Source organism: Streptomyces vulcanius, from assembly GCF_042653945.1.
Classification (GTDB): domain Bacteria; phylum Actinomycetota; class Actinomycetes; order Streptomycetales; family Streptomycetaceae; genus Streptomyces; species Streptomyces mangrovi.
The window spans coordinates 1-57671 of record NZ_JBHSFK010000025.1 but is presented as its reverse complement, the minus strand read 5'-3'; the positions used below and the strand labels follow the sequence as shown (position 1 = coordinate 57671).

General features: G+C 71.0%; 47 protein-coding genes and 2 pseudogenes. 31 read left to right on the top strand and 18 right to left on the bottom strand.

Annotation, left to right across the window (positions count from 1 at the left end):
* Positions 1-347: 347 nt before the first annotated feature.
* The 9 genes from ACFPIH_RS32860 to pssA all read left to right on the top strand — a co-directional run bounded on the left by ACFPIH_RS32860 (position 348) and on the right by pssA (position 11268).
* On the top strand, positions 348-2162 hold the full coding sequence (locus tag ACFPIH_RS32860; protein ID WP_381180841.1) for a 3-hydroxyacyl-CoA dehydrogenase family protein: 1815 nt from the start codon (positions 348-350) through the stop codon (positions 2160-2162).
* 118 nt (positions 2163-2280) lie between these two features.
* Entirely contained in the window at positions 2281-3114 is an 834-nt protein-coding gene (locus tag ACFPIH_RS32855; RefSeq protein ID WP_381180931.1) for a TetR family transcriptional regulator, read from the top strand.
* A 409-nt stretch (positions 3115-3523) separates the two neighbouring features.
* Positions 3524-4861 (top strand): crotonyl-CoA carboxylase/reductase, encoded by a 1338-nt coding sequence (ccrA, locus tag ACFPIH_RS32850; protein ID WP_381180933.1) that lies wholly within the window; start codon positions 3524-3526, stop codon positions 4859-4861.
* A gap of 9 nt (positions 4862-4870) precedes the next feature.
* Entirely contained in the window at positions 4871-6910 is a 2040-nt protein-coding gene (locus tag ACFPIH_RS32845) for a protein meaA (protein WP_381180843.1), read from the top strand.
* Positions 6907-7878 (top strand): HpcH/HpaI aldolase/citrate lyase family protein, encoded by a 972-nt coding sequence (locus ACFPIH_RS32840; protein WP_381180845.1) that lies wholly within the window; start codon positions 6907-6909, stop codon positions 7876-7878. Before ACFPIH_RS32845 ends, ACFPIH_RS32840 begins: the two co-directional genes overlap by 4 nt.
* A 5-nt stretch (positions 7879-7883) precedes the next feature.
* The gene (locus tag ACFPIH_RS32835) at positions 7884-8390 is read left to right on the top strand and encodes a MaoC family dehydratase (RefSeq protein ID WP_381180847.1); all 507 of its coding nucleotides are present in this window, start codon (positions 7884-7886) and stop codon (positions 8388-8390) included.
* A gap of 3 nt (positions 8391-8393) precedes the next feature.
* Entirely contained in the window at positions 8394-9599 is a 1206-nt protein-coding gene (locus ACFPIH_RS32830) for an acyl-CoA dehydrogenase family protein (protein WP_381180849.1), read from the top strand.
* Between the two features lie 171 nt (positions 9600-9770).
* Positions 9771-10427, top strand: a complete 657-nt coding sequence (locus ACFPIH_RS32825; RefSeq protein WP_381180851.1) for a phosphatidylserine decarboxylase — start codon at positions 9771-9773, stop codon at positions 10425-10427.
* Positions 10428-10449: 22 nt separating this feature from the next.
* A complete protein-coding gene (pssA, locus tag ACFPIH_RS32820) occupies positions 10450-11268 on the top strand; it encodes a CDP-diacylglycerol--serine O-phosphatidyltransferase (protein WP_381180934.1) in 819 nt (272 codons plus the stop codon).
* A gap of 178 nt (positions 11269-11446) precedes the next feature.
* Here the strand turns inward: pssA and ACFPIH_RS32815 are convergent, their stop codons facing one another.
* Positions 11447-12565, bottom strand: coding sequence for a glycerate kinase (locus tag ACFPIH_RS32815; protein ID WP_381180936.1), 1119 nt, complete (start codon positions 12563-12565; stop codon positions 11447-11449).
* Positions 12566-12789: 224 nt separating this feature from the next.
* On the opposite strand from ACFPIH_RS32815, the gene ACFPIH_RS32810 reads away from it, so the two are divergent.
* The 6 genes from ACFPIH_RS32810 to ACFPIH_RS32785 all read left to right on the top strand — a co-directional run bounded on the left by ACFPIH_RS32810 (position 12790) and on the right by ACFPIH_RS32785 (position 17701).
* Positions 12790-13929: an ADP-ribosylglycohydrolase family protein gene (locus tag ACFPIH_RS32810; protein WP_381180853.1), complete on the top strand. Its 1140-nt coding sequence runs from the start codon at positions 12790-12792 to the stop codon at positions 13927-13929.
* A gap of 49 nt (positions 13930-13978) precedes the next feature.
* The gene (locus tag ACFPIH_RS32805) at positions 13979-14479 is read left to right on the top strand and encodes an NUDIX domain-containing protein (RefSeq protein ID WP_381180855.1); all 501 of its coding nucleotides are present in this window, start codon (positions 13979-13981) and stop codon (positions 14477-14479) included.
* 443 nt (positions 14480-14922) lie between these two features.
* Positions 14923-15345: a hypothetical protein gene (locus ACFPIH_RS32800; protein WP_381180857.1), complete on the top strand. Its 423-nt coding sequence runs from the start codon at positions 14923-14925 to the stop codon at positions 15343-15345.
* Positions 15342-16730 carry a hypothetical protein gene (locus tag ACFPIH_RS32795; protein ID WP_381180859.1) on the top strand — a complete coding sequence of 463 codons (1389 nt, stop codon included), beginning with the start codon at positions 15342-15344 and terminating at the stop codon, positions 16728-16730. The genes ACFPIH_RS32800 and ACFPIH_RS32795 overlap by 4 nt, the downstream gene beginning before the upstream one ends.
* A complete protein-coding gene (locus tag ACFPIH_RS32790) occupies positions 16730-17041 on the top strand; it encodes a hypothetical protein (protein WP_381180861.1) in 312 nt (103 codons plus the stop codon). The genes ACFPIH_RS32795 and ACFPIH_RS32790 overlap by 1 nt, the downstream gene beginning before the upstream one ends.
* A gap of 33 nt (positions 17042-17074) precedes the next feature.
* The gene (locus ACFPIH_RS32785; RefSeq protein WP_381180863.1) at positions 17075-17701 is read left to right on the top strand and encodes a Sir2 family NAD-dependent protein deacetylase; all 627 of its coding nucleotides are present in this window, start codon (positions 17075-17077) and stop codon (positions 17699-17701) included.
* 230 nt (positions 17702-17931) lie between these two features.
* Here ACFPIH_RS32785 and ACFPIH_RS32780 read toward each other — a convergent pair whose 3' ends face one another.
* The 7 genes from ACFPIH_RS32780 to ACFPIH_RS32750 form a co-directional block, all read right to left on the bottom strand.
* Positions 17932-18426 carry a methylated-DNA--[protein]-cysteine S-methyltransferase gene (locus tag ACFPIH_RS32780; RefSeq protein WP_381180865.1) on the bottom strand — a complete coding sequence of 165 codons (495 nt, stop codon included), beginning with the start codon at positions 18424-18426 and terminating at the stop codon, positions 17932-17934.
* Between the two features lie 19 nt (positions 18427-18445).
* Positions 18446-19927, bottom strand: coding sequence for an AlkA N-terminal domain-containing protein (locus ACFPIH_RS32775; protein ID WP_381180867.1), 1482 nt, complete (start codon positions 19925-19927; stop codon positions 18446-18448).
* A 49-nt stretch (positions 19928-19976) separates the two neighbouring features.
* Positions 19977-20468 (bottom strand): DUF7144 family membrane protein, encoded by a 492-nt coding sequence (locus tag ACFPIH_RS32770; RefSeq protein ID WP_381180869.1) that lies wholly within the window; start codon positions 20466-20468, stop codon positions 19977-19979.
* Entirely contained in the window at positions 20465-21775 is a 1311-nt protein-coding gene (locus ACFPIH_RS32765) for a hypothetical protein (RefSeq protein ID WP_381180871.1), read from the bottom strand. The genes ACFPIH_RS32770 and ACFPIH_RS32765 overlap by 4 nt, the downstream gene beginning before the upstream one ends.
* A gap of 124 nt (positions 21776-21899) precedes the next feature.
* Positions 21900-23312 carry a dihydrolipoyl dehydrogenase gene (gene lpdA, locus ACFPIH_RS32760; RefSeq protein ID WP_381180872.1) on the bottom strand — a complete coding sequence of 471 codons (1413 nt, stop codon included), beginning with the start codon at positions 23310-23312 and terminating at the stop codon, positions 21900-21902.
* A gap of 70 nt (positions 23313-23382) precedes the next feature.
* Positions 23383-27261 (bottom strand): glycoside hydrolase family 2 TIM barrel-domain containing protein, encoded by a 3879-nt coding sequence (locus tag ACFPIH_RS32755; RefSeq protein WP_381180874.1) that lies wholly within the window; start codon positions 27259-27261, stop codon positions 23383-23385.
* A gap of 116 nt (positions 27262-27377) precedes the next feature.
* Positions 27378-31430, bottom strand: coding sequence for a molybdopterin-dependent oxidoreductase (locus tag ACFPIH_RS32750; RefSeq protein ID WP_381180938.1), 4053 nt, complete (start codon positions 31428-31430; stop codon positions 27378-27380).
* Positions 31431-31814: 384 nt separating this feature from the next.
* Here ACFPIH_RS32750 and ACFPIH_RS32745 point away from each other — a divergent pair, with 384 nt between their 5' ends.
* The 11 genes from ACFPIH_RS32745 to ACFPIH_RS32695 all read left to right on the top strand — a co-directional run bounded on the left by ACFPIH_RS32745 (position 31815) and on the right by ACFPIH_RS32695 (position 42347).
* Positions 31815-33659, top strand: coding sequence for a M1 family aminopeptidase (locus ACFPIH_RS32745; RefSeq protein ID WP_381180876.1), 1845 nt, complete (start codon positions 31815-31817; stop codon positions 33657-33659).
* A 182-nt stretch (positions 33660-33841) separates the two neighbouring features.
* Positions 33842-35494 carry an FAD-dependent oxidoreductase gene (locus tag ACFPIH_RS32740; protein ID WP_381180878.1) on the top strand — a complete coding sequence of 551 codons (1653 nt, stop codon included), beginning with the start codon at positions 33842-33844 and terminating at the stop codon, positions 35492-35494.
* A 126-nt stretch (positions 35495-35620) separates the two neighbouring features.
* Positions 35621-36193, top strand: coding sequence for a hypothetical protein (locus ACFPIH_RS32735; protein WP_381180880.1), 573 nt, complete (start codon positions 35621-35623; stop codon positions 36191-36193).
* Between the two features lie 100 nt (positions 36194-36293).
* A complete protein-coding gene (locus ACFPIH_RS32730) occupies positions 36294-37031 on the top strand; it encodes a class F sortase (protein ID WP_417801379.1) in 738 nt (245 codons plus the stop codon).
* Positions 37032-37144: 113 nt separating this feature from the next.
* Complete coding sequence (locus tag ACFPIH_RS32725) at positions 37145-38242, top strand: SchA/CurD-like domain-containing protein (protein WP_381180882.1); 1098 nt, start codon at positions 37145-37147, stop codon at positions 38240-38242.
* 92 nt (positions 38243-38334) lie between these two features.
* Positions 38335-38712, top strand: coding sequence for a cupin domain-containing protein (locus ACFPIH_RS32720; RefSeq protein WP_381180942.1), 378 nt, complete (start codon positions 38335-38337; stop codon positions 38710-38712).
* Positions 38709-39977 carry a beta-ketoacyl-[acyl-carrier-protein] synthase family protein gene (locus ACFPIH_RS32715; protein WP_381180884.1) on the top strand — a complete coding sequence of 423 codons (1269 nt, stop codon included), beginning with the start codon at positions 38709-38711 and terminating at the stop codon, positions 39975-39977. Before ACFPIH_RS32720 ends, ACFPIH_RS32715 begins: the two co-directional genes overlap by 4 nt.
* Complete coding sequence (locus ACFPIH_RS32710; RefSeq protein ID WP_381180886.1) at positions 39974-41224, top strand: beta-ketoacyl synthase N-terminal-like domain-containing protein; 1251 nt, start codon at positions 39974-39976, stop codon at positions 41222-41224. Before ACFPIH_RS32715 ends, ACFPIH_RS32710 begins: the two co-directional genes overlap by 4 nt.
* Positions 41225-41256: 32 nt before the next feature.
* On the top strand, positions 41257-41514 hold the full coding sequence (locus ACFPIH_RS32705) for an acyl carrier protein (protein WP_381180887.1): 258 nt from the start codon (positions 41257-41259) through the stop codon (positions 41512-41514).
* Positions 41515-41518: 4 nt separating this feature from the next.
* Positions 41519-41998, top strand: a complete 480-nt coding sequence (locus tag ACFPIH_RS32700; RefSeq protein ID WP_381180889.1) for an SRPBCC family protein — start codon at positions 41519-41521, stop codon at positions 41996-41998.
* A 19-nt stretch (positions 41999-42017) separates the two neighbouring features.
* A complete protein-coding gene (locus ACFPIH_RS32695) occupies positions 42018-42347 on the top strand; it encodes a TcmI family type II polyketide cyclase (protein WP_381180891.1) in 330 nt (109 codons plus the stop codon).
* A gap of 69 nt (positions 42348-42416) precedes the next feature.
* On the opposite strand, the gene ACFPIH_RS32690 is transcribed toward ACFPIH_RS32695, so the two are convergent.
* From ACFPIH_RS32690 to ACFPIH_RS32665, 6 genes are all read right to left on the bottom strand, one after another.
* Entirely contained in the window at positions 42417-43445 is a 1029-nt protein-coding gene (locus ACFPIH_RS32690) for a methyltransferase (protein WP_381180893.1), read from the bottom strand.
* A 40-nt stretch (positions 43446-43485) separates the two neighbouring features.
* A complete protein-coding gene (locus ACFPIH_RS32685; RefSeq protein ID WP_381180894.1) occupies positions 43486-44553 on the bottom strand; it encodes a right-handed parallel beta-helix repeat-containing protein in 1068 nt (355 codons plus the stop codon).
* 67 nt (positions 44554-44620) lie between these two features.
* Positions 44621-46255: a hypothetical protein gene (locus tag ACFPIH_RS32680; RefSeq protein WP_381180896.1), complete on the bottom strand. Its 1635-nt coding sequence runs from the start codon at positions 46253-46255 to the stop codon at positions 44621-44623.
* On the bottom strand, positions 46252-48081 hold the full coding sequence (locus ACFPIH_RS32675; protein WP_381180898.1) for a flavin-containing monooxygenase: 1830 nt from the start codon (positions 48079-48081) through the stop codon (positions 46252-46254). The genes ACFPIH_RS32680 and ACFPIH_RS32675 overlap by 4 nt, the downstream gene beginning before the upstream one ends.
* A gap of 204 nt (positions 48082-48285) precedes the next feature.
* Complete coding sequence (locus ACFPIH_RS32670) at positions 48286-48990, bottom strand: response regulator transcription factor (protein ID WP_381180900.1); 705 nt, start codon at positions 48988-48990, stop codon at positions 48286-48288.
* Between the two features lie 64 nt (positions 48991-49054).
* A complete protein-coding gene (locus tag ACFPIH_RS32665) occupies positions 49055-50203 on the bottom strand; it encodes an FHA domain-containing protein (protein ID WP_381180902.1) in 1149 nt (382 codons plus the stop codon).
* A 266-nt stretch (positions 50204-50469) separates the two neighbouring features.
* Here ACFPIH_RS32665 and ACFPIH_RS32660 point away from each other — a divergent pair, with 266 nt between their 5' ends.
* Entirely contained in the window at positions 50470-52317 is a 1848-nt protein-coding gene (locus ACFPIH_RS32660) for a serine/threonine-protein kinase (RefSeq protein ID WP_381180944.1), read from the top strand.
* Here ACFPIH_RS32660 and ACFPIH_RS32655 read toward each other — a convergent pair.
* From ACFPIH_RS32655 to ACFPIH_RS32645, 3 genes and pseudogenes are all read right to left on the bottom strand, one after another.
* On the bottom strand, positions 52281-53018 hold the full coding sequence (locus tag ACFPIH_RS32655) for a DinB family protein (protein ID WP_381180904.1): 738 nt from the start codon (positions 53016-53018) through the stop codon (positions 52281-52283). The genes ACFPIH_RS32660 and ACFPIH_RS32655 overlap by 37 nt on opposite strands.
* Before the next feature lie 98 nt (positions 53019-53116).
* Positions 53117-53315 (bottom strand): annotated as a pseudogene (locus ACFPIH_RS32650) (macro domain-containing protein); the annotation flags it as partial.
* Positions 53316-53552: 237 nt separating this feature from the next.
* Positions 53553-54116, bottom strand: coding sequence for a TetR/AcrR family transcriptional regulator (locus ACFPIH_RS32645; RefSeq protein WP_381180906.1), 564 nt, complete (start codon positions 54114-54116; stop codon positions 53553-53555).
* A 152-nt stretch (positions 54117-54268) separates the two neighbouring features.
* On the opposite strand from ACFPIH_RS32645, the gene ACFPIH_RS32640 reads away from it, so the two are divergent.
* The 4 genes and pseudogenes from ACFPIH_RS32640 to ACFPIH_RS32625 all read left to right on the top strand — a co-directional run.
* Positions 54269-54928 carry an SDR family NAD(P)-dependent oxidoreductase gene (locus ACFPIH_RS32640; protein ID WP_381180908.1) on the top strand — a complete coding sequence of 220 codons (660 nt, stop codon included), beginning with the start codon at positions 54269-54271 and terminating at the stop codon, positions 54926-54928.
* A gap of 295 nt (positions 54929-55223) precedes the next feature.
* Positions 55224-55658 (top strand): NADPH-dependent F420 reductase, encoded by a 435-nt coding sequence (locus ACFPIH_RS32635; RefSeq protein WP_381180910.1) that lies wholly within the window; start codon positions 55224-55226, stop codon positions 55656-55658.
* Between the two features lie 57 nt (positions 55659-55715).
* On the top strand, positions 55716-55964 hold the full coding sequence (locus tag ACFPIH_RS32630) for a hypothetical protein (protein ID WP_381180911.1): 249 nt from the start codon (positions 55716-55718) through the stop codon (positions 55962-55964).
* A 60-nt stretch (positions 55965-56024) separates the two neighbouring features.
* Positions 56025-56232 (top strand): annotated as a pseudogene (locus ACFPIH_RS32625) (winged helix-turn-helix transcriptional regulator); the annotation flags it as partial.
* A 126-nt stretch (positions 56233-56358) separates the two neighbouring features.
* Here ACFPIH_RS32625 and ACFPIH_RS32620 read toward each other — a convergent pair.
* Positions 56359-57324, bottom strand: coding sequence for an alpha/beta hydrolase (locus ACFPIH_RS32620; RefSeq protein ID WP_381180913.1), 966 nt, complete (start codon positions 57322-57324; stop codon positions 56359-56361).
* Positions 57325-57671: the final 347 nt, after the last annotated feature.

Sequence of the window (57671 nt, the reverse complement as noted above, 5' to 3'; positions counted from 1 at the left end):
AGCGAGCTACATCACAGCCGCCGAGGACTGGCGCGCTCGTTACCCGCCGGTTAAGCTCATTCGAGCGAGTCACCCACTCGCTTCACCTCCTCGTGGCGGCCTGGTGACGCAGTCGCCGCGAGAGCAGTCGGTACGACCCGGCCACGGGACAGGGCCGGGCGGATCCCTTGTCGGTCCACGGGGCGTGTGCGCGCCCACGACGACCGGCACCGGGCGTGTGCGCTCGCAGCCCGGCATCACCCGCACTCCTTCTCCGCACCCGGTGCGCCCGGACCCCGGCCTCGCAGAGGCTTCTCCGGCACACCCGGGGGCGTTCCCAGTCGTCACCACATTCCTGGAGTCCCGCGATGGTCTCTCCCCTGTCCCACCCTTCCGACATCCCGCCGTGCCCGCTGCTGACGATCGCCGTCGTCGGCCTCGGCACCATGGGCACCGGCATCACCGAGGTCCTGGCCAGGGCCGGCCGTCAGGTGATCGGCATCGACATCAGCGAGGCCCAGACCGCGCGGTCCCTCGCCGCGCTGGAGGCCTCCACCGCCCGTGCCGTGGAACGCGGCCGGCTCACCGAGCAGCAGCGCGCGGACGTCGTGGCCCGCGTCCGCACCTCCACCGACCTGGGCGCGGCGGCCGACGCCGACCTGGTGATCGAGGTGGCGCCGGAGTCGTACGAGATCAAGCGGCAGATCTTCCGCGAGCTGGACGGGATCGTGCGCCCCGGGACCATCCTCGCGACCGGCACCAACGCCCTGTCCGTCACCCGGCTCGCCGCCGACTCCGCCCGCCCCGAGCGGGTCCTGGGCCTGCACTTCTTCAACCCGGCGCCCGCGATGAAGCTGGTCGAGGTGGTGTCCTCGGTGCTGACCGCGCCCGTCGCCGTCAGCGCCGTCACCAACCTCGCCCTGGACCTCGGCAAGGAGCCGGTCGCGGTCGGCGACCGCCCCGGATTCGTCGCGGACGGACTGCTGTTCGGCTACCTCAACCAGGCCGCCGCGATGTACGAGGCGCGCTACGCCTCCCGTGAGGACATCGACGCGGCGATGCGGCTGGGCTGCGGGCTGCCGATGGGCCCGCTCGCGCTGCTCGACCTGATCGGCGTCGACACGGCGCGTACGGTCCTGGAGGCCATGTACGCCGAGTCCCACGACCGGCTGCACGCGCCCGCCCCGATCCTCAGGCAGCTCAGCGAGGCGGGCCTGACCGGCCGCAAGTCGGGCCGCGGCTTCTACACCTACGAGGCGCCGGACAGCCCGACGGTCGTCCCCGACCAGCTGACGCCCGTCACCGGCACACAGGCGACCGCGGGCCGTACGGTGCGGAGTGTCGGCGTCGCCGGCTCCGGGACCATGGCGTCCGGCATCACCGAGGTCTTCGCCAAGGCGGGCTACGACGTCGTCCTGGCCGCCCGCAGCGAGGAGAAGGCCCGGTCGGCCAAGGCCCGGGTCGGCAAGTCCCTGGCCCGCTCGGTCGACAAGGGCCGGCTGACCGCCGAGGCCGCCGCGCAGACCCTGGAGCGGATCACCCCCGCCGGGTCCTACGACGCCTTCGCCGACGTCGACCTGGCCGTCGAGGCGGTCGCCGAGGACCTGGAGGTCAAGCGGCAGCTGTTCGCGACGCTGGACAAGGTCTGCAAGCCGGGCGCCGTCCTCGCCACCACCACCTCCTCGCTGCCGGTCATCGCCTGCGCCCGCGCCACCTCGCGCCCGCAGGACGTGATCGGGATGCACTTCTTCAACCCGGCGCCGGCCATGAAGCTGGTCGAGATCGTCCGTACGGTGTTGACGGCGGAGGACGTCCACTCGACAGTTCACGAGGTGTGCGGACGGATCAGGAAGCACGCCGTCGACTGCGGAGACCGTGCGGGCTTCATCGTGAACGCGCTGCTGTTCCCCTACCTCAACAACGCGATCAAGATGGTCCAGGAGCACTACGCCTCCCTCGACGACATCGACGCCGCGATGAAGCTGGGCGGCGGCTACCCGATGGGCCCCTTCGAGCTCCTCGACGTCGTCGGGCTGGATGTCTCCCTCGCCATCGAGAAGGTGCTGCACCGGGAGTTCCGCGACCCGGGACTCGCCCCGGCCCCGCTCCTGGAGCACCTGGTGGCCGCGGGCTGCCTCGGCCGCAAGACCGGCCGGGGTTTCCGCGAACATGCCCGCCGCTGACGGCGTCGGCGACCGGTTCACCGGCGGCCGGGACTGGGGCGGACTCCTGGACCCGGCCGGGGCGCTCCCGCCCGCCCCGGGCGGGGGAAAGCCCGGACCTGCGCAACGTGCTGCGCACATGCAGTACGTTCAGGTCATGTCCCAGCCCGCCAGGTCCTCACGTACCCCAGCCACTTCCGACGCCCCGGAGAGCGCCGCGGGCAGCCGCGCGGCGGCACAGCGCCTCAAGATGCGCCGTGAACTGGCGGCGGCGGCCATGGAGCTGTTCTCGACCAAGGGGTACGAGGCGACCACCGTCGACGAGATCGCGGCCGCGGCGGGGGTCGCCCGGCGCACCTTCTTCCGTCACTTCCGCTCCAAGGAAGAGGCGATCTTCCCCGACCACGACGACACCCTGATCCGCGCCGAGGCGGTGCTCAACGCGGCACCCGCGCACGAGCATCCGCTCGACACCGTGTGCCGCGGCATCAAGGAAGTCATGAAGATGTACGCGGCCCAGCCGGAGATCTCGGTGGCCCGCTACCAGCTGACCCGCGAGGTGCCCACCCTGCGGGAGGCGGAGATCGCGTCGGTGGCCCGCTACGAGCGCCTGTTCACCCGCTATCTCCTGGGCCATTTCGACGAGCACGCGCACGACGACGACGCCAACGACGACCCGCTGCTCGCCGAGGTCGCCGCCTCCGCCGTGGTCACCGCCCACAACCACGTGCTGCGGCGCTGGCTGCGGGCCGGCGGCCAGGGCGATGTGGAGGCCCAGCTCGACCACGCCTTCGCGATCGTCCGCAGGACGTTCGGGACGGGCATCGGCGCCGGGCGCGCCGGTGCGCCCGCGTCGCCCCAGGTGCCGGCGACGGTCTCCGCCCAGGGCGAGGTCCTGGTGACGGTCGCCCGCACCGACGCCCCGCTCGACGAGGTCATGCGGACCATCGAGCAGGCACTCAAGGAGCGCTGAGGCCTCCACCGCACCCCTCCGCACCACGCCGACGGCCACCCCACCGGGTGGCCGTTTTGGCATGTCAGAGCACCTTTTGGCGTGGATTTCGGAGCGCGTTCGATCGATCATCGCTCATTTGTTACGTAAAGATTTCATTTGAGGCGAAGTTCTGGCACTCAGTGCCTTGCGAGGTGACACGCGGTGTCATACGTTGAAGGTGTCCGGGCGGCCGGCGTGCAGAGACCCTTCGTACGCCGGCTGTCCCCGCAAGCCAATGGCCTGCGCGCCCGGACGCCTGCGTCACAGGCAACCTCCCGCGCCACAAAGCGCTGCCGAACAGCACCCACCGCCGAACCGACGGCGCCTTCTCAGAGACCCTCAGCGCCCCTCCCTCAGGGCGCTCTTCGCCGGAGGCAACACCGTGACCATGAAGGACATCCTCGAAGCGATCCAGTCACCGGACTCGACACCGGCCGACTTCGCCGCCCTGCAGCTCCCCGAGTCGTACCGCGCGATCACCGTGCACAAGGACGAGACGGAGATGTTCGCGGACCTCGAGACCCGCGACAAGGACCCCCGCAAGTCGCTCCACCTCGACGAGGTGGCCCTGCCCGAGCTCGGCCCGGGCGAGGCCCTGGTGGCCGTCATGGCCTCCTCGGTCAACTACAACTCCGTGTGGACCTCGATCTTCGAGCCGCTCTCGACGTTCGGCTTCCTGGAGCGTTACGGGCGGCTGAGCGAGCTGACGAAGCGGCACGACCTGCCGTACCACGTCATCGGTTCCGACCTGGCGGGCGTGGTGCTGCGCGCCGGCCCGGGCGTGAACGCCTGGAAGCCGGGCGACGAGGTCGTCGCGCACTGCCTGAGCGTGGAGCTGGAGTCCTCCGACGGCCACAACGACACGATGCTCGACCCGGAGCAGCGGATCTGGGGCTTCGAGACGAACTTCGGCGGCCTCGCGGAGATCGCGCTGGTGAAGTCCAACCAGCTGATGCCCAAGCCGGGCCATCTGTCCTGGGAGGAGGCCGCCGCGCCGGGCCTGGTGAACTCCACCGCCTACCGACAGCTGGTCTCCCGCAACGGCGCCGGCATGAAGCAGGGCGACAACGTGCTGATCTGGGGCGCGAGCGGCGGACTCGGTTCGTACGCCACGCAGTTCGCGCTCGCCGGCGGCGCCACCCCGATCTGTGTCGTCTCCAGCCCGCAGAAGGCGGAGATCTGCCGGAGGATGGGCGCGGAGGCGATCATCGACCGCAACGCCGAGGACTACCGGTTCTGGAAGGACGAACACCACCAGGACCCGCGGGAGTGGAAGCGGTTCGGCAAGCGCATCCGCGAACTGACCGGCGGCGAAGACGTCGACATCGTCTTCGAACACCCGGGACGGGAGACCTTCGGCGCCAGCGTCTACGTCACCCGCAAGGGCGGCACGATCGTCACCTGCGCGTCGACGTCCGGCTACAACCACGAGTACGACAACCGCTACCTGTGGATGTCCCTCAAGCGCATCATCGGCTCCCACTTCGCCAACTACCGCGAGGCCTGGGAGGCCAACCGCCTCGTGGCCAAGGGAAAGATCCACCCCACGCTGTCGAAGGTGTACGGCCTGGAGGAGACCGGTCAGGCCGCCTACGACGTGCACCGCAACCTCCACCAGGGCAAGGTCGGCGTCCTGTGCCTGGCCCCGGAGGACGGCCTCGGCGTCCGTGACGAGGAGATGCGCGCCACGCACATCGACGCCATCAACCGCTTCCGCGACATCTGAGAGGCGTCCATGAGTGAGCGTCAGAAGGACCGGCCGTGGCTCATGCGGACCTACGCCGGTCACTCCACGGCCGAGGCGTCCAACGAGCTGTACCGGCGCAACCTCGCCAAGGGCCAGACGGGTCTGTCGGTCGCCTTCGACCTGCCGACCCAGACCGGATACGACTCCGACCACGTCCTCGCCCGCGGCGAGGTCGGCCGGGTCGGCGTGCCGGTGGCCCATCTCGGTGACATGCGCAGGCTGTTCCAGGACATACCGCTGGAGCAGATGAACACCTCGATGACCATCAACGCCACCGCCATGTGGCTGCTGGCGCTCTACCAGGTCGTCGCCGAGGAGCAGGGCACGGACGTCACCCTGCTCCAGGGCACGACCCAGAACGACATCGTCAAGGAGTACCTGTCCCGGGGCACGCACGTGTTCCCGCCGGAGCCGTCGCTGCGGCTGACGACGGACATGATCTGCTACACGGTCAACCACATCCCCAAGTGGAACCCGATCAACATCTGCAGCTACCACCTGCAGGAGGCGGGCGCCACACCGGTCCAGGAGATCGCGTACGCGATGTCCACCGCGATCGCCGTGCTGGACGCGGTGTTCGCGTCCGGCCAGATCCCCGAGGACCGCAAGGGGGATGTCGTCGCCCGTATCTCGTTCTTCGTCAACGCGGGCGTGCGGTTCATCGAGGAGATGTGCAAGATGCGCGCCTTCGGCCGCATCTGGGACCGGATCACCCGTGAGCGCTACGGCATCGAGGACGCCAAGCAGCGCCGGTTCCGCTACGGCGTCCAGGTCAACTCCCTCGGACTGACCGAGGCGCAGCCGGAGAACAACGTCCAGCGGATCGTCCTGGAGATGCTGGCGGTGACGCTGTCGAAGGACGCACGCGCGCGTGCCGTGCAGCTGCCCGCGTGGAACGAGGCCCTCGGGCTGCCCAGGCCCTGGGACCAGCAGTGGTCGCTGCGCATCCAGCAGGTCCTCGCCCACGAGAGCGACCTGCTGGAGTACGAGGACATCTTCGAGGGCTCGCACGTCATCGAGACGAAGGTCGCGGCGCTGGTCGAGGAGTCCCTCGCGGAGATCGACCGGATCCAGGAGATGGGCGGCGCGATGGCCGCCGTGGAGTCCGGCTACCTGAAGTCGCAGCTGGTCTCCTCGCACGCCGAACGCCGGGGCCGGATCGAGTCCGGTCAGGAGAAGATCGTGGGCGTCAACATCTTCGAGACGACCGAGCCGAACCCGCTGACCGCCGATCTCGACACGGCGATCCAGACGGTCGACCCGGCCGTGGAGGCCCGGGTCGTCTCCTCTCTCCAGCGCTGGCGCGACACGCGCTACCAGCCGCCCTTCAACCACCCGCGCCCCTGCAAGGCGCTGGAGCGGCTGAAGGAGGCCGCCAAGGGCACCGACAACCTCATGGAGGCCACCCTGGAGTGCGCCCGCGCCGGAGTCACCACCGGCGAGTGGGCGGGCGCCCTGCGGGAGGTGTTCGGGGAGTTCCGCGCCCCCACGGGCGTGTCGTCGGCGCCGGTGGCCGTGCCCGTCGTGGCGGGCTCGGCGCTGGCCGGGGTGCGGGCGAAGGTGGACGCCACCGCCCGTGACCTGGGCTGCGGCAAGCTGCGCTTCCTGGTCGGCAAGCCGGGTCTGGACGGACACTCCAACGGCGCCGAGCAGATCGCCGTACGCGCGCGTGACGCCGGCTTCGAGGTGGTCTACCAGGGCATCCGGCTCACCCCGGAGGAGATCGTGGAAGCGGCGCTCGCCGAGGACGTGCACGCGGTGGGCCTGTCCATCCTCTCCGGCTCGCACGCCCAGCTCGTGCCGGACGTCCTCGAACGGCTCCGTGTGGCCGGTGCCACAGACATACCGGTGATCGCCGGTGGCATCATCCCGAATGGTGACGCCGAGCAGCTACGGGCCGCCGGAGTGGCCGCGGTCTTCACTCCGAAGGACTTCGACATCACCGGCATCATCGGCCGCATCGTCGACGAGATCCGGAAAGCGAACAAGCTCGACCCCCTGCCCGACCCCCTGGAGGTCCCCGCATGACCACGCCCGCCCCCGTGAACCGGCTTCGTCCGCGACGCTCCTGCCTCGCGGTCCCCGGGAGCAACCCGCGCTTCCTGGAGAAGGCGCAGGGCCTCCCCGCCGACCAGGTCTTCCTCGACCTGGAGGACGCGTGCGCCCCGCTCGCCAAGCCCGAGGCGCGGCACACGATCGTCAAGTTCCTCAACGAGGGCGACTGGACCGGCAAGACGAGGGTCGTGCGCGTCAACGACTGGACGACCGAGTGGACGTACCGCGACGTCGTCACGGTCGTCGAGGGCGCCGGCCCGAACCTGGACTGCATCATGCTGCCGAAGGTGCAGAACGCGCAGCAGGTCGTCGCGCTCGACCTGCTGCTGACGCAGATCGAGAAGACCATGGGCTTCGAGGTCGGCCGTATCGGCATCGAGGCGCAGATCGAGAACGCGCAGGGCCTCAACAACGTCAACGAGATCGCGCAGGCCAGTCCGCGGATCGAGACGATCATCTTCGGTCCGGCCGACTTCATGGCGTCGATCAACATGAAGTCGCTGGTCGTGGGCGAGCAGCCGCCGGGCTACCCGGCGGACGCCTACCACTACATCCTGATGAAGATCCTGATGGCCGCCCGCGCCAACGACCTCCAGGCGATCGACGGCCCCTACCTCCAGATCCGCAACGTGGACGGCTACCGCGCGGTCGCGCAGCGCGCCGCCGCGCTCGGCTTCGACGGCAAGTGGGTGCTGCACCCCGGCCAGGTCGAGGCGTCCAACGAGATCTTCTCGCCCTCGCAGGAGGACTACGACCACGCCGAGCTGATCCTGGACGCGTACGAGTACTACACGTCCGAGGCGGGCGGCAAGAAGGGCTCCGCGATGCTCGGCGACGAGATGATCGACGAGGCCAGCCGCAAGATGGCCCTGGTCGTCTCGGGCAAGGGCCGCGCCGCCGGCATGAAGCGCACCAGCTCGTTCGAGATCCCGGAGGCCTGAGCGCGATGCAGTTCGGACGCACCTACGAGGAGTTCGAGGTCGGCGCGGTGTACAAGCACTGGCCCGGCAAGACGGTCACCGAGTACGACGACCATCTGTTCTGTCTCCTCACCATGAACCACCACCCGCTCCACATGGACGCCAACTACGCCGAGAGCACGACGGACTTCGGCAGGAACGTGGTGGTCGGCAACTACATCTACTCGCTCCTGCTCGGCATGTCGGTCCCGGACGTCTCCGGCAAGGCGATCGCCAACCTGGAGATCGAGTCGCTGAAGCACGTGGCGCCGACCTTCCACGGCGACACGATCTACGGCGAGACGACCGTGCTCGACAAGTGGCCCTCCAAGTCGAAGAACGACCGCGGGATCGTCCACGTCGAGACCAAGGGCTACAAGCAGGACGGCACGCTCGTGTGCGTGTTCCGCCGCAAGGTGATGGTGCCGACCGAGACGTACATCAAGGAGCGCGGCGGCGAGCAGCCCGGCCGCCCGGAACCTCAGGAGCGCTGAACCATGGCCCGACTCGCGCAGACCGCCGGTCTCACCGACGTCCAGCAGGAGATCCTCTCCACCGTCCGCGACTTCGTGGACAAGGAGATCCTTCCGGTCGCGACCGAGCTGGAGCACCGCGACGAGTACCCGCAGGCGATCGTCGACGGTCTCAGGGAGCTGGGCCTGTTCGGCCTGATGATCCCCGAGGAGTACGGCGGCCTGGGCGAGTCGCTCCTGACGTACGCGCTCTGCGTCGAGGAGATCGCCCGCGGCTGGATGTCCGTCTCCGGGATCATCAACACCCACTTCATCGTGGCGTACATGCTCAAGCAGCACGGCACGCAGGAGCAGAAGGACCACTTCCTGCCCCGTATGGCGGCGGGTGACATCCGGGGCGCGTTCTCGATGTCGGAGCCGGGCCTGGGCTCGGACGTGTCCGCCATCACGTCGAAGGCGGTGAGGGACGGCGAGGAGTACGTCCTCAACGGCCAGAAGATGTGGCTCACCAACGGCGGTACGTCCTCCCTGGTGGCCGTTCTCGTGCGCAGTGACGAAGGACACCCGCAGGGCACGGCCCCGCACAAGTCGATGACGACCTTCCTGATCGAGAAGGAGCCCGGCTTCGGCGAGGTCCGCCCCGGCCTCACCATCCCGGGCAAGATCGACAAGATGGGCTACAAGGGCGTCGACACCACCGAACTGATCATGGATGGGCTGCGGCTTCCCGCCGACAGCGTGCTCGGCGGGGCCACCGGCCGAGGTTTTTACCAAATGATGGACGGCGTCGAGGTCGGCCGGGTCAACGTCGCGGCGCGTGGCTGCGGTGTCGCGCAGCGTGCCTTCGAGCTGGGGGTCTCCTACGCCCAGCAGCGGCACACGTTCGGCAAGCCGATCGCGCAGCACCAGGCCATCCAGTTCAAGCTCGCCGAGATGGCTACCAAGGTCGAGGCCGCGCATGCGATGATGGTGAACGCTGCACGCAAAAAGGACTCCGGCGAGCGAAACGACCTCGAGGCGGGGATGGCCAAGTACCTGGCCTCCGAGTACTGCAAGGAGGTCGTGGAGGATGCCTTCCGGATCCACGGAGGCTACGGCTTCTCCAAGGAGTACGAGATCGAGCGCCTCTACCGCGAGGCCCCGATGCTGCTGATCGGTGAAGGCACCGCCGAGATCCAGAAAATGATCATCGGGCGCCGACTGCTCGAGGAGTACCGGTTCCAGGGATAGATGTACGGGTTGGGGGTGTTTTCTTCGAGAAGAAGGTCACACCCCGTCAACTTCCCTGCGCCGCCGACTCGGCTTCCTGGCTTACCCAGTTGTGCTCGCGAACCGCTACGATCGCCGGAAAGCCGCCGTCCCCCCGTCGAAGCGCGGCATCATCCGCTACGAAGGTCATCCATGCCCCACAGCCAAACCTCTGCACACCGCGACCGCCTGGTAGGCGCACGCCTCGCGCGCGGAGCATCGCCGTGGCTCCTGCCGACCGTCGCCACCGCAGCCGTCAGCCTTCTGCGTGCCCGCCGCTCGGGTGCCGCCAAGGCCGTCGCCGTGCCCGCCACCGCCCTCGCGGCGGGCATGCTGTGGTTCTTCCGCGACCCCGAGCGCGAGATCGCGACGGGCCGGGTCATCTCCCCCGCCGACGGTGTGGTGCAGAGCATCATGCCGTGGAAGGACGGACGCACCCGGGTCGCGATCTTCATGAGCCCGCTCAACGTCCACGTCAACCGCGCGCCGCTCTCCGGCACGGTGACCTCCGTGGAGCACATCCCCGGTGGGTTCGTTCCGGCGTTCAACAAGGAGAGCGAGAACAACGAGCGCGTCGTCTGGCACTTCGACACCGAGCTCGGTGACATCGAGATGATCCAGATCGCCGGCGCCGTCGCCCGCCGCATCGTCCCCTACGTCCCCGAGGGCACGAAGGTGGAGCAGGGCGACCGCATCGGACTGATCCGCTTCGGCTCACGCGTCGACATCTACCTGCCCGAGGGCGTGGAGGTCGCGGTCGAGGTCGGGCAGAAGACCGTGGCAGGGGTGACTCGAATTGACCGTGATTGACCCTGAGACACAGGCCGGCTGGGTGCCGGAGGCCGACGAGACGGACGAAGAGGAGGAGATGCCCCTCTCTCTGCGCCTGTCGATAGCGGACACTCTCACTCTCGGCAACGCCACGTGCGGCTTCATGGCGGTGTACTTCACCACCACCGGCATCCTGATCCCGCACCTCACCGGCAGCCAGGAATCCGGAATGGCCCGCCACAGCGCGGCCACGGCGGTCATCCTGATGCTCTGCGCGGCGGTCTTCGACCTCTTCGACGGCCTGGTGGCACGCAAGCTGCGCTCCTCCCCCATGGGCGCGGAGCTGGACAACCTCTCCGACCTGATCAGCTTCGGCCTGGCGCCGGCGTACTTCGTCCTCGTCTACGGCATGGTCGCCGACGACGCCCATCAGCGGGTGGCGGCGGTGGGCGCGATCGTCGTACTGCTGGCGGTGGTGCTGCGGCTCGCCCGCTTCTCCTGCGTGACACCACCGAACGGCATGTTCCAGGGCATGCCGTCGCCGTTCGGCGCCCTGACGGTCGTCTCGATCGTCCTGCTGGAACTGCCCTTCGTGGCGACGCTCCTCGCCATCCTCGGCACGGCGTGGCTGATGGTGAGCCGGGTCGAGTACCCGAAGCCGCGGGGGCGTCTCGCCGGTGCGATGCTCGCCTGGATCGTGCTGTCGATGGGGCTGCTGGCGGCGTGGGCCTTCGACGCGCCCAGCGGGCAGCTCCTGCTCCAGACGGGCTGCGCCCTGCAGCTGGTCATGGGCGCGGTGATTCCGCTGTTCGCGACGGCTCGGCGGGTGAACAACTTCCGCGGCAATCGGCGGGAGGCGCGGGCGGCGCAGTTGCCGTGACCTGCGGTGCGTTGACCTGCGGTGCTTGAGCGGAAGGGCCCCGGACCGGGATTCGGTCCGGGGCCCTTCACGTATCCGCGGGTGATTCGTCGTCTGCGGCGCCGTCGTGGCTGGTCGCGCAGTTCCCCGCGCCCCTGGGGAGGTTGCCCCTGGCGGCCGCCAAAAGGTCCCGAGGTTGTCAGGTGAGGTAGTCCTGGGCGATGCGTTCCGCCACTCGTTCCAGGATCGGGCCCGCGTCCGTGATGCAGGTCGCCACGTCGGGCTCGACCTCCGTGAGGGGGTACGCGCGTCGGATGCCGGCCCGGCCCAGCGCCTCCGGGGGCAGGGCGAGGCGTCCGCACACCGCGACGACGTCCTTGCCCGCGGCACGCGCCGCCGCGGCGACCCCGGCCGGTGCCTTGCCGTGCAGGGTCTGTACGTCCAGCGAGCCCTCGCCGGTGATCACCAGCTCGGCCCGTTCCAGCGCGGGCGCGAAGCCCAGGACGTCGAGCATGACCTCGATACCGGCCCGGAACCGCGCACCGAGCAGCAGGGCGCCGTATCCGATGCCTCCCGCGGCCCCGGCGCCGGGCGCGACGGCGTACTCCGCGGCCTTGGCGCCGACGGCCTTCTCCAGCACGCGCGCGTAGTGCGCGAGTGCCGCGTCCAGCGCCTCGACGTCGTCCGGGGAGGCGCCCTTCTGCGGCCCGTACACCGCCGGCGCGCCCTTGGGCCCGGTCAGCGGGTTGTCGACGTCGCTCGCGAGGACGAGCTCCACGTCGGACAGCCGCGGGTCGAGGCCGGACAGATCGGCCCGCGCGAGATCCGCGAGCCCTCCGCCGCCCGGTGCCACCGGCTCGCCGTCCTCGTCGAGGAACCGCGCGCCGAGCGCGGAGAGCATGCCCGCGCCGCCGTCCGTGGTGGCGCTGCCGCCGACCCCGAACACGATCGTGCGCACCCCCGCGTCGAGCGCTGCCCGCAGCAGCTCTCCGGAGCCGTACGTCGACGCGGTGAGCGGTGCGAAGACCCCGGACGGCAGTCTCTGCAGACCGCTCGCCTCCGCCATCTCCACCACCGCGGTGTCTCCGCGCACCGCGAACGCCGCGGTGACCTCGTGTCCGAGCGGCCCGGCGACCCGCACCTCCCGGCGTTCGAAGCCGGCCGCGACCGCCGCGTCGACCGTGCCGTCGCCGCCGTCGGCGACGGGCAGGGCCTCGACCTCGACGTCCGGCACGACCCGGCGCAGCCCGGCCGTCACCCGCTCGGCGACCTGTACGGCCGTCAGCGAGCCCTTGAACTTGTCCGCGGCCACCAGCACCCGTCGGGTGCCCCGCGCTGCAGCGTCCACCACCGTTCCAACCCCTTGCTGTACCGGGCCCCACGCACGTCAGGGCCAGTCGCGCCGCAGCGACCTTAACCGGAGGACGCCCCCGCCGTCATGCGGTACCGGACCCTGCGACAACCCTGCGACAACGCTGAGGCCCCGCTGTGCGACCGCGCGAAACCAGGGCGAGGTCCCCCGGATTCGGGTAGACCGGATGCATGACCTCCGCGGGCACCGAGCCACAGCCGACGCCGTCACCGACGCTCGCCGACCGCGTCCTGGGCGGCTGGCTCGGCCGGATCGCGGGCAACATGCTCGGCAAGCCGGTCGAACGGGGGGAGGTGTGGACGCGTGAGCGCATCGACGCCTATCTGCGGCGGGCCGGGGCCCTCCCGCTCACCGACTACCTGCCCGAGCCCGCCACCGACGAGGACCGCGCGCTGCTGCGCCCCGAGTGGCGCCAGTGCGTACGCGGCAGGATCCACGGCAGCTGCCGCGACGACGACGTCGACTACGCCGTCCTCGGCCTGGACCTGCTGGAGAGGCACGGCTTCGGCTTCAGCACCGAGCAGGTCGGTGACCTGTGGCTGCTGCGGCTGCCGTATCTGCAGACGTTCACCGCGGAACGCGCCGCGTACCGCAACCTCGCCAATGGCATCCGACCGCCCCTGACGGCGACGTACGACAACCCCTGCCAGGAGTGGATCGGCGCCCTCATCCGCGCCGACATCCACGGCTGGACCTGCCCGGGCGATCCGCGCCGGGCCGCCGCCCAGGCCCGCCGGGACGCGGTGCTGTCGCACACCGGCAACGGCGTCTACGGCGCGATGTTCGCGGCGGCGCTGGTCTCGGCGGCCTTCACCGCGCCGACGGTGCGCGCGGCACTCGACGAGGCGCTGGCCGTCGTACCGGCGAGCTGCCGCCTCGCCAGGACCGTACGCCGGGTGGTCTCCCTCCATGAAGCGGGTCTGAGCTGGGAGGACACCCTCGTCACCCTGGACGGGGAGACCGCGGGCCTGGGCTGGATCCACACCGTGCCGAACGCCGCCGTCCTCACCGCCGGGCTGCTGTACGGCGACGGCGACTTCACCCGGACCGTCGCCCTCACAGTCCGCGGCGGCCTGGACACCGACTCCAACGGCGCGACGGCCGGGTCCGTGGCGGGCGTCCTGAGCGGCGCGGCGGCGATCCCCGCCCACTGGAAGGACCCGCTGGAGGACACCGTGCGCAGCGCGGTGTTCGGTTTCGACGGGGTGCGGGTCAGCGAGCTGGCGGAGCGGACGGTGCGCCTGACCGAGGCGGAGCGGTTGTCACCGGTGGTCATGGACGCCGGCGGCACGGGTCATGCGTTCGGATGAAGTTCGCGACGAGACGGGGAGGGATGCGTCCGCTGGATAACCTTCGAAGGTGACTACTTCCAGCGCCTCCGACTTCGCCTCGTACATCGCCTCCCTCCCCCGTGTCCTGGCCGGGGCCGCCGCCCTGTTCCGGGACTCGCGGGGGCGGGTCCTTCTCGTCGAGCCCAACTACCGCGAGGGCTGGGCGCTGCCGGGCGGCACCATCGAGTCCGACGAGGGCGAGTCCCCACGCCAGGGGGCGCGCCGCGAGACGCTGGAGGAGATCGGCCTCGACCGCCCGCTCGGGCGGCTGCTCGCCGTGGACTGGGTGACCGGCCCGGGCCGTCCCCCGCTGGTGGCGTACGTGTACGACGGCGGGGTCCTCGACAAGACCGATCTGAAGGCGATCCGGCTTCAGGAGGAGGAGCTGCTGTCCTGGCGTCTTGTCCCGCGCGAGGAGATCACCGAGCACCTGCTCGGCGCACTCGGCCACCGGGTCCTGGCCGCCCTGGACACCCTGGCGGACGGCTCGGGCACGGTCGAGCTGGAGAACGGCCTGCGGGTGGGCTGACGCGCGGCTGTTAGCCCTCGACGTGGCGCCGAATATTTGTTCGCCGCACCCCGATCGACCGCCCTACCCTCGACCCCATGAGCAAGCCCCTCGTCGCCGTCCTCACCGGTGCCGGAGTGTCCACGGACAGGGGGATTCCGTCAAAGCATCCGGCGTGGTGGACGATCAGCAGGGACTGCGCGGCGGCTGGGCTCGAGGCCATGCCCTGTCGGTCGTACGCACGTCCAGGTCTTGAGAGCGCATACGACACAGGATGCCGGGCGGCCCCCGCCTTCGCTGTCTCTCCGGGGTTGTGCCCGACTGGCCAAGACCGTGTGTGAACCGGCCCGCAGACGGAGTGGCGAGGTTTCGGTACGCGCCTTCCCAGTGGCATGATCGATTGGTTGTTCGAGGTGACGGGCTGGAGGGGGAACAGGTTGTCTTTCGAAGAGGAGTGGGCCCAGTTGAAGGCTGACGCCTTGGCGCGTCAGCAGAGCGGCATGCAGATCGACCAGTTGCCGGCAGACGGAGGGGGCGGGGCCGTTGCCCCAGCCACAGGGTCCCTGGTTGCCAAGGCCGAGTCGATCAACGGCAACGCGAATCTGCTGATCGAGATCGCGGGCTTCCTCCACGAGGGGCGGCCCGACGCCGAGCTGACCACCATGGCCCGGGTGCCTCGCACGCCCGAGGACGTGGCCAAGCAGGTAGCACGGTTCGCCGGATTCGCCGATGACCAGTACCTGGACGCCGTCGCCCTGTTCGCGGCGCTCTCCACCCGCCTGCGGACGACCGGCAGCGACTTCGTGAAGATCGACGACGACACGGCTCAACACTTCCTCGACAGCGTTCTGGAGTACGGCCAGTACGTCGCCCCGGAGGCTCGATGAGCAGCGGCATAAGCCACCGCAAGGACGTCGAGTTCTTGGAGAGCTGTGACCCGCCCCTCGTCGAGCGGAACGCGGACGAGTTCAAGCGCCTGCACGACATGCTCGTGGCGGTCGATCCCTCCGCCGAGCGGGCGGAGAAGCACACGCAGTGGAAGAGCGAGGGCAGTCAGCACTACGAGGCACGGCTCACCGAGGGGCGCAAGCTCATCGCGCAGCTCGCGGAGGGCTACGACAAGGCCGCCAGCGCCCTGAGCAGCTACGCGTTCGCGCTGGAGGTCGCCAAGGCCCACTACTCCAACGGCAAGGCGAACGAGCAGTCCCTCGCGAACCTGATCCACACCAAAGGCACGGCCATTACCCGTGACGCCCAGGAGGCGGAGCCGATGCGCCAGTGGGAGGACATGCGGGCGACCACCGGTGTCATGGACTTCTTCGCCGAGCTGACCATGGATGTCGACGACATCCGCGACGACGCGAACCGGCTGCACGACGCGGCCGGCGGGGACTTCCACCTGGCGAAGATCACGGAGCACGAGGCGCGGGAGATCTGCGTGCACGAGCTCAAGCAGGCCTACGATCTGCTGCCGGACTTCCGGATGGGTTTCATCCAACGTGTCGACATCGTCTCGGCGATCGCGGACCTGCGGCGCGAAGCGGCCGAGGCAAGCACGAACCCGCTGACACGGCTGCCCGGCAGCGGCCCCAAACAGGACTACTACCCCACCGCCGGCGACGACATCGTCTCCCCGACCCTGCGGGACATCCGCCTCCAGGTCGCCAACCTCCCTGGAGCGAAGGACAGTTACTGGAGCCCGCCCGCCAACGCCCAGGAACGGGCCGACTGGATCGCTGCGAACAAGGAGATCATCAAGGCTGCGGCACGGAACTCGGGACTGCCGCCGGACATGGTCGCCGGTATCGCGTGGCAGGAAATCGGCGGACAGCCCGGCATCCTGGACGACATCACCGACACCATCCGCGAACAGGCGGACTCTCCCTTGAGCCCAGTCGCCCCCGAGAGTCTGCCGTGGCGCCTCGGCGGTGATCCCGACAACACGTCCATGGGTCAAATCGCCATCCAGGTGCGACGCGGCGCCGAGGTTCTCGGCTACGACCCCGAACACCTCACCGACCAGCAGCGCGGCATGGTGGAAACAGCCCTGCAGGACCCCGCGCAGAACATCTTCATCGCCTCGGAGTACCTGGCCCAGCTCAAGGCGGAGAGCGAGTTCGCCAATGTGCCTGCCGAGGAGATGACATCGGCCCAGTACCAGGAACTGGCAGCGCGCTACAACGGCGGGCCGTACTGGCAGACTGACGACGCCCAGGCCTACGGACGTGGGTTTGCGAACGATCTGGACGAGGCAAGGAACGCACTCCGCTGATGACCAGCCCTTCCCACGTGGACGACGACCGCGGTTGCCTCCGCCTGGTCCTCGCTGTCCCCCTCACCCTGCTCACCCTCGTCGCCGCCTACTTCTGCTGGACTGCGTTGACCATCAGTCCGTCCGGCACCTGGGACGACGACGCCTACGCCGGAATCGTGCTGTCGTGCGTCCTCACCATCGGGGCTGCCGGCGCCGCGACTGTGTTGTGGCTGGTGCCTTCCGTGCGGAGGGCCATGCCGTGGTGGTGGATACTCCCGGCACTCCTGTTGGGCGTGGTCGCGGGAGTGCGGTGGGCCGTGGGCGGTTAGGCTCTCCGCCCCCGTCACGTGTTACATCTGCCGATGCCTTGCGACTCCGGCATCCCCGACTACCGCGGGCCCAACGGGCTGTGGCGGAAGGATCCGGAGGCGGAGAAGCTCGTCACCTACGATTACTACATGGGCGACCCGGAGATCCGGCGCCGCTCCTGGCAGATGCGGCGGGGGAACCGCGCCCTGCGGGCCGAGCCGAACGCCGCGCACCACGCGATCGTCGAGCTGGAGCGCTCCGGCGTACCGGTGCGCGTCATCACCCAGAACGTCGACGGACTGCACCAGCTCGCCGGACTGCCCGCCCGCAAGGTCGTCGAACTCCACGGCACCGCACGCGAGTTCATCTGCACCAAGTGCCACACCCGTGGCCCGATGCAGGACGCGCTCGCCCGTGTCGAGGCCGGCGAGGACGACCCGCCGTGCCTGGCCTGCGGCGGCATCCTGAAGTCCGCCACCGTCATGTTCGGCGAACGTCTCGACCCGATGGTCCTCGGCGAGGCCCTCGCCATCACCAAGGCCTCCCAGATCTTCGTCGCCGTCGGCACCACCCTCCAGGTCCAGCCCGCCGCCGGCCTCGCCGGCATCGCCGCCGACCACGGCGCCCGCCTGATCATCATCAACGCCGAACCGACCCCGTACGACGAGATCGCCGACTAGGTCGTACGCGAACCGATCGGCACGGCGTTGCCCCATCTGATGCACCGGCTGAGCACAGGGCAAGACGTCTGAAATGACCGGTTCTCCCCAGGTGGACGACGCCCGCGGTTGCCTCCGTCCGATCCTCGCGGTCCCCCAAATGGTTCCGGCACTTCTGTTGGGTGTTGTTGCGGGAGTGCGGTGGGTTGTGGGCGGTTAGGCCCTCCGCCACCGGCGCGGAGAGCGGCTGGTCAGAACAGGGCCGCCGGGGTGGGGGTGGCGTTCTCGAAGGTCAGGAGTTGGTGTTTGCGGGGGAGGCCGCCGCCGTAGCCGGTGAGGTTGCCGTTGGCGCCGATGACCCGGTGGCAGGGGACGATGATGCCGATGGGGTTCTTGCCGTTGGCCAGGCCCACCGCTCGGGAGGCGTTCGGTTTGCCGAGGGCGTCGGCGAGGTCGCCGTAGGAGCGGGTCTCGCCGTACGGGATCTTCTGGAGCTGGTGCCAGACGGACTGCTGGAACGGGGTGCCGTGCAGCTCGAGTCGGAGGGTGAAGGTCTGCAACTCGCCCGCGAAGTAGGCCTTCAGCTGGTCCTGCGCCTCGTCGAAGAGGGTGTCGTCGCGGGGGCCGAAGCTCTCCTGGGGTGGCCGGTGGCGTTGTCCGGTCATGTAGAGGCCGCACAGGACGCCGTCGTCGGCGACGAGGGTGAGGGGACCGTACGGGCTGTCGGTGACGGTGTGGTGCTTCACGTCCTTGATGTCCTTTTCCTTATCCGGGAAGGAAGTTGATCGGGTGGCTGTCGGTCGCCCACAGGTACTGGACGGCGTACGCCCGCCAGGGGCGCCAGGCAGTCGCGCGGGCGGTGAGCGCGGCCGGGGTGGAGGGGAGGCCCAACTCCCCTGCGGCGCGCCGGACTCCGAGGTCGGTGGGGAGGAAGGCGTCGGGGTCGCCGAGGGCGCGCATCGCGATGACGTCGGCCGTCCAGGGGCCGAAGCCGGGCAGCGAGAGGAGGCGGGCGCGGGTCTCGGACCAGTCGCTGTCCACACCCAGGTGCAGGGTGCCGTCGGCGAGTCGGCCGACGAGGGTGGTGAAGGTGGTGCGGCGGGTGCGGGGCATCGCCAGGGAGTCGGGGTCTACGGCGGCCAGGGACTCCGGGGTCGGGAAGAGGTGGGTGAGGCCGCCTTCCGGGTCGTCGACCGGGTCGCCGTGGGCCGTGACGAGGCGGGCCGCGTGGGTGCGGGCCGCCGCCGTGGAGACCTGCTGGCCGAGCACGGCGCGTACGGCGAACTCCGCCTCGTCGACCGTGCGGGGCACCCGGCGGCCGGGCGCCTTGTCCACCAGCGGGGCCAGCAGCGGGTCGGTGCGCAGCTGGTCGTCGACGGCGACGGGGTCGGCGTCCAGGTCGAGCATGCGCCGGCAGCGGCTGATGGCGACGGTGAGGTCGCGCGGGTCGGTGAGGGTGAGGCGGCAGCCGATGTGGTCGGGGCGCGGGGTGAGGGCCACGACACCGTGGCCGTACGGGAGGCGGAGCGTGCGCCGGTAGGCTCCGGCGCGCCATTCCTCCACGCCCGGTACGGCGGTCGCGGCGAGGTGGCCGAAGAGGTTGTCGGGGTTGAGGGGGGCGCGGAACGGCAGCCGCAGGTGGAGGGTGCCCGTGCTCGCCACCCGTGTGCCGCCCCCCGCGCGGGTGCGCAGCTCGGTCGGGGAGAGGGCGAACACCTCGCGCACGGTGTCGTTGAAGGCGCGTACGGAGGCGAAGCCGGCGGCGAACGCGACGTCCGCCATGGGGAGCCCGGTCGTCTCGACGAGGACGCGGGCGGTCTGGGCGCGCTGGGCGCGGGCGAGCGCGAGGGGTCCGGCGCCGAGTTCGGCGAGGAGCTGGCGTTCGACCTGGCGGGCGCTGTAGCCGAGGCGGGCGGCGAGCCCGGGCACGCCGTCCCGGTCGACGACGCCGTCGGCGATCAGCCGCATGGCGCGGGCGACCAGGTCGGCGCGCTGGTTCCACTCCGGGGAGCCGGGGCTGGTGTCGGGCCGGCAGCGCTTGCAGGCGCGGAACCCGGCCTGCTGGCAGGCGGCGGCACTCGGCAGGAAGGTCATGTTCTCCGGCTTGGGCGGTACCACGGGGCAGCTCGGCCGGCAGTAGATTCCGGTGGTCAGGACGGCCGTGTAGAACCATCCGTCGAACCGCGCGTCCTTCGACCGCACGGCCCGCAGACAGCGCTCACGGTCGGTGTGCATCCCATTCCGCATGGGTCAAGCATCGGCGAACCGCACTCTCGGCGCTGGCGGGAATCCGACATCAGCCTTGTCTGCCCTGCGCCGCCGCGGAATCGGTTCGTGTCGCCAGCGACCAGATCACGAACACGTCGATGCCCATCAGGGTGATCGGCCACAGGGGACCGTAGGGCAGGAACAGGAACTGGGCGACCAGGCTGAGCGCGGCGAGGAAGATGCCGACGAAGCGGGCCCAGGCCATGCCCCTGAGCAGGGCGCCGCCGGTCGCCGCCACGAAGACGCCGAGGACGAGGTGGATCCAGCCCCAGCCGGTGAGGTTCATCGCGTAGACGTAGTCGCCGACGCGGGTGTACACGTCGTCCCGGGCGATGGCCGCGATGCCCTGGAGGACGCCGAGGACGCCGCTGCACAGCATCAGGACGCCCGCGAAGGTGATGCCGCCGGCCACCCAGCTGTCGCGGGCGGAGCGGCCTCGCGGGCCGCCGGGCGGGGTGGACCAGGAGGTGCCGATCTCGCCGCGCGGGTCCGGGGCGGAGGGGTTGGAGTGCGCAGTCATGCGGGGGTGTCCTTTCCACGGTCGTCCAGGGGTGCTTCGAAGGAGTCGTAGGACAGGAAGTCGACGACGCTCAGGGCGAAGAGCAGGGCGAGGGCCAGGCCGACGACGACCCAGCCGGTGGGGTAGGGCCACAGGAGATAGGTCAGGACGGCCGCCGCTGCGAGGATCCACACGGCCCAGGTGCGGTAGTGGCGCAGGAACGGGCCGACGGGTCCGGTGCGCAGTCCGGCGTGGTCGGCGGTGGTGCGGACGGCGCCGATGCCGGAGTGCCACAGGCGCCGTGCGAGGCGGGCCCGGCGGCCGGGTCCGGTCAGCCAGGCGGCGAGGGCGATGACGACACCGAGGGCGACGACCACGCGGACGCCGGTGCGCAGGAAGCGGGTCAGCGTGTCGTACACGGATCCGGCGGCGGGCTGGGAGATCCCGGCGGGCAGGGCGTCCAGGTAGACGACGCGGAAGACGGTCAGGGCGATGCCGAGGAGGAGGGTGGCGAAGGCGAAGCAGAGGGCGGAGACGATCAGGGTGCGGCGGCGGTGCCGGGAGAGGAGGACGCCGGCGGCGACCAGCAGGACGGCCAGGACGGGCAGCCAGGCGCCGGCGAGCTGGAGCACCCGGAAGTAGGTCCGTACCCGGCCGATGTCGTCGGACCTCACGACGGTGAAGTCGGTGTGGACGGCGGGGAGGCGTCCCGCGGCGCTCAGGCCGGAGTCGACCAGGCGCTGTTCGACCTGGTCGACCACGGGTGCGAGGTCGACGGTCACCGTGTCCTTCTCCAGCTTGACCGCGCCGCCCCCGCTGCCGGTGAGGGCCTTGTCGACGGTGGCGTGGACGCGCCGGTTGGCGTCGGTCCAGACCGTCTGGAAGGCGTCGGAGGCGACGACGTCCTGCGCCTTGTCGTGGACGAAGCTGCGGACGGCGCCCTCCAGGGAGTCGCCGAGTTTGCCCAGTGCCTTCTCGACCAGGGGCCGCTGGGCGGGGGCGACCTGCTGGAGCAGGGCCGGGAGGTCGAGGTGGGCCATGACGGCGTCGGTCGCGCGGTTCGCGGCGGCGTTCTGGATGTCGCGGTCCGCGGCCAGCGGCGCGACGGTGTCGACGTAGCGGTCGGTGTCGCCCACGATGTCGGCGGTCCAGGTGGCGACGACGCTCAGCGGGGCGAGGAGGCAGCCGAGGACGATCAGCACGACGGAGGCGACGGCCCGGAAGGGGTGCCTGCGCTCACGGCTTGGGGTGCGTTCCGCCTCCAGGGTCGCGACCCGCGCCCGGAGTTGTTCCAGTTCGCGCTGGTCGGGCGAGGTGCTGTCCGGCATGCACGCTCCCTCGTCCGTCGCTGCGAGCCTGGTGGCTGCTGCCAGGACACCCCGGGCGTACGGCGGGGGCGACTCCCGCGAGGCCGTTCGGGTGAGCGGCCCCGCCGGAGTCGTACGGCTGTTCCTACATGTTGATCATGTGGCCGGCGAGGCCGTGCACGGCCTCCTTGACGGCCTCGCCGAGGGTCGGGTGGGCGTGGACGTTGCGGGCGACCTCGTGGACGGTGAGGTCCCACTGCTGGGCCAGGGTGAGTTCCGGCAGGAGTTCGGTGACGTCGGGGCCGATGAGGTGGCCGCCGATCAGCTCGCCGTACCTGGCGTCGCTGATGAGCTTGACGAAGCCGGTGGTGTCGCCGAGGCCGTGCGACTTGCCGTTGGCGGTGAAGGGGAACTTCGCGACCTTGACGTCGTAGCCCTTCTCCCTCGCCTGTGCCTCGGTGTAGCCGAAGCTGGCGATCTGGGGCTGGCAGTAGGTGGCGCGCGGGATCATCGCGTAGTCGAGTTCCATGGTCTCGGCGGCGGCGAGGGTCTCGGCGGCGATCACGCCCATCGCCTCGGCGGCGTGCGCGAGCATCAGCTTCGCGGTGACGTCGCCGATGGCGTAGATGTGCGGGACGGAGGTACGGCAGCGGCCGTCGACGTCGATGGCGCCGCGCTCGGTCACCTTCACGCCCGTGTTCTCCAGGCCGTAGCCGGTGACGTTCGGGGCGAAGCCGATGGCCTGGAGGACCTTGTCGGTCTCCAGGATCTGCTGGGTGCCGTCCTTGCCGGTGACGGTGACGCGGACCTGCGGCCCGGACTCGTCGATCGACTCGACGCGGGTGGAGGTGAGCACGTCGATGCCCAGCTTCCGGTACTGCTTGGCGAGTTCGGCGGAGACCTCGGCGTCCTCGAGGGGGGCGACGCGGTCCAGGAACTCGACGACGGTGACCTTCACGCCGTAGTTGTGCAGGACGTAGGCGAACTCGATACCGATGGCGCCGGCGCCCGCGACGACGATCGACTGCGGGAGGTCCTCGGCGAGGATCTGCTCCTCGTAGGTCACCACGCGCGCGCTGCGCTTGGTGCCGGGGAGCAGCCTGGGGGTGGCGCCGGTGGCGATGACGCAGTGGTCGAAGCCGATGGTGCGGGTCTCGCCTTCGTAGCCCGTCACCTGGATCGTGTGCGGGTCGAGGAAGGTGCCGCGGCCGTCGATCTCGGTGATCTTGTTCTTCTTCATCAGGTAGTGGACGCCCTTGACGCGGCCGTCGGCGACCTTGCGGCTGCGGCGGTAGGCCTCGCCGTAGTCGAAGGAGACCTGGCCGTCCACCTTGATGCCGAAGGTCTTCGCCTCGTGGGTGAAGATGTGCGCGAGTTCGGCGTTGCGCAGGAGGGCCTTGGTGGGGATGCAGCCCACGTTCAGGCAGACCCCGCCCCAGTACTTCTCCTCGACGACCGCGACGCGTTTGCCCAGTTGGGCGGCGCGGACCGCGGCGACATAGCCGCCGGGGCCGGCGCCGAGGACCACGACGTCGAAGCGTTCGTCCTGCTCGGCCATGGGAGGTTCCCTCTTCCGTAGGTACCGTTTCGTGTTCCGTCGGGAAACGGTACCTACGAAAGGGCCTCGGCTATCGCGTGGCCGTGGGCCTGCGGGAGGCCGCCGTCGCCCGCTCCACGCCGGTCAGCGGGCGCAGCCGGTAGGTGTAGGCGTAGTCGCGGTCGGCGAACAGCTTGTACTCGTCGTGGGTGTGCGCGCCCCAGCTGTTGTCGCCGCCGATGCCCATCTGCCGGTGGCCGAGGCGCAGGACGACCTCGGCGCGCGGGGTGAGCTGGTAGTCGTGGCGGGCGCCGACGGAGAGGTCCTCCGGGGTGAAGTGCGAGGCGTTGACCTCCAGGAGGGGTTCGCCGGAGACCAGCAGGCCCCGGCCGTCGCCGTCGGTGAGGGCGATCCAGCGGACGTCGGTCCTGTTGCCGTTCTCCTGCGGACGCAGATAGGGGGTCCACTGGCCGGTGACGGTGCCGGAGTACAGGCCCACGTCGGTGGCGTCGTTGCGGTCCCAGTGGTTCTCCTCGGGGCCGCGGCCGTAGTAGTGCAGCTTCTCCAGGCGGCCGGGCAGGAACAGCAGGGTGCCGACCTCCGGGAGGTACGGGAGCGAGGCGGCGCCCGGGTGCAGGGTGTTGTCGACCTTGATCTCGCCGTTGCCGAACACCGTGTAGGTGGTGGTGTACGTCGAGGGAGTGGTCGTGGGCAGGGTGCCGGTGACCTTGATCTCGACGGCCCTGTCGCGCAGGGCGCGCACCTCGAACCCGGTCACCTCGCGCCGGGCGCCCGCGTCGCGCCAGGTCTGGTTGCGGGTGTGCTGGCCGTTGCCCCGGTCGTTGTCGGTGGGCGCCCGCCAGAAGTTGGGGGCGGGCCCGGAGGAGATCAGCTCGGCGCCGGCGGCCCGGTAGGAGGTGATGACGCCGGTCTTCTTGTCGACGGCGACCGAGAAGCCCCGGCCGGTGACGGTGACGGACCCGGCGCCGTCCGTGTGGCGCAGCGCGGGGACGGTGTCGAGCGGTACGGGGGTGACGGCGGGGCTGCCCGCGTCGAGGGCGAGTTGCTGCCGGGCCACCTCGAAGCCGGCCTTGGCCCACTTCGTGCTCTCGCGGGTGGTGAAGGACAGTTGGAGGAAGTACTCCGCGCCCGGCGCCGGGGCGCTGGGCAGCCGCAACGGCACGGTGATGTCCTTGCTGGACAGTGGTGCCACGTCCAGCTGACCGCGGCTCAGCTTGCCGCGCTGTACGACCTTTCCGTCAGCTACCAGTTCCCAACGTCCGTCGAACTCACGGAGGTTGGTGAAGAGGTACTCGTTGGTGAGCGTGACCGCGCCGGGCGAGGCACCCGAAGTGGCCTGCACGGCCTGGTAGATCCGCTTGACCTCGGCGGACTTTCCGGTGAGTCCGCGGTCGGCGGTGACGATGCCGTCCCCGGAGAAGGCGCCGTCGTTGGGGTTGTCGCCCCAGTCGCCGCCGTAGGCGTAGAACGTCTTCTCGCGCGGCTTCCGCTCACTGAACCCGACGGTGGCGGCGTCGAACCAGAACCGCACGCCGTCGTCACCGGGGCCCCGGCCGGCGGAGCCCAGTTCGCCGGCGCCCAGCGGCCGGGCGTAGACGCGGGCGGCGCGGATGGTGCCGCTGAACTCGCGGGTCGGGTTGTCGACATCCGTCGCCAGGGACAGCGAGGCGGTGTTGTTGTCGGGGCGCCGGGTGGTGGTCCGGGTGGCCCGCACCTCGCCGTCCACGTGCAGCGTCAGGGTGCCCGCGTCCGCGTCGAAGACGCCCGCGACGTGGTGTTCGCGCCCGGTCCAGTCGTCCGGGACCGTCCAGTTCACGGTGATCCACTGGCCGCCGCCGTAGATGAAGAACTCCAGGGTGCGGCCCGACTGCTTGAGCGCGTACTGGGTGTCGCCCTTGGCGAGGATCGGCTGGTGGTAGCCGGTCACCGCCGGGGTGATCCAGGCTTCCAGGGTGAGGGAGCCGGTGAGGTCGAGGCGGGCGTCGCGGGCGAAGACGGTTCCGCCGGAGACGCCCCTGTCGCGGCCGAAGGTGCCGGCGGGGGCGATGATCTCGCCGCTCAGCGCGGCGGGCCCGGACTCGGTGAACAGCTTGCGGGTCGGGGTGGGCCAGCTGAGGGCCTGGTCGACGAAGTCCCAGATCCAGCCGCCCTGGAGGACGTCGTGCCGGCGGACCAGGTCCCAGTACTTCCTGAAGTTTCCGGTGGAGTTCCCCATCGAGTGGCTGTACTCGATCATGACGTACGGCCGGGTGTCGGCGGTGTCCCTGGCGCGTGCCTCGACGCGGGACGGGCTGTCGTACATCTCGGAGCGGATGTCGCTGATGCCGGGGCGGTCGTCGCCCTCGTACTGGATGACGCGGGTGGTGTCGTAGGAGCGGATCCAGTCGTGCATGGCGGTGAAGGTGCTGCCGCCGCCGGCCTCGTTGCCGAGGGACCAGATGACGGCCGAGGCGTGGTTCTTGTCGCGGTGGACCATGTTCTGCGCGCGGGCCACGCAGGCGGCGGTCCAGTCGGGGTGGTCGCCGGGGTACTGGCTCCGGATGCCGTGGGTCTCGAGGTTGGTCTCGTCGACGAGGTACAGGCCGTACTCGTCGGCGAGTTCCAGCCACTGCGGGTTGTTGGGGTAGTGCGAGGTGCGGACGGTGTTGATGTTGAGCCGCTTGATGATGCCGATGTCCTCGACCATGTCGGCGCGGGTGAGGGCCGAGCCGTGCACCGGGTGCATCTCGTGCCGGTTGGTGCCGCGCAGGGAGATCGGCTGTCCGTTGATGCGCATCAGCCCGTCGCGGAGGGCGAACTCGCGCAGGCCGACGCGGTGGGAGAGGGTTTCGACCACCTTGCCGGCCGGGTCGCGCAGCCGGAGCACGGCCGTGTAGAGGTACGGGTGTTCGGCCGACCACAGCCGCGGCGCGGGTACGGCCTTCGCCGCCTGTACGGTCGCCTCGTCGCCGGCCGCGAGGGCGACGGCCTGCGTCAGCGGTCTGGGCCACACCGGGTGCCCGTCGGCGTCGTACAGCTGGGTCTCGACGGAGTACCGGCCCGCGCCCTCTCCGCCGTAGTCGCGCACGCTCGCGGTGACCGACAGTTCGGCCGCGCCGTGGTCGTCGCTCAGCGGGGTGTCGAGGCGGAAGTCGCGCAGGTGCACGGCCGGGGTGGAGTACAGGTAGACCGAGCGGAAGATGCCGCTCAGCCGGATCATGTCCTGGTCCTCCAGCCAGTCCCCGTCGGAGTAGCGGTAGACCTCGACCGCGATCTGGTTGGTGCCCGGCCTGAGATGGGGGGTGATGTCGTACTCGGCGGGGTCGTAGGAGTCCTCGTGGTAGCCGACCAGTTCCCCGTTGATCCACACGTAGTGGGCGGACTTGACGCCCTCGAAGTGCAGGAAGGTGCGGCGGCCCGCCCAGTCGCGCGGGACGGTGAAGGTACGGCGGTACTGGCCCACGGGGTTGTACCGGGCGGGCGCGGCCGGGGGCTGCGCCTCCTCGCCCAGGCCGTTGGCGCCCCACCACGGGTAGGTGATGTTGATGTAGATGGGGCGGTCGTAGCCGTGCAGTTGCCAGGCGGCGGGGACCGGGATGCCGTCCCAGTCGCTGTCGTCGAGGTCGGTGCGGTGGAAGTCGGCGTCGCGGTCGTCGGGGCGCTCGGCGTAGGCGAACTTCCAGGTGCCGTCCAGGCTCAGCCGGTAGGGGGAGCGGGTGCGGTCGGCGGCGAGGGCCTGGGCGAGCGTGGCGTACGGCATGAGGGTGGTGTGCGGGTCCTCGGTGCCGATCCGGAACACGTCGATACGGCCGTTCCATTCCGGGGTTTCCCGCTCTCCGGCCGCCGCGGCCGGACGGGAGCCGAGCGGTCCGGACAGGGCGAGCGCGCCGAGCGCGGCGGCCGACCCTTCCAGCAGCCGGCGTCGGCTGACGAACGACCGGTTCATGGGCGACACGTGCGGGTGCGACATGACCACGACCTTCCTCGGGGCGGACCGTGCGGCTCTGCACGGTCGGAGGGTGTGTCAGATCTTGTCCACTCCTGTTTGAAAAGAGCCCACGGACACGCCACGATGGCCGAATACCGTCAGTACACGTCCCGTACGTACCGCTTGTCACCGGCGAGTTGTTTCACATAAGCCGCCGCCTCCGCCTCACCGAGCCCGCCGTGCACCATGGCGACGTCGCGCAGCGCCCGGTCGACGTCCTTGGCCATCCGGGAGGCGTCGCCGCAGACGTAGAAGTGGGCGCCGTCCTGGAGCCAGGACCACAACTGGGAGCCGTGCTCGCGCATCCGGTCCTGCACGTACACCTTGGCGCGCTGGTCGCGGGAGAAGGCGGTGTCGAGACGGTCGAGGGTGCCGTCGGCGAGGAGGGCGGAGAGTTCCTCCTCGTAGTAGAAGTCGGTCGCCCGGTGCTGTTCGCCGAAGAACAGCCAGTTGGGCCCACGGTGGCCGCGGGCCCGGCGCTCCTGAAGGAAGCCGACGAAGGGGGCGACACCGGTGCCGGGGCCGACCATCACCATGGGCCTGGCCGCGTCGGCGGGCGGCCGGAAGTGCGGGGAGCGCTGCACATGGACCGGTACCTCGGTGCCGGGTGCGGCGTCGGCGAGGAAGGGCGAGCAGACACCCTGGCGGGGCCGGCCGGCCAGGTTCTCGTACCGCACGACGGAGACGGTCAGCGAGACGAGATGGGGGTCGGTCAACGGGCTGCTGGATATCGAGTACAGCCGCGGCTGGAGCTTGCCCAGCGTCTCGGCCCACTCCTGTGCGCCGGCCCGGATCCCGGACTCGGCGACCACGTCGACGGCCTGCCGCCCCCACGACCACTTCGCCAGCTCGTCCTTGTTGTCCGGGCGCAGCAGCTTGCGCAGTTCGCGCGGGTCGCGGGTGCGGTCGGCGGTGAAGCGCAGCAGGGCCGGGGTGATCCGGGTGATGTCGAGGTGGCGCAGCAGTGCCTCGCCCAGGCTGGTCTCGGCGAGGCCCTCGACGCGTACGGGCGTGTCGGCGGCGTGTCCGGTGACGGCCAGCCACTCCGCCACCAGGTCCGGGGAGTTGAGGGGCCGTACGCCGAGGGCGTCGCCCGCCTCGTACACCAGCGGGGTGTCGCTGTCGCGGGTGTCGAAGGTGAACCGGCGGACCTCCTTGCCGGAACCGGGCAGGCTCAGCAGCCGGTTGCCGGTGAGGCGGGCGGCGACGGGGGTGGGGCGTTTCGGTCGCGCGGGGGCGGGAGCCTCTTTGACGACGACCGGCGACGCGGTGATCTCAGGTGTCCGCGAGGCGGGTTCGGTCGCCTCTTTGAGCGCGATGAGCACCTGGTCCAGCCATGCCTCGGCCTGCGGCTCGTAGTCCGGTTCGCAGTCGGTGCGCGGGGCGAGCCGGACCGCGCCGAGTTCGTCCATACGGTCGTCCAGGCGCCGGCCGTGCCCGCAGAAGTCGTCGTAGGAGGAGTCGCCGAAGGCCAGGACGGCGTACCGGCGGCCGCTCAGCCGGCCGGTGTCGAGGGCGGCGAGGCCGTCCCAGAAGCCGGCGCCGTTGTCGGGGGCGTCGCCGTCGCCGAAGGTGCTGGTGATCAGCAGCAGGTCGGCGTCGGAGGGCAGGGCGGCGGGGTCGGCCTCGTCCATGGCGACGAGGGAGGCCGCGTGGCCGCCCTCGGTGAGGCGCTCGGCGGTGGCGGCGGCGAAGTCCTCGGCGTTGCCGGTCTGCGAGGCCCACAGGATCACCACATGGCGGGCGGGGGCGCCCTGGGCGGCGGGTACGGGCGTCGCGCGGGAGTACATCCCGGCGAGGGTGCCGTTGACCCACAGGGCGTGCTCGGGGCTGAAGGGCGCGTCCGGCGGGAGGACGGGGACGCCGGGGGCGCCGGCCGGGATGCCGGCGAGGAAGCCGACCAGGTACTGGCGCTCGCGTGCGGAGAGGACGGGCGGCGGGGCGGGCTCCAGGCCGAAGACGGACGCGGCGGAGGGGATGACGGCGGCCGGGACGATCGCCCGCGCCCCCTCGGCGGACGGAACGATCGCCTGCGTCCCCTGCGCCGACGGAGGATCCTGCACGCTCACCGGCGTCGACACCTTCGTCAGCGCCACCGCGCACACCTTCAGCTCCGGCTGGAAGGACAGCGGGTCGACCGCGTCGCTGGTCACCGCGTTGACACTCAGGTACTCGCCGAACAGGTCGTTCCAGTGGAAGGGCGCGAAACAGGATCCGGGCAGCACCCGGTCGGTGACGACCGCCGGCAGCACCGCCCGGCCGCGCCGCGAGGCGACCTCGACGGAGTCGCCGTCGGCGAGCCCGAGCGCGGCGGCGTCCTCGGGGTGGACCTCGACGAACGGCCCGGGGTTGAGCTTGTTGAGCTTGGCCACCCTGGCGGTCTTGGTCAGGGTGTGCCACTGGTGCTGGAGCCGGCCGGTGTTCAGGACGAACGGGTAGTCGTCGTCCGGCATCTCGGCGGGGTCGAGATGCGGACGGGCGTGGAAGACGGCACGCCCGGAGGCGGTGGCGAAGGTGAGGGAGCCGTCCGGGCCGACGTACCGGATGGGGTTGCGGTCGGGGCCCTCGGCGGTGGCGGCGGGCCACTGGACGGGGGCGCGGCGCAGCCGGTCGTAGGTGACTCCGCGCAGGTCGTAGCCGGTCTGCGGGTTGTGGAAGCGTTTGATCTCCTCGAAGATCTGCTCCGCGCTGTCGTAGGAGAAGCCGTCCTCGTACCCCATCGCGCGGGCGACGGCGGCGATCAGGCGCCAGTCGGCGGTGGCCTCGCCGGGCGGGTCGGCGGCGGGCCGCGCGAGGGTGAGGTTGCGCTCGCTGTTGATGAGGACGCCCTCGGTCTCGGTCCACAGCGCGGCGGGCAGGACGACGTCGGCGTACGCGTTGGTCTCGGTGTCGGCGAAGACGTCCTGGGTGACGACGAACTCGGCGGCCTCCAGGCCCTCGATCACGGTCCTGCGGTTGCCGACGGAGGCGACCGGGTTGGTGCAGATGATCCAGCAGGCCTTGATCTCGCCGTCGGCCATCTTCTGGAACATCTCGACCGTGCCCCTGCCGACGCCGTCGGCGCGGATCGTGCCGGGCGAAAGCCCCCAGACCTCCTCGACGAGGGCGCGGTCGGCGTCGGCCAGGACCGAGCGCTGGCCGGGCAGGCCGGGGCCCATGTAACCCATCTCACGTCCGCCCATGGCGTTGGGCTGGCCGGTGAGGGAGAAGGGGCCGCTGCCGGGGCGGCAGATCTTCCCTGTGGCGAGGTGCAGGTTGACCAGGGCGTTGGTGTTCCAGGTGCCGTGGGTGGACTGGTTGAGGCCCATGGTCCAGCAGCTGGTCCACTCCCCCGCCTCGCCGATCAGCCGGGCGGCCTCGCGCAGGTCGGCCTCGGGGATGCCGGTGATCGCGGCGACGGCTGCGGGCGGGTAGTCGGCGAGGAGGTCGGGCATCGCCTCCCAGCCCTCGGTGTACGCGGCGACGAACTCCGGGTCGGTGTGGCCGTTCTCGTGCAGGAGATGGAGCAGGCCGTTCAGCAGGGCGAGGTCTGTACCCGGCCTGACCTGGAGGAACAGATCCGCCTTCGCCGCCGTGGCGGTGCGCCGCGGGTCGACGACGATCAGTTTCGCGCCCGCTTTCACCCGGTCCATCATGCGCAGGAAGAGGATCGGGTGGCAGTCGGCCATGTTGGAGCCGATGACGAGGAAGACGTCCGCCCGGTCGAGGTCGTCGTACGAGCCGGGCGGGCCGTCGGCGCCGAGGGAGAGCTTGTAGCCGGTGCCGGCACTCGCCATGCAGAGCCGGGAGTTCGACTCGATCTGGTTGGTGCGCAGATAGCCCTTGGTGAGTTTGTTCGCCAGGTACTGGGCCTCGAGGCTCATCTGGCCGGAGACGTAGAGCGCGACCGCGTCGGGGCCGTGCTCGTCGACGATCTCCCGCAGCCTGCGGGCCGTCTCGGCGACCGCGGCGTCCACCGGGGCGGGCTCGGGCTCCTCCCCGCGGTCGGAGCGGACCAGGGCGGTGCCGAGGCGGCCGGGGGCGGCGAGCATGTCGGCGGTGGTCGCGCCCTTGGTGCAGAGCCGGCCGAAGTTCGCGGGGTGCTCCTTGTCACCGGACGCCTTCAGGACCGTACGGCTGCCGTCCGGTCCGCGGCCGATGTCGAGGACCATTCCGCAGCCGACACCGCAGTACGAGCAGACCGTGCGCACCTTCGTCGCGCTGTCGGTCCGCGGGTCCGGCACGGCCACGGGCGCCCCTTTCGTCCTGACGATCGGCCTGGTGAGAGCCACGGTGACAGTACGAAGTGTGCATTACGCAGGTGTCACCCGGACGCGTCGCCGGGAGTTAAGCCCGCCGCACAGCGCGCGGACCACGGGTGTGAGCGGGCCGCTCCCTTCGCCGGTTCGGGCTCCTTTGCCAGTTCCTGATGGCATGCCCGCGTCAAATCTGTCACGCTTCCCGCAGCCGCCGCGCTCACCGTCCCCCGGCACACCCCTGCCGTCGGGACAGCCACCGAGCAGGCCGGGACCCCGGCCGCCGCAAAGGAGCCCCGAGTGAGACCCACCCCCCGCAAGGCCCTCGCCGCGAGCGCGCTCGCCCTCGCCGCGACGGCCGCCCTTGTCCTGCCCTCGACCCCGGCGACCGCCGCGGCACAGGCCGTCTGCACCCCGGCCCAGGTGGTCGCGGGCGGCGACTTCGAGAGCGGTGCCACGTCCTGGACCCAGTCCTCGACGAGCCTGATCACCAACCGCACCGGACAGAGCGCCCACGGCGGCGGCTACTACGCCTGGCTGGACGGCACCGGCGGCACCCACACCGACACGCTCTCCCAGAGCGTCACGGTCCCGTCCGGCTGCGGCAGCGCCACCCTCAGCTTCTGGCTGCACATCGACACCGCCGAGACGACGTCCTCCACGGCGTACGACAAGCTCACGGCCAAGCTCGGCTCGACGACCCTCGCGACGTACTCGAACCTCGACAAGAACACCGGGTACGTCCAGAAGTCGATCGACGTGTCGGCGTTCGCCGGCCAGACCGTCACCCTCGCCTTCACCGGCACCGAGGACTCCAGCCTCCAGTCCAGCTTCGTCCTCGACGACATCGCCCTGAACACGGCGGACAGCACGACCCCGCCCGCCGACCCGACCCGGACGCCGGTCTCGCCCTCGTACACCGTCAGCCTCAGCAGCAACACCGCCGGCACGGTGTGGACCGGGCACGAGAGCGCGACCTTCACCAACGCCTCGGCCACCCCGCTGAGCGAGGTGTACCTGCGGCTGTGGGACAACTACCACGGCACCTGCTCCGCGACGCCGATCGTCGTCAGCAACGTCACCGGCGGCACGGCGGGCTCCCTCTCGGTGGGCTGCACGGCCCTCCCCATCACCCTGGCCACGCCGCTCGCACAGGGGCAGAGCGCCACGGTCGGCTTCGACCTGGGCATCACCGTGCCCAGCGGCGCGGACCGGTTCGGCTACGACGGGTCGTTCAGCTTCGTCGGCAACGCGCTGCCGGTGCTCGCGGTCAAGGACGGGGCAGGCTGGCACCTGGACCCGTACACCAACAACGGCGAGTCGTTCTACTCCCTGGCCGCCGACTTCAAGGTGACCCTCGACCACCCGACCACCCTCCTGGTGCCCGCCACCGGCACCTCGGTCGACACGGCCGGCTCCAGCGGACGTACCGTCACCACGGCGACCGCCACCCAGGTCCGCGACTTCGCCTGGGCGGCCGGACCGTTCACCAGGATCTCCGGTACGTCCACCGCCGGGACCCCGGTCAACGTCTACTCCGTCTCCGGCATCAGCTCCTCCGACGCCCAGTCGATGCTGACCACCGCCAGGACGGCCGTCGACGCGCACGCCGCCCGGTTCGGCGCGTACCCGTACGGCGAGCTGGACGCCGTCATCGACAACAACTTCTGGTTCGGCGGCATGGAGTACCCGGGCTTCGTCCTGGACCTGGTCAGCACCACCGCGCTCACCCATGAGATCGGCCACCAGTGGTGGTACGGCATCGTCGGCGACGACGAGTACAACAGCCCCTGGCTGGACGAGTCGTTCACCGACTACGCCACCGATCTGGCCCTGGGCAAGACCGGCACCAGCTGCTGGAGCAGCGTGTCCTGGGCGTCGTCCGCCGAGAAGATCACCAACTCGATGGCCTACTGGGACACCCACTCCTCCCGGTACTCCACCGTCGTCTACGGCTACGGCAAGTGCGCCCTGCACGACCTGCGGCGGCTGATCGGCGACACGGCGATGGCCAAGCTGCTGAAGGACTACGCCACCGCGCACTGGTACGGCGTGTCGACCACGGCCGAGTTCAAGGCGGCGGCGCAGGCCGCCACGACCACGGACCTGACCTCGTTCTGGACGACCCACCGCATCGACGGCTGACGCCGTCCTGATCTGCCGGGGTCCGCGGCTTCCTTGTGAGCCGGATCCCGGCAGGTCGGTGAATCGGGTGGGCCGGGCGGGTGACTCGGGTCGCGCCGCAGGCGGGGTCGGGTGTGCGGGGCAATGCATGAGAGGTCCCGTATCCGGCCGAGTCGGCGCACGACGCCGCCTGGAGGCTTGTCATGAACGAAAGAGCCGGTGACACCGGCGAGACGATCCACGAGATCCCGGTCCTCATCGTCGGCGGTTCCCTGGTGGGGCTGTCGACTTCGCTGTTCCTGGGCCGAATGGGGGTGCCGCACCTGCTCGTGGAGCGCCACTCCGGTACGTCCATCCATCCGCGCGGGCGCGGCAACAACGTCCGCACCATGGAGCTGTTCCGGGTGGCCGGCGTCGAGCGGGCCATCCAGGACGCCGCGGCCACCCTGGCCGAGAACCACGGCATCCTGCAGACCCCGACCCTGGTCGGCGACGCGGGCGAGTGGCTGTTCAAGAACATCGACCCGGGCGGCGGGCTGGCCCGGTTCAGCCCGAGCGCCTGGTGCCTGTGCAGCCAGAACGACCTGGAGCCGGTGCTGCTCGACCATGCGGCGCGGCTCGGCGGCGATCTGCGGTTCGGCACCGAACTGATGTCGTTCGACGCGGACGGCGACGGAGTCACCGCCGTGGTGAAGAGCCGGGAGACCGGCGAGCACACCACGGTCCGCGCCCGGTACCTGGTCGCCGCCGACGGCCCGCGCAGCCCCGTCCGGGAGCAGCTCGGCATCGGACAGAGCGGCCCCGGCGACCTGTTCCACAACATCAGCATGACGTTCCGTTCCCGCGCTCTCGCCGAGGTGGTGGGCGAGCGGCGGTTCATCGTCTGCTATCTGACCGAGCCGGGCGCCGACGGGGCGCTGCTGCCGGTCGACAACCGCGAGAAGTGGGTGTTCCACGCCCCCTGGCACCCCGAACACGGGGAAACCATGGAGGAGTTCACCGACGAGCGGTGCGTCGAGCACATCCGCCGGGCGGTCGGGGCCCTGGACCTCGACGTGGAGATCACCGGCAAGGCGCCCTGGCACGCCGCCCAGCGCGTCACCCGGGCCTACCGGTCCGGGCGGGTGTTCCTGGCCGGCGACTCGGCCCACGAGATGTCCCCGACCGGCGCCTTCGGCTCCAACACCGGTATCCAGGACGCCCACAACCTCGCCTGGAAACTGGCCGCGGTGCTCGGCGGCTGGGCGGGCGACGGGCTCCTCGACAGCTACGACGCCGAGCGCCGGCCGGTCGCGGAGGCGACCAGCGCCCGCGCCGCCGCCCGTTCGGCCGAGCACAGCCACCCGGGATTCGCTCCCCCGCCCGCCGCCGGCGGCGGCGGACCGCAGCGCGGCATCCTCAACGTGGCGCTCGGCTACCGCTATCCGCAGGGCGCCGTCGTCGGCGCCGACCCGGAGATCCCGGTGGTCCCGGAGGGGCTCGACCTGTCCGGCGCGCCCGGCAGCAGGGCACCCCACCTGTGGGTACGGCGGGGCGGCGAGCGGATCTCCACGCTCGACCTGTACGAGCGGTCGATGGTGCTGCTCGTCGACTCGGACGCCGGGGACGAGGGGGGCTGGTACACGGCCGGCGTACGCCTCGCGGATGTGCTGTCCGTCCCGCTGGTCGCTTACCGGATGGGCGCGGACCTGGTCCCCGACGACGACGCGGACTGGCGGGAACGGCACGGCATCGCCGCAGGCGGCGCCGTACTCGTACGGCCGGACGGGTTCGTCGCCTGGCGGACCGCGGGGCCCGTCCCCGACCCGGAGCCGACGCTGCGTCAGGTACTGGCCGACCTCCTGGCGATGGAGTAGCCGTTCACCCGGGTGAGCGCCCCGAGTGGTGGGCGGCCGAAGACTGACTGACGGTGGATCACGTCAAGGCCGGGTTGTTCCAGCTGACGAGACGACAGCTGCCCGGCCATGTGAAGGGAACCTCAGATGCGTTCTGCTCGCATGATCCTGGCCACCGCGGCGGCCTCGGCCGTCCTCGCCATCACCGCGCCCGGCGCGTACGCCTACGACGGTGACTGGGAGAAGGGCGATGACTCGTCGTACAGCAAGAAGGAGGACTCCTCGCACGAGAAGGAGCACGAGAAGGAGCACGGCAAGGAGCACGACAAGGACTACGGCAAGGAGCACGGCAAGCCCAGCGGCGGCGTGCACACCGGAGGCGGCGCGCTGACGGCCGTGAAGGACGCCGACAAGGAGTGGAGCAAGGACGACAGCTCCAAGGAGGACTCGTCCTGGAGCAAGGACGACAGCGCCAAGGAAGACTCCTGGAGCAAGGAGGACAGCGGCAAGGAGGACTCCTCCTGGAGCAAGGAGGACAAGGAGGAGAGCAAGGACCACTCCTGGAGCGGCGGCCACGAGAAGCCCAGCGGCGGGGTGCACACCGGCGGCGGCGCGCTCGCCGCGCCTGCCGTGACCGCTGGCGGCCTGGCAGTCCTCGCCGTCGCCGGAGCCGGCCTCTACACCGCCCGCCGTAAGAAGACGGCCGGCGGCCTGGCCTGAGCATGCCGGACGCGATAGTCCCGCGGCCGCCACCGGTGCATCGAGTGGCGGCCGCCCCGGCGTCCACCCCCTCGCTCCACGTCCCGTTCGAGGTGTTCCGATGGCAGTCCCCCCCGCCCCTTCCGCCCCTTCCGCCGCTCCCTCCGCTCCCGCCCCTTCCTCCGCTTCCCCCGCCGACGAGCCGGAGCCGTCCGGTCGGGGGTCCCGTTCGGGGCTGATGACGCTGTGTGCCGTGGCGCTGCTGATCCTGGCGGTGGGCCTGGCCGGCGGGCGCGACCCGTCGTCCCCGTCTCCCGGCGGCTCCGCCCGTCCGCCGCAGGCCCAGCAGGCGCCTCAGGCCCCGAAGGTCGGTGCCGGGGCTTCGGCCCGGCCCGTCGGGAAGCATCTGCCCCGCTCCCGGCCCGAGCGGCTGCGCATCCCGAAGATCTCGGTGGACGCCCCCTTCACCGACCTCGCCATCGGTCCCACGGGGCAGCTCCAGCCCCCGCCCGCCGCCGACACCAATCTGGTCGGCTGGTTCGCCAAGGGCCCCTCCCCCGGTGAGACCGGCACGTCGGTCATCGCCGGGCACGTCGACACCAAGACCTCCGCCGCCGTGTTCGCCGGGCTCAGCGAGCTGGAGAAGGGGGACGTCTTCCAGATCCGGCGGGCCGACCTGCGGATCGCGACCTTCGAGGTCGACAGCGTGGAGACGTTCGCCAAGGACGACTTCCCCAGTGAGCGGGTGTACGGCGACACGCCCCGGGCCCTGGTCCGGCTGATCACCTGCGCCGGTGACTACGACCACGCGGCCAAGGACTACATGGACAACCTGGTGGTCTTCGCCCATCTCAGGTGATCCGGTCACCCGCGTAGTCCATCCGAATCGCGCGCCCGTGAGGACCGGCCCACGATCGAGTCACGCCACCTCTCATGTCCCACCGCCCCTCCCGCGAAGGAGAAGTGCCCCGCATGACCACCACCTCCGCTCCCGCCTCCCCGTCGGTGACCCGCCGGGTGTCCCAGCGTGTCTCCCAGTCCGTGTTCGACGGCTCCCGGCTCCGGGTCGTCCTCCTGGTGGACGTCTACGACGGCGCCCAGCAGCAGTTCCTGGAGGCGTACGAGCAGTTGTGCAACCAGGTCGCGTCCGTCCCCGGGCATGTCAGCGACCAGCTGTGCCAGTCGATCGAGAACCCCTCCCAGTGGCTGATCACCAGCGAGTGGGAGAGCGCCCCGCCGTTCCTCACCTGGGTGAACAGCGAGGAGCACGTGGAGATGGTGAAGCCGCTGCACAACTGTGTGCGCGACACCCGCTCGCTGCGCTTCCACGTCGTACGCGAGACCGGCGGCCCGGCGGCGAACGCCGCGCGCACCCTGCAGACCGAGCCCCGGATGGGCGACGGGGTGATCCGGCACGCGCTCACCTTCACCGTGAAGCCGGGCAGCGAGAAGAAGGTCGCGAGCATCCTCGCGGACTACGCCTCCCCGGCCCCCGAGGTCGACGACACCACCCGGCTGTGCCGCACCTCCCTGTTCATGCACGGCAACCGCGTGGTGCGGGCCATCGAGGTGCGCGGCGACCTGCTCGCGGCGCTGCGGCACGTGGCCCGGCAGCCCGAGGTGCGGGCCGTCGAGGAGGCCATCAACCCGTATCTGGAGCAGGACCGCGACCTCGACGACGCCAACTCCGCGCGGGTGTTCTTCACCCGGGCGGCGCTGCCGGCCGTCCACCACGTCACGGCCGACCAGGAGGAGCCGGAGGCGGAGCGGCACGCCCTGTACTACCCGGCCAAGCCCGGCCAGGGTCTGCGGCTGGCCCAGCTGCTGGCCCGTCACGACGAGGCGGCGGCCGACGACCCGCGCGGCCCGGTCCTGCGCAGCACGATCTTCCAGCGCGACGACGTCGTGGTGCGGCTGGTCGACGTACGACACGGGCTCGGCAAGGACCCCGCGAAGGCCCTGGCCCCGGCGGACACGAAGACGGCCGCCCAGCTGAAGAAGCTGCTGGAGAGCGCCCCCGGGCCCGCCCCGATGACCCTCGTCACCGACCGCCGCTCGCCCGACGCCTGATCCGTCCCCTCCCTCCCCCTCCCTCCCCTCGCGACTTTGTCGGCACAGCACACGATCGGAGCAACGTCGTGACCCCTTCCCGTCCCAGAATCGTGGATCTCAGCGAGGTCGAGCCCAACACCCGGCGGGGCGGTGACCTGCGCGCCATGCTCACCCCGGCCACGGTCGGCGCCACCAGCGGCTTCATGGGCGTGGCCCTCATCCAGCCCGGCGACCGCATCGGCGAGCACTACCACCCGTACTCCGAGGAGTTCGTGTACGTCCTGTGCGGGCGGATCGAGGTCGACCTGGACGGCGAGCCCACGCCGCTCCAGCCCGAGCAGGGGCTGCTGATCCCCATGCACATGCGGCACCGCTTCCGCAATGTCGGCAAGGTGGAGGCGCGGCTCGTCTTCCACCTCGGCCCGCTGGCCCCGAGCCCGCCGCTCGGCCATGTCGACACCGAGCAGACCGCGGGGGTCGTCTCATGAGCCGGCGGGTGGCGGTCACCGGCATAGGCGTGGTCGCCCCGGGCGGCATCGGCACCCCCGCGTTCTGGGACCTGCTCTCGGGCGGACGGACCGCGACGCGGGGCATCACCTTCTTCGACCCCTCGAGCCTCAGGTCGCGGATCGCCGCGGAGTGCGACTTCGACCCGGTGGCCTGCGGGCTCGACGCCGAGCAGATCACCCGGAGCGACCGGTACATACAGTTCGCCCTGGTCGCCGGGGAGGAGGCGGTGCGGGACTCGGGGCTCGACCTCGGCCGGGAGAACCCCTGGCGGGTCGGGGTGTCCCTGGGCACCGCGGTGGGCGGCACCACCCGGCTGGAGCACGACTACGTGCTGGTCAGCCATCACGGGCAGCGCTGGGACGTGGACCACGGCCAGGCGCGGCCGGATCTGCACCGGGCGTTCACGCCCGCGACGCTCGCCGCCACGGTGGCCGAGCGGTTCGAGGCGCGCGGGCCGGTGCAGACCGTGTCCACCGGCTGCACCTCGGGGCTCGACGCCGTCGGGTACGCCTTCCACACCATCGAGGAGGGCAGGGCCGACGTCTGCATAGCCGGTGCGTCGGACTCGCCGATCTCCCCGATCACCATGGCCTGCTTCGACGCCATCAAGGCCACCTCCCCCAACAACGACGATCCGGCCCACGCCTCGCGCCCCTTCGACGCCGACCGCAACGGTTTCGTCATGGGCGAGGGGGGCGCGGTACTCGTCCTGGAGGAGCTGGAGCACGCCCGGGCCCGCGGGGCCCGGGTCTACTGCGAGCTGAGCGGCTACGCCACCTTCGGCAACGCCTACCACATGACCGGGCTCACCAAGGAGGGCCTGGAGATGGCCCGGGCGATCGGCTTCGCCCTGGACCACGCCCGCCTGGACGGCACCGCGATCGACTACGTCAACGCGCACGGTTCGGGCACCCTGCAGAACGACCGCCACGAGACCGCCGCGGTCAAGCGGGCCCTGGGGCAGCACGCGTACGCCACCCCCATGAGCTCCATCAAGTCCATGGTGGGCCACTCGCTGGGCGCGATCGGCGCGATCGAGGTCGTCGCCTGTGTCCTGGCCCTGGCCCACCAGGTGGTACCGCCCACCGCGAACTACGAGACCCCCGACCCCGAGTGCGACCTGGACTACGTGCCGCGGGTCGCGCGCGAGCGGAAGCTGGACAACGTGCTCTCCGTGGGCAGCGGGTTCGGCGGGTTCCAGTCCGCGGTGGTCCTGACCCGGCCCAGGGAGAGGACACGATGAGCGAACCGCTGCCAGGACGCGCCGCCGTCACCGGAATCGGTGTGGTCGCGCCCAACGGAACCAGCACCGGGGCCTTCTGGAAGGCCACCCAGGAAGGCATCAGCGTCCTCGACCGGGTGACCCGCGAGGGGTGCGGGCATCTGCCGCTGCGGGTGGCCGGCGAGGTCCGCGGCTTCGAGCCGGAGGGGATGGTCGAGGAGCGCTTCCTCGTCCAGACGGACCGGTTCACCCACTTCGCGATGGCCGCGGCCGACTTCGCGCTCGACGACGCCCGCCTCGGCCAGGCCGACACCGACGCCGACCCGTACGGGGTGGGTGTGGTCACCGCCGCCGGTTCCGGTGGCGGCGAGTTCGGGCAGCGCGAGCTCCAGCAGCTGTGGGGCAAGGGCAGCCGGTTCGTGGGGCCGTACCAGTCGATCGCCTGGTTCTACGCGGCCAGCACCGGCCAGATCTCCATCCGCCGCGGGCTCAAGGGCCCCTGCTCGGTGATCGCCGCGGACGAGGCGGGCGGTCTGGACGCCCTCGCGCACGCGGCGCGGGCGGTGCGGCGGGGCACCGGGGTGCTGGTGGCCGGCTCGACCGAGGCGCCGCTCGCCCCGTACTCGATGGTCTGCCAGCTCGGTTACGACGCGCTGAGCACGGTGGAGGATCCGACGCGCGCCTACCGGCCGTTCACCGACGGCGCGTGCGGGTTCGTGCCGGCCGAGGGCGGTGCCATGTTCGTCGTGGAGGACGAGAACGCCGCCCGGGAGCGGGGCGCGCGGGTGCGGGCCACCGTCGCGGGGCATTCGGCGACCTTCACCGGCGCCTCCCGCTGGGACCGGTCCCGGGAGGGGCTGGCGCAGGCGATCCGGGGTGCGCTGGAGGAGGCGCGCTGTGCGCCGGAGGAGATCGACGTGGTCTTCGCCGACGCCCTCGGTGTGCCGGAGGCGGACCGGGCGGAGGCCCTGGCCATCGCGGACGCGCTGGGCGCGTACGGCCGGAAGGTGCCGGTCACGGCGCCCAAGACCGGTATCGGCCGGGCCTTCGGAGGGGCGCCGGTGCTGGACGCGGCGGCGGCCGTACTCGCGATGGAGCACGGGCTGATCCCGCCCACCCCCCATGTCTTCGACATCTGCCACGACCTCGAGCTGGTGACCGTCCGTGCCCGTGCCGCCGAAATGCGCACGGCGCTGGTCCTCAGCCGGGGCCTGATGGGGTCGAACTCGGCGCTGGTGCTGCGGCACGGCGTCACCGACGCCTCGTAGCGGGGCACAGCACAGCACAGGAGAGGTACCTCATGAGTGACCGCATCACCATGGAAGAGCTGGCGGGACTGATCAAACAGGCCGCCGGGATCACCGTCGCCCCGGAGCGGCTGCAGGAGCACGCCGACGGCGACTTCGGCGAGCTCGGCATCGACTCGCTCGGCATGCTGGGCATCGTGGGCGCACTGGAGAACCGTTTCGGCACGGCGCTGGACGTGGACCTGGAGCGCTGCCACACGCCCAGGGAGTTCCTCGACCAGGTGAACAGCTCGCTGCCGGCGGGGGCGTGACGACATGACCGGACACACGCAGAACGAGATCACCATCGCCGCTCCGCTCGACCTGGTCTGGGACATGACCAACGACCTGGAGAAGTGGACGCGGCTGTTCACCGAGTACGCCTCCGTCGAGATCCTCTCCCGGGAGGGCCGGAAGACGACGTTCCGGCTGACCATGCACCCGGACGACAACGGCAAGGTGTGGAGCTGGGTCTCCGAGCGGGAGCCCGACCGCGACACGCTGTCCGTGCGGGCCCGCCGGGTGGAGACCGGGCCGTTCGCCCACATGGACATCCTCTGGGAGTACGAGGAGGTCCCGGCCGGTGTGCGGATGGTCTGGACGCAGGATTTCGCGATGAAGCCGGACGCGCCCGTCGACGACGAGTGGATGACCGACAACATCAACCGGAACTCCAAGGTCCAGATGGCCCTGATCCGGGACCGCGTCGAGAAGGCGGCGGCCGAGCGGGGCTCCACACGCGGCCTCACCGACTGACCGGACGGAGCACCTTCCCATGCACCAAGCCCTGATCGTCGCCCGGATGGCCCCGGGTTCCGCCCCCGACATCGCCAAGGTGTTCGAGGACTCCGACCGGGGGGAGCTGCCGCACCTCGTCGGGGTCGTCCGGCGCAGCCTCTTCCAGTTCGGCGACGTGTACATGCATCTGATCGAGTCCGAGCGCGAGCCCGGCCCGGCCATCGCCAAGGTCACCTCGCACCCCGAGTTCCGGGACGTCAGCGAGCGCCTCTCGGCGTACGTCAGCGCCTACGACCCGGAGACCTGGCGCTCCCCCAAGGACGCCATGGCGCGGCGCTTCTACCTCTGGGAGCGCCCGGCCGGCTGACGCGGCAGATGACACCGGTCGCCGGGTCCGCGACGCTGCGGGCCCGGCGACCGGTGGTCTGCGGGGTGTTCAGCTCGGTACGTGGCAGTCGAAGGCGTGCAGGTAGGGGTTGACGGGCCGGATGTCGTCGATGACCAGGCCCGCTTCGGACAGCCGGTTCACCATGGACTCGGTGGTGTGCTTGGCGCCGCCGACGTTGAGGAGCAGCAGCAGGTCCATGGCGGTGCTGAAGCGCATCGAGGGGGTGTCGTCGACGAGGTTCTCGATGACGACGACCCGGGTGCCGGGGCCGCCCGCGCCGATGACGTTGGCCATCGTCCGGGCGGTGGACTCGTCGTCCCATTCCAGGATGTTCTTGATGACGTAGACGTCCGCCTTGACCGGTACGGCCGCGCGGACGTCGCCGGGCACGATGCGGGCGCGGTCCGCGAGGTCTCCGCCCGGGCGCAGCCGGGGTACGGCGTTGTCGACCACGCGGGGCAGGTCCAGCAGGCTGCCGTGCATCGACGGGTACTTGTCGAGCAGGCTGGCCACCACATGGCCCTGGCCGCCGCCGATGTCGGCGACCGACCTGCTGCCGGTCAGGTCGAGCAGGGCGGCGACCTCCCGCGCGGACTGCTCGCTGGAGGTCGTCATGGCCCGGTTGAAGACCTCGGCGGACTCGGGGGCGTCCTCGTTGAGGTAGGCGAAGAACTCCTTGCCGTACAGGTCCTCGACGACGTTGCGGCCGGTGCGCACCGCCTCGTCGAGCTTCGGCCAGGCGTCCCAGGTCCACGGCTCGGTGCACCACAGGGCGATGTTGCGCAGGCTGTGCGGGTCGTCCTCGCGCAGCAGCCGGGACATCTCGGTGTGGGCGAACGTCCCGTCGGGGCGCTCGGTGAAGACGCCGTGGCAGGACAGGGCGCGCAGCAGCCTGCGCAGCGGCCGGGGTTCGGTCTTCACCGCGGCGGCCAGGTCCTCGGCGGTCATGGGGGCGTCGCCGAGGGAGTCGGCGACGCCGAGTCGGGCGCAGGCGCGCACGGCGGCGGCGCAGGCCGCCCCGAACACGAGCTCCCGCAGCCGCATGGGCGGCGGTGGAGCGGTCTCAGCGGTCGTCATGTGCCGCCTTCTTTCTCTCGTGGACAGGGGGTGCTCCGGGTCAGCACAGGCCGGCGGGCTGGGACGCCTTGCAGGAGTTGCGCGTGAAGGTGTTGCCCTGGCCGGCGGTGTCCGCGTTGACGATGTCGGCCGGGGAGTTGCCCTGCAGCACGTTGTCGGTGATGCGGTTGCGGTCGCTGGTGGTGCCTACGAAGCTCTTGAACAGGACGATGCCGCCGGAGAGCGGGGAGGCGCCGACGTTGCCGGTGATCACGTTGCGGGTCACCAGGCTGTCCTCGGCGCCGGTCAGCACGATGCCGGAGCCCTGCAGGGCGTCCAGGCGCGCGGTCTTCGGGCAGGACTTGTTGTTGGTGGCGATGCGGTTGCCGCGCACGGTGATCAGGCCGGCCTTGGGCTTGTTCTCGTCGCCGACGACGAAGACGGCCGCGCAGTTGCCGGTCATGCGGTTGCGGGCGACGGTGAGATCGCGCAGCCGGCGGACGGTGACGCCGATCCGGTTGCCCGACACCCGGTTGTCCAGGACACGGGTCCCCCGGGTGTCCGTGGCGCCCATCTCCGCGGAGACGCTGTTGGCGAGGAAGAGGCCCGCGTCGCCGTTGTCCTGCGCGGTGTCGGCCTGGAGCAGGGTGCGCGTCGAGCCCTCGACGGCGATGCCCCACACCCCGTTCTTCAGGGACCGCACGTTGCGCACGGTCAGCCGGTCGGTGGCCGAGGCGTACAGACCGGTCTTGGTGAACCCGGTGACGGTCAGGGCGGTGACGGTGACGCCCTTGACGGCGCGGTCCTTGGTGCCGACGACACAGACGCCGTTGCCCGTGGCGGCGCAGGCGCCGGAGGCCTTGGAGGTCGTGGCGACCGGTGTGATCACGGTGCGGGCGCCGGCGCCGCGCAGGGTGACGCGGTCCGTGCCGAGGGTGACGCTCTGGCGGTACGTGCCGGGCTTCAGGTAGACCGTGTCACCCGGTAGGGCGGCGTCGAGGGCCGCCTGGATCGACTCCCCCGGCCGGACCACGTGGGTGGTGTGGCCGGGGGCGGGCGGAGCGGCACCGAGCGCGGTCCCGACGATCGCCGCGGTGCACGCCAGATACAGAGCTTGGCATTTAGTCATATTCCAGACAATATGCCTGAATTGCTCCATACCTGGTGTATGCGCCGTCCGGCGGCGTGTCCCGCCGCTAGATCTCCGTCGTCCGTGGGGACAGGCGCAGGACCGTGCCCTCGCCGTCGGCCGACAGGAGGAGGGAGCCGTCCGGGGTGGTGGCGAGGCCGGCGAAGCGGGCGGGGGCGCCCGGCATGCCCCCGGCGAACAGTGCCGGATCCGCGCGGGGCGTGCTGCCGGGCGGCGGCCCGACCGGCAGGTCCTCCGCGTCCGTCCTGCACTCCCCCGTGGTGAGGGAGACCGCCAGGAGTCTGCGGTGCGCGGTCTCGACGGTGAACAGCTCGCCGCCCAGGACGGTCAGTCCCTGCGGCGCCCCGAGCCCCTCCGCGACCGCCACCGCGCTCCCCTCCTCGATCCGCAGGACCGCGCCGCGCCGCTCGTCGCTGACGTAGCAGTGGCCCGCGCCGTCGAAGGCCACGTCCACCGGACGGTCGAGCCCCTCGGCCAGCACGGTCAGGGTGTCGTCGGCGCCGATCGAGACGACCCGGCCGGCGTCCGCCTCGGCGACGACGAGCAAGCCGTCGGGGCCGACCGCGATGCCGAGCGGCCGGCGCAGCCCGCTCGCCCGTTCCCGGGTGGTCCCGGCGACGGGGTCGTAGGTCTGCACGACGCCGTACTGCGAGGTCAGGTGCAGGAGTTCACCGTCGGCCACGATGCCGTGGGCGAACGGCCGCAGCATCCGCGTGGTGACGCCGCCCGCCTCGGCCGGGTCGTCGCCCCGGCCGGGCTCGCCCTCGTGTTCGGCGGCCGGGCTCGCCAGCCGGTAGTGGTCGGCGGCGTACACCGTGCCGCCGAGGTCGACCGTCACACCGTAGGGACCGTCGAGGCCGCGCGGGACGATCTCGCGGATCCGGCCGTCGGGGTGCAGTTCCGTGACGCCGCCGCTGGCGTAGCTGGAGACGAACATACGGTTCTCGGTGTCGAAGGCCGCGTTGTCAAGGCCGACGAGGCCACTGGTGACCAGCGTGCGGGAGCCGTCGCCGTGCAGGTCGACACGGGTGACGATGCCTTCCGCGCCGCGGGAGAGGACGTGCAGGACGCCGCCCCGGTCGAACCGGACCGCGACCGGTTCGTGCACGTTGTCCGCGACCACCTCGGGCACCCCGCCGTCCGGCGGGATCCGCCAGACCTGGCCGGTGAGCATGTGCGGGTAGTACAGATGACCGTCCGGGCCGAGCTGCATCGCGTTGCCGAGGGCCAGCCCCTCGGTGAGCACCAACGGCTCCCGCCCGTCCGGGAACAGCTCCATCAGGCGCCCGCCGGGCTTCATCTCGTTCACGAACAGCCGGTCGCCCACACAGGTGATGCCGTTGGGGTTGGTCACCTCGTCCGAGACGAGCGTGTACGCGCCCCCGGGATCGCGCCGCCACACCCGGCCCGGCACCAGGTCGGCGATGTACATCGAGCCGTCCGCACCGAACGCGAGGTCGTCCGGCGACTGCACCGGCCCGTCCACCGGTACGGCCACCTCGACGTCCCCGGTCGCGAGGTCGACGGCGCTGATCCGCCCGGCGAGGAACTCGGCGACGTACAGCCGCCCGTCGGGGCCGAACGCCACGCCGTTGGAACCCCACAGCCGGTTGGGCGGGTTGAGCCTCTGTGCGCGCCAACGGGCGCTGGTCCTGGGCTCCTTGGGATACGACGTCCTCACGCGTCCTCCGCCTCCACCAGCACCTCGGCCATGCCGCCGTCCGTCCGCCAGCGCGCGAGCAGTTCGTGGAAGGCGACCGGACCGTCGCCGAAGGACTCGCTGCGGGCCCTGGGCCGGCCCTCGTTGTTGTAGTAGCCCGGGGTGCACTCGGCCTGGAAGGTGTGCAGGTCCGCGGCCTTCTCACGGATGGTCGCCACCCACGCGGACTGCGCCTCGACGGTGGGCTCCACGTACCGCGCCCGCCGCTTGCGCGCCTCCGCGACGACCTCGGCGACATGGCTCGCCTGCTCGTCGAGGATGTGCACGTAGTTGACGGCGCTGGCGTTCTGCAGCGGGCCGAGCTGGAAGAGACCGGGGAAGCCGTTGCTGTAGAAGCCGTGCAGGGTCTGCGGGCCGCTGCGCCACGCCTCCAGGAGCGCGACACCTCCCCTGCCGTACACGGGCAGTTGACCGGAGAGGATCCCGGAGACACCGACGTCGAAACCGGTCGCGAAGACGACGCAGTCGACCTCGTACTCCTCGCCGCCGACCACGAGGGCGTTCTCCGTGATCCGCTCGACGCCGTGCGAGTCGGCCGTGTCGACCAGGGTGACGTTCGGCCGGTTGAAGGTCTGCAGATAGGAGTCGCTGAACGTGGGCCGCTTGCACATGTAGCGGTACCAGGGCTTGAGGGCCTCGGCCGCCTCCTGGTCGCCCACGAGGGCGTCCACCCGGGCGCGCAGCTCGTTCATCTTCTGGAAGTCGGCGATCTCGTACGCCCGTTCGCGCTCCTCGGCCGGGACGTCCGCGTAGCTGTTGGTCGGGATCATCTTCTCCTGGAGCCGGGCGCTGGACGTCCAGGCGTCACCCACCATGTCCTCCGCCACCCGCACACCGGTGACCACCTTGAGGAAGTTCTCCCTGCGGCGCCGCTGCCAGCCCGGCGTCAGGGACTTCGCCCACTCGGGGTCGGTGGGCCGGTTGTCGCGTACGTCGACGGAGGACGGGGTGCGCTGGAACACGTACAGGTGCGCCGCGTCCGCGCCGAGGTGGGGCACCACCTGGACGGCGGTCGCGCCGGTCCCCACCAGGGCCACCCGCTTGCCGGCGAGCCCCGTCAGGCCGCCGTCGGCGTCGCCGCCGGTGTAGTCGTAGTCCCAGCGGCTGGTGTGGAACACGTGTCCGCGGAAGGTGTCGATGCCGGGGATGCCGGGGAGTTTGGGCTGGCTGAGCGTGCCGCTCGCCACGACGACGTGGCGGGCCCGCATCAGGTCGCCCCGGTCGGTGGCCACAATCCACTCCGACTCGCCCTCGTCCCACCGCAGTTCGGTCGCCAGGGTCTGGAAGCACACGTCGTCGTACAGGTCGAAACGGCGGGCCACGGCCCGTGCGTGCTCCCGGATCTCCTCGCCCGGCGCGTACCGCCACTCGGGGATGTAGCCGGTCTCCTCCAGCAGCGGCAGATAGATGTAGGACTCGATGTCGCAGTGGATGCCGGGATAGCGGTTCCAGTACCAGGTGCCGCCGAAGTCCGCGCCCTTCTCGATGACGCGGATCGAGTCCACGCCGGCCTGGCGCAGGCGGGCCCCGGCGAGCAGTCCGCCGAAGCCGCCGCCGATGACCACCACCTCGACGCGGTCGCGCAGCGGGGCCCGGGAGAAGTCCGGGTCGGCGTGCGGGTCGGTGTCGAACGAGCCGAACTCCCCGGCGGTGTGCCGGTACTGGCTCCGGCCGTCCGGGCGGACACGGCGGTCGCGTTCGATGCGGTACTTCTCGCGCAGGGCTTCCGGGTCGAAGCCGAGGCCGGGGGACGCGGAGGTGATGGGGGTGGTGCGGGGGGCGGGCATACGGGTGGGTCTCTCCTGTCTGTGGTGGGGCCGCGTGAGGGTCCGGGGCACCCGACCGTGGGGGGTCCGGGGCACCCGACCGTAGAAGGTCGGGGCTGCCCGACCGTCGAGGTCGGGGCACCCGGCACCCCCAGCCAACCCGACCGGGCTGACAAGTTCCGGACAGATTCCGGACAGAGTGCGACGGGGCGGGTCCGGCCCGGTTCAGGAGCGCATCGGTCCGCCCAGCCAGTAGCCGAAGCCGCGGCGGGTGTGGATGAGCGCGGGTTCCTCCACGTCGACCTTGCGGCGCAGCCGGGAGACGAGCCGGCCGATCGCGCTGTCGGTCGGCGGCTCCCCCCAGACCCGCCGGCCGAGTTCCTCCTTGGAGAGCACCCGGTCCGGGTGGGCCAGCAGACAGCGCAGCAGACGGTACTCCGCCGGGGTGAGCTCGACGACCCGCCGCCCGCGCCATGCCCGGCAGGTCAGGTCGTCCAGGACGAGGTCGGCGTAGCCGTGCGCACCGCCACCGGGGTCGGGCGCGTCACCCCCCGTCAACTGCCGTACGCGGCTGACGACTTCGCCGAGCCGGGTGACTCTGGCCGCGCCGGTGTCCGGGGCTGCCCGGGGGTCCGGCGGAACCATGGTGCCGAGCAACTCGCCCTCCGCGAGCAGGAGTACGGCCGGCATGCCCGCAACGGCCTGTCCGGGAGGGCGTCTCAGGAGGTGCAGATCCGGGAGCAGCACGTCCAGGACGACGAGGTCGAAGGGGCGCTCGGTGAGCCGGGCCGCGGCCTCGGCTCCCCCGTTCGCCGTCGTGGTCCGGCAACCGGCGAGATCGAGGGCCACCGAGAGGGCCTCGGCCGTCGCCGCGTCGCCCACGACGACCAGGACGTGCGAAGCCGCGGTTACTCGTGCCACGGTGCGCATACCGCTCAGCTTACTGATCACCTGCCCGGGTGAAGCAGTCCGGTTTCCGCCGGATGTGGCGCCGTCAGGCCCGTCGGGTGGGTGCCTCGGCGGCGGCCGGGACAGGCGCCGTCGGAGCGGCCACGGTACGCCAGGCGTCGGCGAGTTCGGCGGGGAAGCGCCGGCCGCTGCGGGTGAGGACGACACCGGGGGTGAGTTCGACCTCGTCGCCGGGGCGGAAGGGCCGGTCGGTGCCCGGCGGCAGCGTCTCCCAGCGGCCGGGCACGCCCCTGCGGCCGGCGCCGCGCATCCGGGTCCCGTAGCTGCTGACGTCACGGACCAGGACCGTCCCGCCGCGCGCGCAGACCGCCACATGCCTGCGGCTGACCCGCCCGGCGACCTCCGGGGACAGCAGACCGTGCAGGGCGATGCCCGCCGGGCCGGGGAACCGTCCGACGTTTGCCTCGGAGCCCTCGTCGAGGGTGTACCGGGCCACGCAGGCTCCGCCGATGACGACCTTGAGCTGGGCGGCGGCCGGCCGGGGGCCCTCGTCGGCCAGGGGGACGCCGTGCAGCTCACAGGTGGGCGCGCCGCGCCGCATCCTGGGCAGCAGGACACGCTCGCCCCGGTGGAGGTCGTAGAGCCCGCAACGGGGTTCCGGGCAGCGCCAGGCCCGCATGATGACCTCGGTCAGCGGAGTCCGCGAGGGACCGAGCAGGCCCTGCTTCTTGAGGGCGGAGAGTTCCATGCGGTGGGAGATCTCGGCCTCCGTGCGCACCCCCATGTCCATGGGTACGACGGTGACGGACCCGTCGGGGCGGGCCTCGGGTCTGAGGAACTGCCAGGTGTTTCCCTGGATCCACGGGTGCTGGAGGCGGTGGTCGACGTACTGGTCGCCGGTGACGACCCGGGTGCCGGTCATCCGGGCCAGGTCCAGGATCCGTTCGTCCGCGTCGTCCACCTCCTCGACCAGCCCGCCGGCGACCCACCCGCGCAGCCGGCGGACCTCGGCCGGGTCCCCGAACTCCCGCTGTCCGCCCAGCAGGCTGGTGTCGGCGACCAGGTAGACGGAGACGTCGGGATCCCCGGTGAGGTCCATCAGGGCCCGCAGGACGAGCCCGAGCCGGCGCAGGGACCGGGGTCCCCGGGGGCCGATGGACGTCTGGCGTACGACGTTGGAGAGCTCCAGCAGATAGTCGGCGCGCTCCGCCGACACGGCCAGATGGTGTTCCATGCGCGCCTCGCTGTCCTTCGAAAGGGGCCTGACCGCAGGGCACTTGTACAGCCGACTGTACCGTTTTCCCTTGATCTCCTGCGATCTCCTGCGATCTCCTCGGATGCTTCCCGCTGACCGGGTTGCCCGGGTACGATCGCGCCGGCGAGGGGGAGGTCGACATCTTGAACGACGCTGGAACAGGTGACCAGTTGAGACCGCTGGGCCCCGACGACCCGCGGGAGGTGGCCGGTTACCGGCTCCTCGCCAGGATCGGCGAGGGCGGCATGGGCAGCGTCTACCTCTCGCGGACGCGCGGCAACCAGCCGGTCGCCCTGAAGGTGATCCGCCGGGAGTACGCCCTGGACGAGGAGTTCCGGCGCCGTTTCGAGCAGGAGGCGACCTCCGCCCGCCGGGTGCAGGGCTACCACATCGTCCCCGTCGTCGACCACGACACCACCGGATCCCAGCCCTGGCTGGCCACCGCCTACGTCCCCGGCCTCGCCCTGGACCAGGTCCTCGCCCGGCACGGGACGCTTCCGCTGCCGACGGTGCTCCAGCTGACCGGCTGCGCGGCGGAGGCGCTGCACGCCGTGCACCGGGCCGGCGTCATCCACCGGGACCTGAAGCCGAGCAACGTCCTCGTCTCCTCCGACGGCCCCTGGATCATCGACTTCGGTATCGCGCGGGCCGCCGACGCCACCCAGCTCACCCGCAGCGGCGGGCTCATCGGCACGCCGCAGTTCATGTCGCCGGAGCACGCGGGCGGCCAGGACCTCACCCCGGCGACCGATGTCTTCTCGCTCGGCCTGATCGCCGCCGTGGCCGCGACCGGCCGCCATCCCTACGGCGACCACGGGGCCATCACCCTGGCCACCAGGATCGCCAACACCGAGTTCCGCCCGCCGGATCTGTCGGCGTATCCCGAGCCGCTGCGTACCGTCCTGGAACGCACGCTGGCGGCCGACCCCGCGGCCCGCCCCACGCCCTCCGAACTGGCCGAGCTGTGCCAGGAGTCGGTCGAACGCCCGCTGCGGGACTTCACCGGCTGGCTGCCCGCGCCGGTCGCGGCGGACATCGCCGGCCGGGAGCGACTCGCCCGCGAGCGGGCCGAGTCCGAGCCGGGTCCGGACCCTTCGGACGACTCCCCGGCACTCGCGGCGACCGTGCCTCCCGGTGCGGCGGTCGTCCCGCCTCCCGATGCGGCGGGCTTCTCGCCTTCAGGTGCGGCGGTCAACTCGCCCTCCGGTGCGGCGGCCTTCTCGCCTTCAGGTGCCGCGGTCAGCTCGCCCTCCGGTGCCGCGGGCAACTCGCCCTCCGGTGCCGCGGCCGACACCGTGCCGCCGGGCACGGCTGCGCCCGCCGGATACACGCCCACCCAGCCTTCCCGCCCCGCCGAGCCGCCACAGCCGCCCACCGGACCCGCCACCCCGTCCCCGTCTCCGTCCCCGTCCTTTCAGGGAGCGCCGCCCCCGGCCGCGGCACCGGCCCGCCCCCGGAGCCGGACCCCGCTGGCCGTCGGCGCCGCCGCGCTGGCCGTGGTGGTGGTCGCGGCAGCCGCCTGGGTCTTCACGCGCGACGACGACAAGGACAGCGACGCGCAACAGTCCGGCTCCTCGTCGGCACCCGTGAAGTCCTCGGCGCCGACGGACACCGCGTCGAGCGCGGCCGAGTCACCCACCCCGACCGGGGCGTCGGCCGGCTACACGGAGATCTTCAAGGACAAGCCGCTCACTCTGCGCGCCCAGTTCACCTCGGGCGCCAGCTCGTACACGAACGTCGACCTGGACGCGCCGGCGATCGACACGCACGCCTCCAGTTCGACGACCGGGGCCGAACTGCAGTACGCGGAGTGGGGCACCACCCACCCACTGCACTTCGTGACGACCACGGGAAAGAGCGCGGGCGCCACCCCCGAGCAGTGCGCCGAGGGCGCGGCGACCGACGCGCTGCCCTCCGAGCTCTCCGACGACGTCCAGGGCGAGGAGCTGACCAAGGGCACGCTGCTCTGCACCGTCACCGACGAGGGCAACCTGGCGATGCTCGAGATCAAGGACGTCGTCGTCCAGCAGAACGCGTCGGGCTCCAAGGCACGCGACTACGTCACCGGGTTGACCCTCTGGAAGGCGCCCTGACCCGCCCGGTACAGGTCGCGGAGCAACGCGATCTCGGCCATGTGGTGGATGAATTCGAGGTTGGCCCCGGCGAGTACGTTGATGAACGGGTCGTCGGGGTCGGAGCCGTAGGGGTACTGCGAGAAGCCGACCGTGTCGAGCTGCTCCTCGGTGACGGCACCGATGCTGTCGCGCCAGCGGTCGATCACCGTCCAGAACCGGTCCAGGGTCAAGGCGGCGGAGGGGGTGAAGTCGACCATCAGCTTCGGGTCCTGCCGCTTCTCACCGAAGGCCCACTCCCAGCCGCCCGCGAACTCGAAGTGCAGGTGTCCCAGCCGCCACGCGATGGTCGTGACCGGCGTGACGTCGGGCTCCGGCGGGCCGGTGTGGGCGAGGACCTGCTCGACCCGCTCGACGCTCACGCTCCAGTCCTCGGCGATCTTTGCGACGGTCATGCCGTCGGCGGCCTGCCGGGCGACCTCGGTGTACTCGCTCGCCGGGATGTCCGGGGCGCCCAGGTCGAGCACCCACTCGCCCGGCCCGAACGCCCTGGGTGTCACCGCCTCGCCCCGGCGCCGGAGCGACCAGCAGCCGGGCACCGGATCCCACAGGTACTCCTCGTCGCCGAGCCCCGTCAGCCGCACCTGGGCCATCTCCCTGGCCTTGTCGAACTGCTCGAGCAGCAGGCCCAGGCGATCGGTCCGCGCCGCTTCGGTGTCCATGCCCGACTCCCCCTCGTGGTCGCGTCCCGCACCTCACGGTGCCCGGACGGAACCTAACGGCTCACCTCGCGGGGCGCGACCGAATTCCCCGCCCGTCGTCAGCGGACCTGCCGGGTGAACGCGTCGTACGCCTGCTCGTCGAAGAGGACGAACCTGACCTCCTCGACCGACGTCCTCGCCGCCCGCATCGTCTCCACCACGATCCGCGCCGCGTCGTCCATCCGCAGATGCCCGCGGAGCCCGCCGGAAAGGCGACCGTACGGGGTCCAACTCGTCCGCCACCCGCAGCGACTCCCGACGGACTCGGCCACCTCAGCCCCATCGAGTTCGAGGAGAAGCACTCCGCCGACAGGCAGCGGCCGAACAAGTGAACCTGAAACCAGGGCGCGTGACGCGACCTCCCCTATCCGCACAAAGCCCTCCCGGCTGAGTTCTGCGTCACGGAATCACAGGTCCTTTCGCGGCGGCCCCGCTGGACGCCGCCAGGGGACCACGGATGGAACCCGCGCCATCAGGCGGTCATGGGAGCGGCTGCTACCCGGTTCCTTCCACCACCGACTGGAAGATCGGGGCCAGGAGATCGATGAGTTCGTCCTTCCCTAGGTCGGTCAGAGGGGTCAGGGACAGCACGTTGACCGCGATGGTCATGCCCATCATCTGAGCGACGAGCAAAGCCGCTCTGCGGGGAGCGTCGTCGGCACCGATCCACTCGGCGAGCGGTGCGATGTACTTTTCCTCGAAGCCGGCACGCAGCTGCTCGGAAGCGTCCCGGTCCGGAAGGGACCGGATCGTGGCGGCCATCGGATCGAAGTCGAGGGCGGCGCTGTATTCGACGATGTGTGTCGCGATCCGCCGCCCGAAGTCGGCTCGGTCGCCCTCGATCAGAGCGCCGGGAGCGAACGTCGCGGGCACGGCCTCGGCGAAGAGTCCTGCCTTGGATCCGAAGTAACGCGTGATCAGCGCCTTGTCCGCTTGGGCACTCTCGGCGATCTCGCGGACGCCGACCCCGCCGTAGCCATGCTCGGTGAAGAGCCGCCGCGCCGCTTCGAGGATCGCGGTACGCGTCGCTTCGATGTTCCGAGGTCGCCTGCCTGCCATGCCACTCCTTAGTCCCCAGTCGTTGACTAACGATGATCCCGACCCTATAGTCAACACCTGGAGACTAACATGCCGGCCGACAGCGGGCTGGTCGTACGGCACGAGGTCGGATGCGACAAGCAGACATGACCGACGAGGAGAAGAGCAGAAAAATGAGCAAAGGAACCGCCCTCATCATCGGTGTCGGCCCCGGCCTCGGCCTGGCGCTCGCGGAGGCTTTCGCACGTGACGGTCACCCGGTCGCACTCTTCGGCCGCGACGCGGAACGCCTGGACAAATACGCCGCCGAGCTGACCGGCCAGGGCTTCACCGCCGGCGCCTACCAAGCCGACGCCGGTAACCCCGAAGCCCTGCAGGCCGCACTCAGGCAGGCTGTGAACGACCTCGGCGCGCCGGAGATACTCGTCTACAACGCAGCCGTACTGAAGACCGACACACCCACGGGGCTGGACGCCACGGCATGGGCGCAGACCCTCGCGGTGAACGTCACCGGTGCCGTAGTCGCCGCCCGGACGGTCCTTCCCCTCCTACGGGACGGCCGGGGCAGTCTGCTCTTCACCGGCGGCGGATTCGCCCTCCACCCCTCACCCGAATACACCACGCTGTCGGTCGGCAAGGCCGCACTGCGCGCCTACGTCCAGGCCCTCCACGACGACCAGCGCGACTCGGGCGTGCACGCCTCCACGGTGACCGTTGCCGGCATGATCGGAGGGGAGGACCCGCGCTTCGCCCCCGAAGCCCTGGCCGCGGCCTATCTCGACCTGCACCACCAGCCGAAGGACCAGTGGCAGGCCGAGCTCGTCTACGCCTGACAGCGGCTCCGGTGCAGGAGCTTTCGGACAAGTTCAGGTCCACCGGACGACGTGCAGGCCCGCATCAATGCGGCGGGAAAGACGGCCACGGCGATCGTGCCGTGACACAGGACGCCGCCCCAATCCGCAGGACGGCCCGCCGGTTCTCCGGCGATCACCCACACTCGGGCCGCCACCGCGAAGGCCTCTCATTGTTCGCGCAGGTCAGCCCATCTGTGATGAGTACGAGCCCGCCGGATCGGCCATTCCCACCGAGTGCCGCAACGCGGGAAATCCGAACGGAGAACAAACAGAAATGAGCACCACAACCCTCGGCGTCATCGGCACCGGCGCCGTCGGCCTCGCGGTTGCCCGTCGCGCCGTCGACGCCGGCCTGAACGTCGTCCTGAGCAACTCGCGCGGCCCCGAGACGCTGGCCGGTCTCGTCGCCGAGCTCGGCGAGCGGGCCCACGCGGCCACCCCGGCCGAAGCAGCGAGCGCCGGTGACCTGGTCATCGCGTCCGTGCCGCTGGCCGCCCACGAGCAGCTGCCCCGGGCGGAGCTCGCCGGCAAGACCGTGATCGACCCGATGAACTACGCACCGAGGCCCGGCTGGAGGATCCCGGAGCTCGACAGCAACAAGATGACCTCCAGTGAACTGGTGCAGCGCCACCTCGCAGGTGCCCAGGTGGTGAAGGCATTGCAGTGCATCGGCATGAAGCAGCTGGTGGACCTGTCGCTCCCGGCCTGAGCCCCCAGCCGCAGCGCGCTGCCGCTGTTCGGCGACGACCCGGACGCAAAGCAAGAGGTGGCCGGCCTGCTGGACATGCTCGGCTTCGACGCCGTGGACCTCGGCACGCTGGCCGACAGCTGGCGCTGCGAACCCAACACCCCGCTGTTCGCCGTCCCGTACGTGGGACAGCCGCCGTCCGGCCTCGCTCCCAAGGACTTCGTGGCCTGGATCAAGGAGGCGCCCGGCGTGCCCGTGCCCACTGCCCAGGTCAAGGAGCTCGCCGCCGCCGCAGTGCGCGGGCCCTCGGGTTTCCAGATGAAGTAGCCGGCGATCCGCCCCGACGGCACGGCCAAGCGCCCGCTCACCACCACCGCGGCTGCTCTGCAGACGATGCTCGGGCAGACGCTGCGGAACCTTGAGCGGGACGGTCCGGTCAACCACAAGGCCAGGCCGGTGATCCCGCGCCACGTCGCGTACCTGCTGAACGGATCTCGGCCGCGAGGCCGCCGAACAGGGGCGCGCACTGGCCCTGTGGAGCGACGAGCGGATGGACGAGATGCGGAAGGCCCGGGAGAGGTATGACGCGGCGAAACAGCTCCGAGTAGGCCGCTGCCCTCGGCGGAACAACTCGTGCACGTGGTCATACGGCCCTACCTCTGCGGCAACAGCGTTTGCAGTACGGCCCGTTGCCTTGCCCGGCCGCCCGCACGCTGCGCCGTCACTCCACAAGTAGCCTGCGCAGCCACTGGACGCGTGCGGCGCGGGTGGCGACGGAGATCGCTGCCTGCGGGGCGTTGAATTCGAAGCCGTGGAAGCCGCCGGGCCAGACGTGGAGTTCTCCGACGCCGCCGGCCTGCCAGATGCGGGAGGCGTACGTGACGGCCTCGTCACGGAAGGTCTCCGCGGAGCCGACGTCCAGGAAGGCCGGGGGCAGCCCTGACAGGTCCTCGGCCCGGGCCGGTGCGGCGTACGGAGACACGTCCGCCGCACCGCGCCGCGCACCGAGCAGCGCGTTCCAGCCGGTTTCGTTGGCGGCGCGGTCCCAGAGGTCGAGTCCTGCCATCTGGTGTGCGGACGGGGTGTCGTTGCGGTCGTCGAGCATCGGGGACATCAACACCTGGCCGATCGGCCGGGGACCCTTGCGGTCGCGGGTGAGGAGCGCCAGCGCGGCCGCCAGACCGCCGCCTGCGCTGACGCCCGCGACGACGATCCGCTCGGCGTCACCGCCGATCTCGTCGGCGTGCTCGGCTGTCCACAGCAGCCCGGCGTACACGTCTTCGATCGGGGCGGGGTGCGGGTGTTCGGGAGCGAGCCGGTACTCCACGGACACCACGACGGCGTCCAGCTCCTGTGCCCAGTCCAGGACCACGTCCAGGGTGCTCCTGTTGTCCCCCATGACCATCCCGCCACCGTGGATGTAGAAGACGACTGGCAGCGGAGAGGCGGACGTGGTGGGGCGACAGATCAGCAGCGATATGTCGGGGGCACCTTCGGGACCCGGCACCGTCCGGTCCTCGACAGTGAAGAATCCGTCACGGCCCAACTGTTCGTCGCTCACGACCTGCGCGAGCCCTGGTTGACGGTGTTCGGTGATCGTGTCGGACGTGAACGGCGGGAACGACCCATCGAACACGGCGAGAGCGGCGGCGGCCTCGCGGTCGAACGGGGGCGGCGTCAGAGCCATCACGTCCTCCTTGCATGAAGTGTGCAGTCCGTGCGAAATCTCCCGTCGCGAGCGGGTGGCCCTTGAGCCAAGAGGCCACTCTCACGCGGCGCATACGGCACCGCCCCCAGCTTTTCGGCCGAGGGCGGGCTCCGGGTCGGCTGTCAGCAAGAACGAGCCCCGCCGATCGGATGCTGATCAGAGCGGAGTCAGCACGGCACCAGTCCTGAAAGCGTCTCCGGGGGAAGGTGCCATGTGCTCAGGCGCGGCCGGGTCAGGGGGCTGTCATGGTGACGAGGACCTTGACGTGTTCGGGGTCGAGGGAGGCGGCGAATGCCTTGCCCGCGTCCTCCAGGGGAAAGGTGGCG

Coding starts and splice junctions, on each gene's coding strand:
- ACFPIH_RS32755 (WP_381180874.1), bottom strand. CDS start 27,261: ATGTCGCACCCGCACGTGTCGCCCATGAACCGGTCGTTCGTCAGCCGA.
- ACFPIH_RS32705 (WP_381180887.1), top strand. CDS start 41,257: ATGAGTGACCGCATCACCATGGAAGAGCTGGCGGGACTGATCAAACAG.
- ACFPIH_RS32710 (WP_381180886.1), top strand. CDS start 39,974: ATGAGCGAACCGCTGCCAGGACGCGCCGCCGTCACCGGAATCGGTGTG.
- ACFPIH_RS32750 (WP_381180938.1), bottom strand. CDS start 31,430: ATGGTCCTCGACATCGGCCGCGGACCGGACGGCAGCCGTACGGTCCTG.
- ACFPIH_RS32730 (WP_417801379.1), top strand. CDS start 36,294: ATGGCAGTCCCCCCCGCCCCTTCCGCCCCTTCCGCCGCTCCCTCCGCT.
- ACFPIH_RS32845 (WP_381180843.1), top strand. CDS start 4,871: ATGAGTGAGCGTCAGAAGGACCGGCCGTGGCTCATGCGGACCTACGCC.
- ACFPIH_RS32665 (WP_381180902.1), bottom strand. CDS start 50,203: ATGGAACACCATCTGGCCGTGTCGGCGGAGCGCGCCGACTATCTGCTG.
- ACFPIH_RS32740 (WP_381180878.1), top strand. CDS start 33,842: ATGAACGAAAGAGCCGGTGACACCGGCGAGACGATCCACGAGATCCCG.
- ACFPIH_RS32700 (WP_381180889.1), top strand. CDS start 41,519: ATGACCGGACACACGCAGAACGAGATCACCATCGCCGCTCCGCTCGAC.
- ACFPIH_RS32790 (WP_381180861.1), top strand. CDS start 16,730: ATGACCAGCCCTTCCCACGTGGACGACGACCGCGGTTGCCTCCGCCTG.
- ACFPIH_RS32715 (WP_381180884.1), top strand. CDS start 38,709: ATGAGCCGGCGGGTGGCGGTCACCGGCATAGGCGTGGTCGCCCCGGGC.
- ACFPIH_RS32675 (WP_381180898.1), bottom strand. CDS start 48,081: ATGCCCGCCCCCCGCACCACCCCCATCACCTCCGCGTCCCCCGGCCTC.
- ccrA (WP_381180933.1), top strand. CDS start 3,524: ATGAAGGACATCCTCGAAGCGATCCAGTCACCGGACTCGACACCGGCC.
- ACFPIH_RS32770 (WP_381180869.1), bottom strand. CDS start 20,468: ATGACTGCGCACTCCAACCCCTCCGCCCCGGACCCGCGCGGCGAGATC.
- ACFPIH_RS32640 (WP_381180908.1), top strand. CDS start 54,269: ATGAGCAAAGGAACCGCCCTCATCATCGGTGTCGGCCCCGGCCTCGGC.
- ACFPIH_RS32620 (WP_381180913.1), bottom strand. CDS start 57,324: ATGGCTCTGACGCCGCCCCCGTTCGACCGCGAGGCCGCCGCCGCTCTC.
- ACFPIH_RS32775 (WP_381180867.1), bottom strand. CDS start 19,927: ATGCGGAATGGGATGCACACCGACCGTGAGCGCTGTCTGCGGGCCGTG.
- ACFPIH_RS32645 (WP_381180906.1), bottom strand. CDS start 54,116: ATGGCAGGCAGGCGACCTCGGAACATCGAAGCGACGCGTACCGCGATC.
- ACFPIH_RS32635 (WP_381180910.1), top strand. CDS start 55,224: ATGAGCACCACAACCCTCGGCGTCATCGGCACCGGCGCCGTCGGCCTC.
- lpdA (WP_381180872.1), bottom strand. CDS start 23,312: ATGGCCGAGCAGGACGAACGCTTCGACGTCGTGGTCCTCGGCGCCGGC.
- ACFPIH_RS32855 (WP_381180931.1), top strand. CDS start 2,281: ATGCAGTACGTTCAGGTCATGTCCCAGCCCGCCAGGTCCTCACGTACC.
- ACFPIH_RS32830 (WP_381180849.1), top strand. CDS start 8,394: ATGGCCCGACTCGCGCAGACCGCCGGTCTCACCGACGTCCAGCAGGAG.
- ACFPIH_RS32785 (WP_381180863.1), top strand. CDS start 17,075: ATGCCTTGCGACTCCGGCATCCCCGACTACCGCGGGCCCAACGGGCTG.
- ACFPIH_RS32795 (WP_381180859.1), top strand. CDS start 15,342: ATGAGCAGCGGCATAAGCCACCGCAAGGACGTCGAGTTCTTGGAGAGC.
- ACFPIH_RS32735 (WP_381180880.1), top strand. CDS start 35,621: ATGCGTTCTGCTCGCATGATCCTGGCCACCGCGGCGGCCTCGGCCGTC.
- ACFPIH_RS32670 (WP_381180900.1), bottom strand. CDS start 48,990: ATGCGCACCGTGGCACGAGTAACCGCGGCTTCGCACGTCCTGGTCGTC.
- ACFPIH_RS32860 (WP_381180841.1), top strand. CDS start 348: ATGGTCTCTCCCCTGTCCCACCCTTCCGACATCCCGCCGTGCCCGCTG.
- ACFPIH_RS32765 (WP_381180871.1), bottom strand. CDS start 21,775: ATGCCGGACAGCACCTCGCCCGACCAGCGCGAACTGGAACAACTCCGG.
- ACFPIH_RS32840 (WP_381180845.1), top strand. CDS start 6,907: ATGACCACGCCCGCCCCCGTGAACCGGCTTCGTCCGCGACGCTCCTGC.
- ACFPIH_RS32725 (WP_381180882.1), top strand. CDS start 37,145: ATGACCACCACCTCCGCTCCCGCCTCCCCGTCGGTGACCCGCCGGGTG.
- ACFPIH_RS32825 (WP_381180851.1), top strand. CDS start 9,771: ATGCCCCACAGCCAAACCTCTGCACACCGCGACCGCCTGGTAGGCGCA.
- ACFPIH_RS32695 (WP_381180891.1), top strand. CDS start 42,018: ATGCACCAAGCCCTGATCGTCGCCCGGATGGCCCCGGGTTCCGCCCCC.
- ACFPIH_RS32810 (WP_381180853.1), top strand. CDS start 12,790: ATGACCTCCGCGGGCACCGAGCCACAGCCGACGCCGTCACCGACGCTC.
- ACFPIH_RS32655 (WP_381180904.1), bottom strand. CDS start 53,018: ATGGACACCGAAGCGGCGCGGACCGATCGCCTGGGCCTGCTGCTCGAG.
- ACFPIH_RS32835 (WP_381180847.1), top strand. CDS start 7,884: ATGCAGTTCGGACGCACCTACGAGGAGTTCGAGGTCGGCGCGGTGTAC.
- ACFPIH_RS32690 (WP_381180893.1), bottom strand. CDS start 43,445: ATGACGACCGCTGAGACCGCTCCACCGCCGCCCATGCGGCTGCGGGAG.
- ACFPIH_RS32685 (WP_381180894.1), bottom strand. CDS start 44,553: ATGACTAAATGCCAAGCTCTGTATCTGGCGTGCACCGCGGCGATCGTC.
- ACFPIH_RS32660 (WP_381180944.1), top strand. CDS start 50,470: ATGGGCAGCGTCTACCTCTCGCGGACGCGCGGCAACCAGCCGGTCGCC.